The sequence below is a fragment of the Actinosynnema sp. NPDC023587 genome (assembly GCF_040640215.1).
GTDB lineage: Bacteria > Actinomycetota > Actinomycetes > Mycobacteriales > Pseudonocardiaceae > Actinosynnema.
On record NZ_JBFABG010000003.1, the window covers coordinates 674,233 to 729,800 of the forward strand.

Genomic DNA, 55,568 nt, shown 5'->3' on the forward strand with positions numbered 1-55,568 from the left:
TCACAGGCCGTAGTCAGACTGAGCGACCTGCTGGTGAGACAGGGCAGAGTCGACCAGGCTATCGCCGTATTGCGTGATCACGTCAATGCCGGAGACTCGTCGGTCGCCAGCGGCTTGGCTCGACTGCTGGCAGAACAAGATGAGCAGCAGTTGCTCTGGCGCGAGGTACATGCTGGCAATAGATTCGCCTTCCACCCATTGATCGAACTCATCCGCAAGGCGGGACGGAGCCAGGAGGCCGATCAGCTGCTCGTATGGGGTGTAAGCTCCGACGGGTCACCGGCACGGCCGTGGTGATACGGCGTGAACCACTGTGGTCTCGCTCGGCGTGCGGTCTTGGCGAAGGACAGCAGTCGTCTGCGCCAGCGAAAAATGGAGCTGATCGTCGTAAGTCGACAACGTTCGACACTGTGCTTACCGAAATGTCGTCTGTGTGCTTCCCCTCGTAGCGTGGAGACCTGAACCAAGAGAGATGGTTGGGCCGTGGGAGACAAGAGACGCCGGCCCGATCCGGAGTTCCGTGCGGGTGCGGTGCGGATCGTGGCCGAGACCGGCAAGCCGGTCGCGCAGGTCGCGCGGGATCTGGGGATCAGCGCCTACACCCTGCACAACTGGGTGAAGGCCGACCGGCAGACCGGGTGGACCACCTCCACGGCACCCTCTGCCGCGACCTGCTGTCCGACGGACGGCGGCCCATCCCGGTCGAGCAGTACCGGGGCATCGACCAGACCTGGAATTACGGCGGGTCACCGTGAGCACCGACCGCCATGTGTGTCTGTTCCGCATGCTGCGGTCGTGCCCGACGTTTCTTACCTGCCCGAGCCCGTCGTGACTCCGCTCGACGTCTACTACTTCAGCGGCGGCAACCGCGCCAACGAGCCTGTCACCGTGGACGATGACATCGCCTTGGACGATGTCATGACAGACATCCTGGCCAATCCACAACCGCACCCGACCGTGGTGTACGCCAGGGACCGGCCGACGATCGGACCGGAGGAGTTGCCGGACCACCAGCTCAAGTTCGACCTCGACACCGAGCACAACATCGCCGCCGTCCACCTGTTCTGCCCGAGAGGCTTCCTGCCAGCCGGCATGACAGGCGAGGCGGATGACACCACGGCATGGATCGCCCTGCCCCGGCAGCCGGCCACCCCGCTGCTCACCGGCGTGACGCTCTACATCGACAGGGACACCCGCACCGAGTTCCCCAGGGAAGCCGCCCTGCCGCTGAGCGTGCTTCGCAGTCTTCTGCACGAGTTCATGCGGACCGGCAAACGCCCCACATGTGTCGACTGGCAACGGACCGACATCTTCTAGCGACAACGCGGCCCCACGCGCCCGTTGACGGCCGTCCGGGACCGTTTGTGGGTGGCACACCGGAACTGGGCATCCGCAGCCGCTACGGCCGTCGAAAAGTCACCGGGCAGAACCACCCAGCCGGGTTACCGAGACTGGAGCACACAGCTGACAACATTTCGTCCGGAGCGACCGCCTGCTCCAGATTTGCTCCAGCTCGACCACCGCAGTCCACAGTGGACGAAAAAGCAAGATCGCCCGCCACCTGCATTACCGCAGGTCAGCGGGCGATTCGTATGCAGTATTCGATTGTGGAGCTGAGGGGACTCGAACCCCTGACCCTCACACTGCCAGCAACCCGCACGCCACCCCTCTCCCCTGCCCATCCAGTTCAGGGTCTGTCAGCAAGGGTGCTCGTCGGTGCTCGTCGTAGCGGTCGTTGCGGTCAACGTTGCGGTCAAGACGAGCTCCCTCAACCTAGCTTGCACACAGGTCCGAACCGAGCCACGTCCACTGAAACCCTGAACCCGCGGATCGCGGATCTTGACCAATCGTGGCTTGCCGACACCTGTCGACAACCACCACTGCCTGCATGATTCCCGGTCGCGAACGACCAAGATGGACGATCCAACCCGGTCGTTCGCCGTTGTTTGTCGGGGATAAGTCGGGGATCTGATCTTGGACTGGGTGAGGCCAAGTTCCATCGTGCTGAACTACGGCACTGGCCGTTTGTGCTGTTAGGAAGGCGCTTCGGCAACTCACCCCGTCCGCTGTTCTGTGGATGTTCCGCAAGCACCAGTCATCCTCGACGGGCATGGTCAGCGCTCCACGATGACGGGAGCTGGCGGGCCGGTCGGCCGCTGTCCCGCTCGCCCAGCCTCGGCCCTACCTCCCGTCGCCGGGCGCAGGTGGGTGGCCGCCAAACCGGGCACCGTCCGCTTGCCCAGGCGACACAGTGAGGGCCGAAAAGGACTTGGCGGGCGGGGAGAACAAAGCGCGGCCGCCCGGTCCGCCAGCTTCTCGGCCCACAATCTGACGGATTGTTGGCCGCCTCCCCTGTCATCTATCGACGTCTGTTAGCACCTACCACCACCAGCACGCTTAGCGTCCGCGAACGATCACTGTTGATCGTGCTCCCTGGTCGTCTGCCGTCGTTTTGTGGGGCAAAAGTGTGGCATGGATCTTGTCCCGCCCGACCACACCACACCTTCCCGGAGGCAAGCCTGTGGGCTGGTCGATGCCGCCAAGGCGTCGAGCTGTCCACAGGCGCGGCAGCCGAGCGCCCCGACCACCGCTCCGGCCCACCACTTGGCGCTCGTTCCGACCTGCTACCTCGGGATTAGAGCGAGACGCTTGTCATCATCCGCCATGCTTGGCGCATATCGCTCCTCACCTGGGCTGATGCGCCGAACCGGTTGAGCGTTGCTGACTGTCCGCTGCAGTAATCTGCCGTCGTTTCATGCGGGTAAGGCATGGAGATGATCTCCACTCTTGCCATTGGCAAGCCTACGAGCTGTTCGATGCCGTCAAGCTGTTAACCTATTTACAGGTGACAGCCGAGCGCCTGACCTTCGTTTTAGGAACCACTCGATGCCCACCTCAAGCTCGGTCGGCCACACGGACCGCTTACGTTAAACCGTTATTACATCGCACTCGTCAATAATCCTCGCAAGGAAACTGAGGGTGGCCAATTGTTCTAGGGCAAAATTTTCCGCCCACTCGCCGGTTTCGTGTGTAGCGGGATTGCGAATAGCCCAAAAGCATGCAAAACCCAACTGCCCTGCACCTCGCTGCAAGCTCTGAATCGTCGGATCGGATTGATCCCCCTTCACGCGCAGTCGTGGATTCGATGAGTCGGGCGGATTTTCCGAGAAACACCTTCCGATCAATTTGTCATCAGATATATCTCTACGGCCAACCTTGTCTTGTAGGTGTGCGTTGATTGCGGTAGCCGCAGTCTGTACTGCTGCACGGTAATGCCTGGACTGCCAGAAGGTTCGCGCGGCGTCCCATACCCACGGGTGAAGCTGGTCGGCCGACATGTTGGGTGCAATCGGCTTGAGTCGATTTTCGATTTCTCCCCAGTCGTCGAGGACGCCAATCCCGCGCCAGGTGGCACTTTTAAGGCGAAGAAACTCGGGATATCCGAAATTTTCCACGCTCTGCACTCTGACTCCAACGGCACGTAGGATTTTCAAAACCGTGGGCGTTAGTCGGTCGAGTGCACTTGCCTGATACCAGTCGTAGTTCTGCAGTTGATCAACTTCATCAAACTGCTCGCAGTACTCAATCAACTTTTCTTTAGCCCACTTCGTGTCCATGGAACGTGAGCTTAGTCTCCACGCGAGGGGCTTCGTATCATCCCGCCGACCTGGCTCGTCCCAACCGCGCGTGTCAAGGGGGCACCTTCCGTCACAGCAGGCGCATTGCGCTGGGTCTGCCCCCTTGACGCGTGTGGTTGCCCTTGGGGAGGTCGGCGGGATGACACGAAGCCCCGGCCCACGCTGATAGCCGAGCTAGCGGTGTCCCCTGGTCATCCTGCTGGCCTGCCCGTCCGGCGAGGACATGCTTTGCTCTTGCGGTCGCCTTCGGGGGTCGCTGGCCGTTCCTCGCCGACGTCGGGACCGGCGCCCTTCCTCGCGTGGCACGCCCGCGGGCCGCCAGGCCCGCTTGGGCGTGCCGCACTACAGGGGCGTCGATCCTTCGACGTCGGTTGGGCACCAACGGCCAGCGGCCCCCGGAGGGGGCCGCCTTGACCAAGAAAAGAAACTCTGAACACGCCCGGTGAGGGACTGCGGTGCCCCATGAGCGGAAGCGGGCTGGTGGTCTGGGCCGTTCTACGTGTCACCAGTCGTCGGGGTCGTTGTCGCGCTTCTTCTGAGGCACATAGGCGACTACCTCGAACAGGTCCTCGAAGGTGAACGGCTTGAGCACGGTGACCGCTCCCGCGATGAACGCTGAGCCTGGCCGCATGACGCCCTCAAGCACGCGTTGCAGCGAACTGCGGTTGACCTCCATGGCCTTGGCCAGGCCGTAGACGCTGGTATAGCCGGCAAGCGTCGACGCTTTGCGGAAGTTGTCGATTCGCAGACGGATGGTCATCGCCATACGCACCCCACGACCGTGTGACCAAGGCTGTCGGGGTTCATACGCGCATGAGTGGACACGCCTGCCACAACTCCGCACCTTCGCCATGACCTTCGGATGGCTCCCCTGTGATCATCGCGACGAGCCGGCAGTCAAGGGCTGCGGCATTGCTGACGAAGGCCAGGGCATCTTCGGTGCTATGGGTGGCGTAGGTCGACCTCCCGTCGGCGAACAGGATCAGCACGTACCGGGGGAACGCTTCGATTATCCACGCCGCGACCTCGTTGTCCTCGTCCACAACCGCATGGATGACCGGCGGACCCTGGATAGTCGGGCAAGGTGGTGACGTCATGTGAGGCTGCTCCATGTCGGCTGGTGGTGTGCCCACACTCTTGGGCCGACACGGGGTGATTCCATCCCGATTACCGATAGATCTAGTGGCGGTGCCGCTATCCGCAGATCAACGCCTACCGCCGATAGATCATGACCAAACGGTCGGGTGACCTGTGGGCAGCATCCGCAGAGGCTCCGGCGTCACGCCTGGGTTCGTGGCCCCATCGCGGGCAGGAGTGCGGCGGAGACGTCCAGGAAGTCACGGACGGCGGGCGACTCGCGGTGGTCACGCAGGCGGTTGCGGAGGTCGGCGACGGCTTCAACGGACCGGGAGGACTTGACAGTCGCGGCGAGCTTGGCGGCGGCCATGCCAGCGGATGCGGCGGCTTCCAGGTCGTGGCGGTCGATCGCGGAGCGGGACAGGGCGGCCTGGGCCATGGAGCCCCGGCGGGCGCGGTTCTGGCGTTCCGATTCGGCGATCGAGAGGCCGGCGAAGTGGGCGGCCTCGTCGGGGCGCTGGAGGTCGCGGAAGGTGTGGGCGTACTCGCCGTTGAGATAGGCCGGGTCGATGAACCTCGCCCACTCTGGTTCGGTGTCGGGCTCGACATCGGCGAACGCGGTTTCCGACAGGTGCACGCTGCGGGCGGCTGCCTTGGCGTCGCCCATCGCTGCCTCGGCGCGGCCCTGCAACGCCCAGAGGTCGGCCAGGCAGGCATCGGAGTGGCCGTGGGCGAGTCCGGCGCGCCCGGCCTTGGCCAACTGGATGGCGTGGTCGGGATTGCCGGTGAGGGTGGCCTGGTCGGACAGGCCCGCCAGGACGTGGGCACCCAGCTCGGGGCTGCCGGCGGCCTGGGCCAGGCGCAGGGACTGGATGAGGTAGCGCTGGGCCAGGGAGTGTTCCCCGTTGTCGAACGCCATCCACCCGAGCAGGTAGAGCTGTTCCGCTGCTGCTTCGAACAGCGCGCGGCCGTTCTCGGTGGTCGGGTCGTTGCTGCGGAGCAAGGGCACGACCTGGGAGGTCAGGTAGCTGGAGAGCTGTTCGCGGGCGTGGCCTCCACCGCGCATGACGTCGAGTTCCTGGAACACGCCGAACGTGCGGCGGATGGCCTCGACCTGTTCGCTGCTGATCTTTCCTCGCGCGGCTCCGGCCTCGTCCAGGGTGGCGAGCAGCCAGTCACGGCTAGGGGCGACGGATGCGGCGACGCTGAACAGCGCGCCCGTGAGGAAGGTCCTGCGCTCCATGTCGTGCCTCCCGAGTTCGGCAACCACTTCCACCGTAGACGGGAGCGATGCCGCGTACGAGAGCCCGAGGTCGGCTAGTGATCTATCTTGCGTCCCTTGGGTTTCCGCATCACCGACTTCGAACGCTCCCCCGTTGAACCACCGCAGGTACTGCGGCACGTGGAGGGCGTCGCACCACCGTTCCAGGCGTTCCAGGTCGGTGACCGGGCGGCGGGTGCGTTCGATCTCGCTGACCCGGCCTTGAGACAGGTCGAGCCAGACGGCGAGGGTTGTTTGCGGCAGTGTGGGGATCTGGGCCTGGCGGTAGGCGTGGAGGACCTGGCCGATGCTGCGGGACGCGAACGCCTCACGGATCGCGTGTTGGTTCCAGAACTCGGCGGGCAGCATAGGGGCGTGCATGGTGTGTGCGGCTGCGCATCGGCCGCACTGCGTGCCCTGGTTGTCGCTCGCCAACCAGGTGTCACACGTGCGACAACGACGCTTGCCCGTGCCCACCGATGCCCCCTCGTCCGACTGCCTGTATTCGGAGTGTAACCCGACGACTACTGCGCTGAGCTGCGGTTAGTGGTGCACCCGATAGCCCCAATGGTCATCGGTATGGGATCGGCCTTGCGCGCGGGCGACTGTGGTTGTGGAAGTAGCAACCGAAGCGCGGAGGTGGGGCGATGGGGTTCTACGTGCTGTTCCAACCCGAGGAGGACGCGGAGGCGACGTTGGTCGAGCACGCGCAGGGGCACCCGTCGTTGGTGGTGCTGTCTGCGGGTTCGCAGATCACGGTGCAGATCGCGGGCCGCGAGGGTGGCGCAGAGATGGCCATCAACTTCGCGCGGGAGTTGGCGCAAGCCGCTGCGGCGTTCGCGGACCGATGCCAGGCGTTGACGCGGCTCAAGCCGTTGGACTTCGAGGCGCTGGCCGCTGCGGTGGGCACGACCCCGGCGGAAGTCGACGAAGCGATCGGTCGACACGCCTTGGACGAAGACCCGCCCGTGGTGGTCGAGACACCGTGGTTCGCCGAGACCGGCGCGGGACCGCCCGTGTCGCCGGGAGGTTCGGCATGACCAGTTCGAGCGCGCTCGTGACGAGTGCGCACCACAACAACCGATCATGTAGCCAACTGGGGGCATGTTGTCCGGCGGCGAGAGCAAGTGGACAGACGAAGACTGGCGGGACATGCGTGCCGTGGTGGAGTTGACGTTGGCGCGCATGGCGGACCTCAGCGACCGGCTTGACCGGATTGAGGATCGCCTGAAGTGGAGTCGAAAAGCTCAGCCTCCACGGCGGAAACGCGCCGGCTGAGGTCGTCCAGGGCGTTGTTGATCCGCTCGAACATCTGCCGAAGCTCATGCGGTGAGGGACTGCTGTCCCCCGCATGGGCTTCCGGCTTTTTCACGATCAGCGTCCCCTCGCCCTGGCGGGAGATCACCAGCCCTTCGGCGCGGAGCACGTCCAATGCCTTCTGCAACGTCATCACGGCGCGGCCGTACTTGGCTTGCAGCTCGGCCAGTGACGGAAGCTTGTCCCCCACCTGGGCGTCGTCGGACGCCACGAAGCGGCGCAGGTCGTCCGCGATCTGCTGGTAGGCCGGTCTGGGGTCCGTCGCGTCTAGAGCCATACACGCACTGTAGCGGCAGAGCTAGCTGAGCTGGAAGTCACCTGATCGGCCTAGTGACCCTACTAGCTTCACTAGCTATGTTGGTTCTAGTGGGTGGGCGGCACCGGGTCGCCTGCATCGGGTGGAGGTTTCCAGATGGCGTTGCAGGACTTGCCGGTCATGTTGAACGGCTACCGGCTGATGATCACCGAAGCTCCGGCCGCCAAGATGCGTGAGGCCGAAGACGGCACCGTGACACCGGTCGTGGACCGGATGTCCGGTGAGGTGCAGTACGTCGTCACGTTGTTCGCCAAGCCGATGCCCATCGAGGGTCGGAAGGCGGGCAAGGGCGAGGAAATCCGCGTCAACCTGCCCGGCGACCCCGGCGAGGGGTTCGAAGAGGGCATGTACGTGGAGCTGGTCAACGTGGTCGTGAACACCTACGAGATCCCGGACCGCGTCGACCCGCGCAAGATCGCCTCGGCTGGTCTCTGGTTCAAGGCGGCCGGATTGAAGCCGGTGGCACGTCCGGTGCGCAGCGCGGCCTGATCGCCGCATCCTCGTTCGTCTTCTGACGCTTCCCCAAGCCGTTTCCTTGGGCTGCTTGTTCTTTGTCAATTCCACAGTGAGTAGAGCCATGCCTGAAACAGGGCGCACTTCGTTGGTGTGCCTACGTTTTCGAGATGAGGGGAGAACGATGACGACGGGACTGTTCCCGGTTCAGGTGTCGCCGGACGGTGACGCGCGGTTCACGTTCGGCCTGGTCATCGAGGTCGCTGACGTGCTGACGCGTCACGGGTTCCCTGACGCGAACACTCACGGCGCGGACCACGTGGCCTTGCGCCAAGCGCTGTTCCGGTTCCTCTACAACCCGGACAGGTGGTGACGGTGTCTGGCGCGAATAAGCGTGCCGAACAGAGGTACGCGAACTTGGTCAACTCGATCGACATGGTGACGGAGCAGTTCGAGCCGTTGGACAAGCTCATCGCGCGGATGCGGGAGAACCCGGCTCCTCCTGGGTCCTGGCGGGTCACGCCGCCGGACGAGCTTCGGAAGCTCCTAGACCAGGTCAAGCGCAATCTGACGGCTTTGAAGGACAAGGCGGCTCAGTACGAGACCGAACTCAAGACCCGTGAATGGAAGGTCTGATGTCGCAACAACTGATCACGGCGTTGGACTGCCTGGACAAGGCCATGCGTCAGCTCCGGCTGGCCACCTTGGACATCCCTTACCGGCGTGAGGGGTTCAAGGGCGACCACAACACGTTCGTGCGGTCAGTGGCGGTTCTGCGGACGTCGCTGTCGTACTCGCGTTCACAGCTCGAACCGCGTCGGCGGCGTTCGGGCAAGTAGCGCACAAGAAAGTCACGGCCACGGCCGGTCACCTCGTCTTGGTGGTCGGCCGTTGCCGTGCTCGAACCAGAGGGGGCAAGTACATGGCTGAACTGCCTTCGGGCACGTCCCGGCGTTCGGTCGGGTGGGAGTTCCGCACCGTGCGGTGGCTGGTCCGCCATCCCGGTGCGGTTGTCGGTCCCGGCGCTGTGGGGGCCTCGGCGGCCGAACTAGGCGCGACCGCTACCGGCGGTGTTGTCAGCGGACTGGTGCTCGGCGCGGCGGCTTGGTACCGGGGGCATCCGGACACGTTCGACGTGTGGGCTGCCCCGGTGCTGCGGGCGTGGCGGCGTCGGTGGGCCGGTGCCTACGGCGGCCGGCGGTGGGTGAACCTGATGGGCTCGTGCGGGCTGACCAAGGTGCACCACAAGACCGGCGAAATGTTGGTGCCGCGCGTGTTGCGGGTCCGTGCCTGGTCTCCGTCGATCGACACGGTTCGGGTTCGCCTGGTGCCCGGTCAGGCGTTGCGGGCGTTCTCGGCGGTGTTGCCGGAGCTCGCGGCGACGCTCAAGGCCGAACGGGTCGCGGTCGAACAAGGGCGACCCGGTGAGGTTGTGCTCATCGTCCAGCGGGACGAACCGTTCGACCGGGTCATTCCCGCGCCGGCCATGCCGGAGTCGTCCGACGCCGTCGACCTGCGGTCGTTGTGCCTCGGCGAGACGGAGCTGGGCGGGGAGTGGCGTGAGCCGCTGATCGGCACGCACCACCTGACGGCCGGTGCGACCGGGGCGGGCAAGAACTCGGTCGTCATGGCGAAGCTGCGGGCGGTCGCGCCGATGATCCGTGACAGCCTGGTGCGGCCGTGGGTGTGCGACCCAAAGCTGTTCGAGTTCGTGGCCCTGCGGCCGATCCTGGACGGTCGGTACGCGGACAGCCCGGAGGACTGCGCCGAGTTGATCGCACGGTTTGTGTCGAACATGGAACGCAAACAGAAGCGGTTGCAGCGCAAGGGAAAGCGCGGCGTTCCCGTGTCGCGTGAACATCCCGTGGACTGGCTGATCCTGGATGAGGTCGGCTTCCTGATGTCGTACAACGCGGAGTACGCGCACGAGATCACCGACGCGTGCGCGGTCATCTCCTCGATGGGCCGCGCGACGAACGACGTGATCGACGTCTATGTGCAGGAGCCGTCCAAGGACGTGCTCCCGGTCCGTGACCTATTGCCGCACAGGGTGTGCCTGCGCGTCACGAGCGAACGTCACCCCGACATGGTCCTGGGCGACGGTGCCCGCGAGCGCGGGGCGATTGCCGACGAAATCGCCGCTGACGGGTCCTCGGCCGGTATCGGGTTCCGGGTCGACGGCCGGTCCCGCTCGCCTCGGCGGGTGCGTGCGGCCTACACCAGTGACGCGGACATTGACGAACTCGTGGCCTTCGTCAAGGGCGGTCCCGGCCTGCGTTCTGTCGCCTGAATCCCTTTTCGCACTTGGAGTCTTGTCATGTCCAACTCGCTGGACCGGATCATTCGCACCCTGCGGTCGTTCATGCGCACCTCGGGCCTGCCCCGGCCGGACCGACTGGTCATCTTCGGCCGGTCCGGCTCGGTGCACGCCGAGTTTGCGTCCGGCACCGCGCCGGACCGCCTGGCCGCGCTGCTGCTCTGGGTCACCCGGCTCGACGGGCTGACCCTCACGTGGACGTTGCGTCCAGACAACACCCTCACGGTCTCGGCCACCGCCCGGAACCGAACAGGGCTGGCATTCGGCCTCACGGCCTCGGTGACGACGTCCGACCTCGACGGTGTGCGGACGGACAAAGCTGCGGTGACCATCGGCCCATTCCGCCTGGTGCCGATGGTGGTCGAGCCGGTGACCTTCGACGAGGTCGTGCGCCTGGTCCACCTCGGCCGCTCCGTGGCTGCACGTCGTGCCCGTGCGGCGGGACTCGCGGCATGACGGTTCCCGAGGACGGGCCTGCCGAGACTCGGAGCGTGCGCAAGCTGCGGGCACGCCTCGCCGAGTCACACCAACTGCACGGCCTGGCCTCGGACCCGTTGCTGCACGCGGTGCGCCTGGACCGCTTCCGCGTCTCCATCACCCGTTCCATGTGGTTCTTCCTGGCGCTCGGCCTCGGGTTCACCACGACAGGCGTGCACGAGTTCCTGGCCGGACACCTCTCGGCGGGTGATGCGTTGTGGTGGGGCGCTTGGCTGGTGGAACCGGCCCTGGCGGGCATCCTCGTCACGCTGCTGCGCTGGGAAGCCGAGATGTTGTCTCGGGGCCTGGCCGTCGACGCCCGTCCGGTGGTCTGGCTGAAACGGGTCCTGCTCGGCGCGACGCTCGTCACCAACGTGTGGTCATCACTCCGGCCACCGGTCGAGTACGGCGTGGTGTTCCTGCACCTGGTGGTGCCCCTCGTCGTGTTTCTCATCGCCGAAGTCGTGCCGGTCATCCAGCACCGATGCAACGAAGCCCGGGACCGGATCGCTACCAACGCCCCGGCCGCGCCGGCTGATCGCGCGGTCCCTGCCGCACCTCGTGGGGCGTTGAAGCTCCCGACGCATCTGCAAGCCGTTCTCGGTGCCAAAGCGGCCCAGGTGCGCCAGGAGGGCCGAGCCGTGACACCCGCTGACGTCCAAGCGGCCGTCAACGTCCCAGACGCCTTCGCAGTGGCGCTCGCCGACCAGTTCAACGCCGCTTGATCCATCACCAGCACCTCAGCAGGGCATGACCAGCAACACCCGGTCATGCCCTTCGTTCTTCACGACCTTCGGAAGGGGGAGCCTCTTGGTCCTCACGCTTCACGACCGCATCGCGGACAGGGTCAGGCGGGCCGACTACCGGGATTGGCGCGACAAGGTCACCGCCATCGGCGGGTGCGCCCAACCGATCCGGCTGTCCGGGTCCTGGCAGCTCCACAACCACAACTCGACTCAAGTCCTGGCCCACCTGGGCGGGAACGTCATGGTGCCGTGCGGGAACCGGCGGGCCTCGGTCTGCCAAGCCTGCTCGGACCGCTACTCGGCTGACGCCTACCACCTCATGCGCGCGGGCCTGGCCGGCGGCAGCAAAGGCGTCCCGGTGACGGTTGCCGAGAAGCCACGGGTGTTCGCCACGCTCACGGCCCCGTCATTCGGAGCGGTCCACAACCGGCCCACCACCCGCACCGGCAAGGCCCGGCCGTGCACCGGGTGCGGCGGCTTCCACCACCCCGACGACCCGCGCATCGGCGCACCCGTCGCCCCCGGTGCCTACGACTACGTCGGAGCGGTCCTGTGGCAGGCACACGCCGGGAAGCTCTGGCACCGGTTCACCATCGCCCTACGGCGTCATCTGGCCCGTGGCGTGGGGTTGACGGTGCGCGAGTTCCGGCACCATGCCCGGATCTCGTACGCGAAGGTCGCCGAATACCAGCGGCGCGGCCTGGTCCACTTCCACGCCGTCATCCGCGTCGACGGACCGGACGGCTCTACCGACCCCGCACCCGCCTGGGCCACCGCCGCCCTGGTCGACCACGCGGTGCGCCAAGCGGCCCGGTCCGTCCTGGTGGTCACACACCGACCGGACGGCGTCGTACTCGAACTGGCCTGGGGCGAACAGGTCGACGTCCGCCCCATCCGGGCAAGCACGGCGGCAGAACTGGAAGACCAGGCGGGCGCGGTCACTGACGCCCGACTCGCCGGCTACGTCGCCAAGTACGCCACCAAAGGCACCGGCGCACGGGACACCCCGGACCGGCCGATCAGGTCGCAGCTCGACATCGACCACCTCCGGGTCTCCACACACCACCGACGCCTGATCCAGACCGCGTGGGACCTCGGCGACCTCGGGTTCTACGCGGATCTGAACCTGCGGAAGTGGGCGCACATGCTCGGCTTTCGCGGCCACTTCCTCACCAAGTCCAAGCACTACAGCACCACCTTCAAACGCATTCGCGAAGACCGCCGGGCCTTCCGAGCGGCCGAAGTGCTCGACCGTCTCGGCCTCCAGGCGCAGGACGTGATCGTCGTCAACGACTGGGCCTTCACCGGCTCCGGTTACACCAACGACGCCGAACGCGAACTCGCCACCGCACTCGGCGAACGACTCCGCAATCAACGACAACGCAAGTACAGCGACGAGGGGGAGAAATGGAGCACCGAATAGAAGTCACGCTGGTCACCGTGCAGGCAGCGGCCGACATGATGTCGGTCAGCCGATGGTCGGTCTACCGGTTGATTTGGGATAACGCCATCCAGTCTGTCCAAGTAGGACGGAGTCGCAGGGTGGTCAAGGCTTCACTGGACGCCTACGTCCGCGATCTCATTGAGGAGGCGGCGTAGTGGCCGGCAAGACGACTCTCGCAACGCCCGACCCCGACGACTCGGGCAAGCGTCGGAAGAAGGCGAAACCTCGCAAGCGCGCCAACGGCGAAGGGCACGCTCGGGAGCGGAAAGACGGCCGCTTCGAAGCTCAGGTGTTCGTCACGACCAGCGACGGTGGGCGTAAGCGCGTCAGCGTCTACGGCAAGTCGTACGACCAGTGCCAGGACGAGCTCACGAAGCTGCGCGACCAGGAGCGGCAGGGCTTGCCGGCGGTCACCACCACCATGACCGTGGGCGAGTACCTGACGTTCTGGCTCTACCAGGTCGCTGAACCGGGCATCCGCCGAACCACCTTCACCACGTACGAAGGTGCGGTTCGGCTGCACATCATCCCCGGCATCGGCAAGCGCAAGCTCAAGCAGTTGCAGGCCGTGCACATCCGGACCTGGCTCAACGGGCTGCGCACCAAGTGCCAGTGCTGCGCGCAGGGCAAGGACGCCAAACGCGCCGAGGCACCGGACGTGCCCGCCAAGTGTTGCGCCAAGGCTACGCCGGAGTGCTGCGGCGAGTACCTGTCCGCAAGCTCGATCCGCCATCTCCTGAGGGTTCTCAGGGCCGCGTTGCAGAACGCCGTGAACGAGCAAGAGTTGATCGCACGCAACGTCGCCCGCATGGTCAAGCTGAACGTCACCGACCCGCACAAGGTCCGTGCGCTCACCGACGTGGAAGCGCGTCAGGTGCTCGTGGTCGCCAAGCAGCACCGGCTGTACGCACTCTGGGCGGTGGCGCTGGCCATCGGGCTTCGGCGCGGTGAGGCCCTGGGGCTCTCGTGGAACGACATCGACATGGTCAGGAAGCGGGTCACCATCCGCCAGGCACTCCACCGGGTGGACAAGCAACTGAAGCTGGAAGAGGTGAAAACTGACGAATCCAATGCCACGATTCCCCTACCGGGACAGTTGGTGAGGGTCCTCAAAGAACACCGAATGAACCAGCTTCAAGAGCGCTTCGAGGCCGGCGACGCGTGGCAGGAAACCGGGCTCGTCTTCACGACCACCATGGGCGGCCCGATCGAGCCGCGCAACGTGAACCGCATGTTCGCCCGGCTTTGCACCCAAGCCAACGTCCGCCAAGTACGGGTGCACGACCTCCGTCACTCGTGCGCAACGCTGCTGTTCTCGATGGGAGTCGACGCGGCGACCGTGCAGCGCGTCCTGCGGCACAGCTCCATCACCGTCACCACCAGCACCTACGTGGAGGTCATCGAACGAGTCCAACGGGACGCGTTGGACGGGATGGATGCGTTCTTCCAGGACGGTGACGACGAGGGGTCGGCGTAGCTGGCCGTTGCGGTCGGAATTGCGGTCAAAAGCCGCCTACCATGATCGGTAGGCGGCTTTTCATCAAGTTAAACACGTGCGACCTGCAAGGTTACACACGTGGAGCTGAGGGGACTCGAACCCCTGACCCTCACACTGCCAGTGTGATGCGCTACCAGCTGCGCCACAGCCCCGTGCTTCCACGTTTCCCGGCGGCCGGGGCCGCCGTTCTCGTGTGGCAATACCGTACAACACCGGCCCCCGCCGATGGAAATCGGGGGTACCGCCGCGACGTTCCGGCTGCTAGACCGGGGTGCATGGGTGTCACGTCGTTGGTCGAGCCGGATGCCGAGGGGGTGCGCCCCTCGGTTCGTCGCCAGGTGCAGGAGCGGCGGCTGCGGGGGTTGGTGGGGCGGCTGTTGGCGGCCGGTGGGGTGCAGGGCGGGCGGTTGCGGGCGGCGGGGGTGGGGGATGCCGTCGATGTTTCGCTGGATGGGCTGTCGCGGTTGCCGTTCGTGACCAAGCAGGACCTTTGGGAAAACTATCCCGACGGGTTCCAGATCGACGAGCGCATTGTCTGCATTCACGGCTCTTCCGGCACCGGTGGGCGTCCTACCCTGATTTCCTACACCGCCCACGACGTCGACGTCTGGGCGTCGGTCATGGCGCGTGCGCTCGGCGGGGCCGGGGCGACTTCGCGGAGCATCATCCACAACGCCTACGGGTACGGGCTGTTCACCGGTGGGCTGGGGGTTCACCACGGTGGGATGCGGCTCGGGGCCACGGTGGTTCCGCTGTCGGGTGGCATGACCGAGCGGCAGGTGCGGTTGATCGCCGACCTTCGTCCGGATGTGTTGTGCTGCACGCCTTCCTACGCCGTTCACCTCGGCGAGGCGTTGCGGCACAACGGGGTTGAGCCGTCGTTCCGGGTCGGGGTGTTCGGGGCCGAACCCTGGACGGACGGGATGCGGGAGCAGATCCAGGGGTTGCTCGGGCTTACCGCGCTCGACATCTACGGGCTGTCGGAGATCATCGGGCCCGGCGTGGCCTGCGAATCGCTCGACTCCCGGGGGATGTTGAACGTCGCCGAGGACCACTTCTTCGTCGAGGCCGTCGACCTCGACGGCAACCCGGTCCCCGACGGCACCCCGGGCGAGCTCGTCTTCACCACGCTCACCAAGACCGGGATGCCGCTCCTGCGCTACCGGACCGGTGACGTGGCCACGCTGGCCGGCCCGGTCGAGGGCAGCCCGCGCACGCTGCGCCGGATGAGCAAGGTGCTGGGACGCCGGGACGACATGCTGGTGGTGCGCGGCATCAACGTGTTCCCCACCGAGATCGAGAGCGTGGTCCTGGCCGACCCCCGGGTGGGCCCGCATTACCTGATCGTGGAGGACCGCCGCGCCCGCCCCGAGCTGTGGGTGGTGGTCGAGGGCTCCTCGGACGAGAACCTGGCCCGGGATCTGACCGACGCGCTGCGTGCGCGGCTCGGCGTCACGTGCAAGGTCGTGGTCGCGCCGGACGGGACCGTGCCGCGCGCGGAGACCGGCAAAGCACGGCGGTTGGCCCGCTGGAACGAGGGCCAACCGCCGGTCGCCGGTCTGCTCTAGGGACTACTTCACCAGGTTGGTGAGCCAGTCCTTGTCTTCGAAGTCGACCGCCTGGTCGTCCTTGGCGACGGTAGGCGTGCCCCCGAAGTACGACGTGGCGCGCACCTTGTCCAGTTCCGCCTGGGCGTCCGCGACGTGCGTGTCACCGTCGACGCAGGTCTTGAACGCCGGGTCGGAGATGCCGAGGTCGGTCCCGAGCTGCACCAGCTCCTGCTTGGTGTAGCCGGGGCCGCCCTCGTCGGGCTGCTTGGCGAACAGCGACTCGTGGTACTGCCAGAACTTGTCCTGGTCGGCGGCGCACAGCGCGGCGTTGGCGGAGTCCTTCGAGTACCCCTCGGGGCTGGACATCCGGATCAGGAACGGCAGCGCGTGGTAGCGGACCCGCAGCGTGCCCTTCTCGATCTCCTGCTCGATCTGCTCGCCGTAGATCTTCTTGAACTGCCCGCAGGCGGGGCACAGGAAGTCCTCGTACAGGTCGATCGTGACCTTCGCCGAGTCCTGGCCGACGACCACGACGCCACCTTCGCGCTTGACCGGCGCGGACACGGGGGCCACGTTGTCCGCCGGGGTGAGCGCGTCGGTCGAGGAACCCGACTTCGTCCAGATGACGCCGCCGACCACGACCAGCGCGAGCACGACGACGACCACGACGCCGATGATCACCTTGGTCCGGTCGCCCCGGGCACCCCGTGCCGCGGCGACGGCCTTCGCGGCCTGGTGCTCCTGCTTCTTCTTCCGAGCGTTCCGCTCAGCGCCACCCACGTCGTCGATCCCTTCCGGTCACCTGCCGCCGGAGGCTACCGAGGGATGCTGAGCGGAAGCTGAGTGCTCACGCGTCCGGTTGACGGGGACGGCCCGCGAGCCGCTCGCCGGTGGGCACCTCGGGGCCTTCGTCCAGGCACCCGGATTCGTTCGCGACGACCTCGGCGACGTGCGACGACGGTTCGCGCGGCAGGGTTTCCGGCGCGAACGCCCAGAACACCAGGGCGATGATCATCATGACGCCCGTAAGTGTGAAAGCCGCGCTGTACGAGACCTGGTCGACCAGCACGCCGGCCAGCAGCGGCCCGATGATGGCCCCGCAGTCGGTGACCATCTGGAACGCGGCGAGCACCGGCCCGCCCTTGGCCTTGGCCCCGATCACGTCCGCGACGACGGCGTTCTGCGGCGGGTTGAGCAGGCCCGCCCCGACGCCCGCGACCAGCGACGCGATCATGAACATCGGCACGCCGGTGGTGAACCCGAGCCAGATGGTGCCGACCGCGGACACGGCGAGCCCGGCCAGGGCCATCGGCTTGCGCCCGATGGTGTCGGACAGCTTGCCGGAGATCATCAGCACGGCCGCGTTGCCGACCGCGAACACCGACAGCGAGATGCCGGCCAGCGCGGGGCTGCCGTTCAGCGCCTCGACGACGAACAGGGGCACCAACGAGATCCGCACGCCGAACACGGCCCAGCCGTTCGCGAACCCGGAGGCCAGCGCCGCCCGGTAGGCGGGCGACCCGAGGGCCTGGCCGACGCTCAGCGCCACCTGGTCGGTGTCGGTGTTCAGCGCGGCCAGCGTCGAGCGGCGCAGGAACCACCAGACGACCAGCGCGGCGAGCACCAGGGCGGCGGCGTAGGTGACGAACGGCACGCGGATGGAGATCTCGGCGAGGGCCGCGCCGATGATCGGACCGGCGATGTTGCCCAGCAGGAAGCCCGTCGCCCACAGCCCGGAGGCCCGGCCGCGCATGGGCGCGGGCGTGATCCGGATCAGCAGGCCGACCGCGGCGACGGTGAACATGGTGGAGCCGACACCCGCGAACGAGCGGAAGACGATCAACTGCCAGTAGGCGGTGGCGAACCCGCAGGCGGCGGTGCCCAGGGCCACGATGAGGATGCCCACGATGTAGGTCCGGGTCTCCCCGAAGCGGCTGACCAGCCGCCCGCTCACCGGTGCGAACAGGAGCCTGACCAGCGCGAACGCACTGACGACCGCGGAGACCGCGAAGGTGCCGACGTCGAAGCTCTTGGCGTAGGCGGGCAGCACGGGCGCGACGATGCCGAAGCCGATGGCGATGATGAAGCTGGCGACGACCAGCACCCACACCTCACCGGGGAGCCGGGGTTTGGGCCGCACGTCGTTCCCCAGCACAGTGCCCTCCACTCTCTGTTAGCTGTGCTAAGGATATGCCGAAGGACCCTCGAAAACTCAATCCAGCAACTCGTCGACTCTGCGTGCATAGGCCGTGACGGGATATCCGGCGTCGAACCCGCACGCCTCCGCGAACCGCTCCCCCGCGCCTCCTTCGGCGACGTGCGCGGCCACCAGCAACGCGCCGAGGTCCCCCAACGCGGCCACCGCGCCGCGCACCACCGCACTCCCCGTTCCACGCCGCCGCCGCGCGGGTCGCACCACCACGTGCTCGACCAGCCCGACCCGGCGTTCGGCGAACCCGGACGCGAACCCGGCGATCCGCTCCCCGTCGTCCACCACCACGAACACGTACCGGGGGTCGTCCATGCGCTGCCCCAGGTGCCGGGCGAGCCGCCCGGGTTCGGCACCCAGGTCGTCGGCGAGCAGGGCGGCCATGTCCGGCAGGTCGTCGTCCACCGCCGGGCGCACCCCGTCCGACGACACCGCGTCCGACGACACCCCGTCCGCCGACACCGGGTCCCGGCGGACGACGACCAGCGCCTCCTCCACCGCGTACCAGCCGGCGTCGTCGGCGATGCCCTCGATCTCGGCGACCGTGGTCGGTGAGGCGTACACCACGGCCTCCGCGCGGCCCACGTCCGCGAACGTCTGCTCAAGCCGCATCAGGGTGCCCGCGACCTCGGCGGACGACCCGTCGAGCGCGCACGCGTGGTTGCCCTGCGGCAGCGGGTTGTCCCGGTTCACCACGACGTGGGCGCACCCGACGCGCCCGACCTTGCCGTAGCGGACCGCGCCGGACGCCAGGCGCGCCGCCTCCACCAGCGTGGCCAGCTCCCGGGCCCGGTAGGGGTCCAGCAGTTCGGGGTCGTCGGGGTCGCGCAGCGGGTCAACCACCCGATCAGCCTCGCACGTCACGGCCCTTCCAGGTCGCGCCGCCGCGCAGCACCCGCCACGCCGCGTCCAGCACGAGGACCCCGAACGCCACCGAGGCCACCGGCCCGAGCACGGCCGCCGCCGCAGGCTGCCGGGACCGGCGCAGGTACACCCGGTTCGCCACCGAGTGCGCCAGCCAGGCGGCTTGGCCGGGCTTCGAGCCGCGCGCCGCCGTGACGATCGGCACCAGCCCGTACAGCACCTGCGCCACGCCCGTCACACCCAGCACGAGGGACGCCGCGACCGGACCTCCCGGGTACACCGAGGTGCCGGCGACCACGCTCTTGCGCACCGAGCGGTACGCCTCGGCGAACGTCGCCATCCCGCCGGTGGCCAGCGAACCCGTCCCGTCCACGTACCGCGTCCGGCCGCCGGTGTCGCGGATCAGGGTGGCGAACTCCACGTCGTCCGCGCGGGACCCGGCGATGGCCCGCCAGCCGCCCGCCTGGTCGTGCGCCGTGCGGCTGACCAGGATGCAGTGCCCGACGGCCAGCGCCCGCCCGCGACCACCGTCGACGGACGTGGCCTCGAACAGCAGCATGTTCACCGGTGGCAGCAGCAGCCACCAGCCGGCGTTCGCGGTGGTGGAGCGCCCGGCCGTGGACACCAGGTCCACGTCGTCGCGGGCCGCCGCCGCGAGCAGCCGCCCGACCAGGTCCGGCGCGGCCTCGGTGTCGGCGTCGACGAACAGCAGCCAGTCCGACTCGGCCCGCTCCGCGCCCAGGTGCAGCGCGTGCACCTTGCCCGCCCACCCCGACGGCGGCCCGTCGCTCGGCACGAGCTCGACCCTCGGGTCCTCCTCGACGTGCCGCCGCACGAGGTCGGCGGTGCCGTCCTCGGAGGCGTCGTCGACGACCACGATCCGCAGCCCCGGGTAGTCCTGCCCGCGCAGCCCGCGAAGGCACCGGTCGATGTTCGCCGCCTCGTCGCGCGCGGGCACGACCACGGTCACCGTGCCGCCCGTCGCACCCACCGCCGGCAGCTCCCGCACCCGCTGCCACGTCCGCACCGTCCACGCCGTCCGCGCGGCCACCACCGCCGCGCCGAGGACTCCCCATTTCCCCATGCGCCCACATTGGCACACTGGTCACGTGGACCTCCCGATCACCGGTGTGCTGGACGAGCTGGTCCGCACGCTGTCCGCGCACGGCTCGGCGGTCCTCGTCGCCCCGCCCGGCACCGGCAAGACGACCCTCGTGCCACTCGCGCTGGACGGCCGCGTGGTCGTCGCCGAACCCCGCCGCATCGCCGCCCGCGCCGCCGCCGCGCGGATGGCGAGCCTGCTCGGCGAGCCGGTCGGCAAGACGGTGGGCTACGCCGTGCGCGGCGACCGCCGGACGTCGAAGGACACCCGGATCGAGGTGGTCACCTCGGGGCTGCTGGTGCGCAGGCTGCAACACGACCCCGAGCTGGCCGGCGTGGGCACGGTCCTGCTGGACGAGTGCCACGAGCGCCACCTCGACGCCGACCTCCTGCTGACCCTGCTGCTGGACGCGCGCGAGGTGCTGCGCCCCGACCTGCGCCTGCTGGCGACCTCGGCGACCGTCGCCGCCGACCGGCTGGCGGCGCTGCTGGGCGACGCGCCCGTCATCCGCGTCGAGGCGCGCACCCACCCGGTCGGCACCACCTACCTGCCGCCGCTGCGCCGTGAGCGCACCGAGGCCCACGTGACCAGGGCCGTCCGCCGGGCGCTGGCCGAAGTGGACGGCGACGTGCTGGCGTTCCTCCCCGGTGTGGCGGAGATCCGCCGCTGCGCCGCCCTGCTGCCCGACGTGGACGTGGTCCCGTTGCACGGCCGGCTGTCCTCCGAGACCCAGGACGCCGCCCTGCGGCCGGGCGCGCGCCGCCGGGTCGTGCTCGCGACCGCCATCGCCGAGTCGAGCCTGACCGTGCCGGGCGTGCGCGCGGTGGTCGACTCGGGCCTGTCCCGCGTGCCCCGGGTGGACCACCGGCGCGGGCTGGCGGGCCTGGTCACGGTCCGGGTGAGCGCCGCCGTGGCCGACCAGCGCGCCGGCCGGGCCGGGCGGGAGGCCCCCGGGCACGTCTACCGCTGCTGGCCCGAGCACGAGCACAGCACCCTCCCGCGCTACCCGGAGCCCGAGATCCGCACCGCCGACCTGACCCGCCTGGCCCTGGAGCTGGCCTGCTGGGGCACGCCGGCCGGGGAGGGGCTGGGCTGGTGGGACGCCCCGCCGGCCGGAGCGCTGGAGGTCGCGCACACCACGCTCCGGGCGCTGGGGGCGTTGACCGACCGGGGCATCACCGAGCGCGGCCGGCGCATGGCGGACCTGGGGCTGCACCCGCGCCTGGCCCGCGCCCTGCTGGACGGCGCGAAGCTGGTCGGCCCGCGAACCGCCGCCGAGGTCGTCGTGCTCCTGGACGACGACCGGGCCGCCGACGGCGTAGAGCTCAAGGCGGGCCAGGCGGACCCGCGCGAGGTGCGCCGCCTGGCCAGGCTGGTGGACGGCGTGGAGCATCCGGGCCCCGACGCCCAGGCCCTGGTCGTCGCCCTCGCCCACCCGGAGCGCCTCGCCCGCCGGCGTTCGCCCGGCTCACCGGTGTACCTGATGGCCGGCGGCACGGCGGCCGAACTCCCGCCCGGCGCGCTGTCCGACGCGGAGTGGCTGGCCGTGGCCGTCGCGGACCGCGAGCCCGGCCGCACCCACGGCCGCATCCGGCTGGCCGCCCGCGCGTCGGAGGAGCTGGCCAGGCAGGCCGCGCCGACCCTGCTCACCGAGCAGGACGACATCGGGTGGGACGGCGACGTGGTCACCGAGCGCCGCCTCAGGCTGGGCGCGATCACGCTGTCCACCAAGCCGCTGCGCACCCCCGAAGCGACGAGGACCGCGCTGCTGCTCGGCCTGCGCACCGAGGGCGTGGGCCTGCTGCGCTGGGACCAGGACGGCCTGCGCACCCGCGAGCGCCTGGCGTTCCTGCACCGCGTGCTGGGCGACCCGTGGCCCGCGCCCGACGACGAGGCGCTGCTCGCCGTCATCGACCTGGGCAACGCCCGCAGGCGCGCCGACCTGGCGAAGATCAGCGGCGACCAGGTGACCCGCCGGCTGCTGCCGTGGCCCGCCGCTACCAGGTTCGACGAGCTCGCCCCGGACCGCTTGCAGGTCCCGTCCGGCTCCCGAATCCGGGTGGACTACGCGGGCCACGACCCGGTCCTGGCGGTGAAGGTCCAGGAGGTGTTCGGCTGGACGGGCACCCCCCGGGTGGCCGACGGGCGGGTGCCGGTCGTGCTGCACCTGCTCTCCCCCGCCGGCCGACCGACCGCCGTGACGGGCGACCTGGCGTCGTTCTGGCGGACCGGCTACCCGAAGGTCCGCTCGGAACTGCGCGGCCGGTACCCGAAGCACCGGTGGCCCGAGGACCCGATGACCGCGCCGCCGGCCCGCCGCTAGCAGAACACCGGCCGAGCTCCTCGGCCGTCGTCGGACAGGACTCCTGCCAACGACAACGGGCACCCGCCGGAATCGGCGGGTGCCCGTTGCCACTCGTGGAGGTGCCGGGAATCGAACCCGGGTCCTCTGCCGGCTCATCAAGGCTTCTCCGTGCGCAGTCGGCTACGTCTCTGCTCGGCCCCGGCGATCACGCTGACAAGTCGCTGTGACAGGCCCAGTCACTGTGGGTGTCCCGACCGCTCCCCGTGACCGGGAACGGTGGTAAGCCTCCTTGCTGATGCCAGCATCCGGAGCGGAGGCACCCCCGGGCTGACAGCTCACTCTCCTAGCCTCAGGCGGCGAGGGAGTAAGCGGCCTGGTCGTTAGACTCGGCGCTTATTGGTTTGCGATGACGCTTACGGTGGTCTCTCGCCTGCACCGGCACGCTTCCCTTGAATCAACGTACAAAGTCGAAACCGTTCACCCCCTGGTCGGGTCCTGCGTCCACCCATCATAACCTGCCCGGCCCACTTCCTCGTTCCGAATAAGCTCCGGTAGGGCTGGCCCCACCTCGCGGACGCCGGTCGACCTGATGGTCCGGGTCACGCGAACGGGTAATGCTGGTCCGGTACATCGGGCGTGAAGGTGGGGAACATGACTGCGCGGGCCAACCCGGACATCGCACGGACCAGCGGGTACTTCCTGCTGAACCTGGTCACCGGCCTCTTCTGGTTCTGCCTGCTGGTGCCGCTGCTCGCGGTCAGCTTCGGCACGATGGTGGTCTGGATCGGCTTCCCGCTGCTGGCGCTGACGCTGGTCCTGGCGCGCGGCGCGGCGAACCTGGAGCGGTCCTGGCTGCGGGTGGCGCTGGGCGTCGACATCCGCCGCCCGCACCGGTCGCTGCCCGGGGGCAGCGCCTTCGTCAAGGCGCGGGCGATGATGACCGACCCGGCCACCTGGCGGGACCTCGCCTACTGGGTGGTCATGCTGCCGGTCGGGCTGATCGAGTTCACGATGGTGGTGGCCCTCTGGCCGGCCGTGCTGGCGCTGACGTTCTTCCCGCTGTTCTGGCAGTGGCTGCCGCGCAACTTCGAGGTCTCGCTGGGCGACTCGGTGTGGCTGATCGACTCGTTCGCCAGGGCCGTGCCCGTCTCGGTGCTCGGCATCCTGCTCGGCATCCTGGTCCTGCCGCTGGTCAAGGCCACCGGGCGGGCGCACGCCGCGCTGGCGCAGGGTCTGCTGGGCCCCTCCCGCACGCGGTTCCTGGAAGCCGAGACCGACCGCCTGTCCGCCAGCCGCGCCCGGGGCGTGGAGTCGGCCGAGGCCGAGCGCCGGCGCATCGAGCGCGACCTCCACGACGGCGCGCAGCAGCGCCTGGTGGCGGTGGCGATGGGCCTGGGCCGCGCCCGGGGCAAGCTGGACACCGACCCCGAGGCCGCCGCCGTGCTGATCGCCGAGGCGCACGCCGACGCCAAGCTGGCCATCTCCGAGCTGCGCGACCTGGCCCGCGGCATCTACCCGAGCGTGCTGGGCGACCGCGGCCTGGACCCGGCCCTGTCGTCGCTGGCCGCGAAGTGCCCGATCCCGGTCGACGTGTCGGTGGACGTCGAGCCGCGCCCGCCGACGGCCGTGGAGAGCGCCGCCTACTTCACCGTGGCCGAGGCGCTGACCAACATCGCCAAGCACGCGGGTGCGACCCGGGCCGCGGTCCACGTCACCCGCACGGAGAACTCCGTGGTCGTCGAGGTGACCGACAACGGTCACGGCGGCGCGCAGGTCCGCGCGGGAGGAGGGCTGGCGGGTCTGGCGGACCGTGCTGCGACCATTGACGGCGTGGTCGTGGTGGTCAGTCCCGTCGGGGGACCGACCGTGATCCGGACGGAGCTGCCGTGCGCGTGGTGATCGCCGAGGACTCGGTGCTGCTCCGGGTGGGCGTGCAACGCCTGCTCGCCGACGAGGGCATCGAGACGGTGGCGGCCGTGGAGGACGGCGCGGCCCTGCTGGCCGCCGTCGAGGAGCACCGGCCCGACCTGGCGATCGTGGACGTCCGGATGCCCCCGAACTTCACCGACGAGGGGCTGCGCGCGGCCATCGAGGCCCGCCGGCGGGTGCCGAACCTGCCGGTGCTGGTCCTGTCGCAGTACGTCGAGGAGCGCTACGCCGTGGAGCTCCTCGCGGGCGGCGCGAACGGGGTCGGCTACCTGCTCAAGGAGCGCGTGGCGGACGTCTCGGAGTTCGTCGCCGCGGTGCGCCGGGTCGCCGAGGGCGGCACCAGCATCGACCACGAGGTCATCACCCAGCTCATGGTCCGGAGCAGGCGCAACCCGGTCGACTCGCTGACCCAGCGCGAGCGCGAGGTGCTGGGCCTGATGGCCGAGGGCCTGTCCAACGCCGCGATCGCCAAGTCGCTGGTCGTCTCGGACGGCGCGGTGGAGAAGCACGTCGGGAACATCTTCGCGAAGCTCGGCCTGGAGCCCAGCACCTCCGAGCACCGCCGGGTCCGCGCCGTGCTCGCGTTCCTCAACCTGGGCTAGACCGGCACCGCCGACCACTCCACCCGGGACACCGCGGCCCGGCGGCGTCCACCTCCGCCAGGCCGCGCCGACGTCAGCGCCGGCCCTTCAACGCGCGGCCGTACGCCTTCTGGATGTCCCGCTGGGCGTCGCGCTTCGCGATGTCCTGCCGCTTGTCGTACGCCTTCTTGCCCCGCGCCAGCGCCAGCTCGACCTTGACGTACCCGTCCTTGAAGTACATCCGCAACGGGATCAGCGACAGACCGCTCTCCTTGGTCTTGCCGATCAGCCGCTCGATCTCCTTGCGGTGCAGCAGCAGCTTGCGCTTGCGCCGGACCTCGTGGTTGGTCCACGTGCCCGCCACGTACTCGGGGATGTGCAGGGCGTGCAGCCACACCTCGCCGTCGTCGACCTGGCCGAACGCGTCCACGAGGGACGCCCGGCCCATCCGCAGGCTCTTGACCTCCGTGCCGACGAGGACGACGCCCGCTTCGAAGGTGTCGAGGATGGTGTAGTCGTGCCGAGCCTTGCGGTTCGACGCGATCACCTTCTGACCGCGTTCCTTGACCATGCCGAAAACCTTACGTGACCCCGCCAGCGGTTTCCGGACCTAGAGCCGCACGTACAGGCGCAGTGTCACGTACCCGGTCAACGCCGAGATGAAGACCGCCACGCCCAGCAGCATGGGTGAGATGATCACGACGTCCAGCATCCCCATCGGTGGCAGGATCTGGGAGCTGAACAGGTCGCCCGACACCCTGGTCACACCCCACACCATCAGCGCCAGGCCGCCCACGCCGACGAGCGCGCCGATGACGCCGGCCACCACCGCCTCGATGAGGAACGGGAGCTGGGTGTACCACCGCGTCGCGCCGACCAGCCGCATGATGCCGACCTCGGTGCGCCGGGTGAACGCCGAGACCTGGATGGTGTTGGAGATGAGCAGCAGCGCCGCCAGCGCCTGGATCAGCGCCAACCCGAGCACGATGTTGCGCAGCCCGTTGAACACGTCGAGCAGCCGGCCGAGGAACTCGCCCTGGTCGTTGACCGCCTTGACGCCCGCCTTGCCGGTGAACGCCTGCACGATCACGTTCGCCCGCGCCGGGTCCTCCAGCTTGACCCGGAACGTGGCCGGGATGGCCTCCGGACGGGCCAGCTTCACCAGCTCCGGCTGCGCCTCGAAGATCTGCTTGAACCGCTCGTAGCCCTTCTCGCGGTTCTCGTAGACCACCGAGTCCACCCCGGACGTGGTCTCCAGCGCGCTGCGCAGACCGGCGCACGGCTGCTGCGCGCAGTCCTTGTCGTTCGCGCTGACGTCGTTGGTCAGCAGGACCGACACTTCCAGCTTGCTCTGGTAGTTGTCCTGCATCTTGTCGACCATGCGGACGATGAGCAGGCCACCGCCGAGCAGGCCGAGCGAGATCGCGGTCGTGAGGATCATCGCGATGGTCATCGTGACGTTCCGGCGCAGGCCGGTGACGACCTCGCTGAACACGAAGCTGGTACGCATCGGGGGGAACGTTCCTCAGGGTCGGGGGATGAGGGGGTGTCTTAGCGGCCCACGCCGTAGACGCCCCGCGCGTCGTCGCGGATGATGCGGCCGTGGTCGAGCTCGACCACCCGGCGGCGCATCGAGTCGACGATGTTGTGGTCGTGGGTGGCCATCAGCACGGTCGTGCCGGTGCGGTTGATCCGCTCCAGCAGCAGCATGATGTCCTGACTGGTGTCGGGGTCCAGGTTTCCGGTCGGCTCGTCGGCGAGGAGCACCAGCGGCCGGTTGACGAACGCGCGGGCGATCGCCACCCGCTGCTGCTCACCACCGGACAGCTCGTGCGGCATCCGGTCCGCCTTGCCGTCGAGGCCCACCAGTTGCAGCACCTCGGGCACCACCTTGACGATGGTGTTGCGCGGCTTGCCGATGACCTCCAGCGCGAACGCCACGTTCTCGGCCACCGTCTTGTTCGAGAGCAACCGGAAGTCCTGGAACACGCAGCCGATGGACTGGCGCAGGCGGGGGACCCTGCGCCGGGACATCTTGGCCACGTCGAAGTTCGACACGTAGACGCGGCCCTTGCTCGGCACTTCCTCCCGGAGCAGGAGCCGCAGGAACGTGGATTTGCCGGACCCCGAGGGTCCGATCAAGAACACGAACTCACCCTTGTCCATCTCGACCGAGACATTGTCGAGCGCGGGGCGCGTGGAGGTCTTGTAGACCTTGGACACGTGTTCGAGTCGAATCACGACCGGTGAGTCTACCCGTGGCCTCGGTAAAGCCTTCGTCTCGCCCGGCGGAACCCCGCGAAACGAAGACTTGACCGATCACGAACTAGCCCTGCTGCTTGCGCCACCGGATACCGGCTTCGAGGAAGTCGTCGATCTCGCCGTCGAGCACGGCGGAGGGGTTGCCGACCTCGTGCTCGGTGCGCAGGTCCTTGACCATCTGGTACGGGTGCAGCACGTAGGAGCGCATCTGGTTGCCCCAGCTCGAACCGGAGTCCTTCAGCGCGTCCATCTTGGCCTGGTCCTCCTGCCGCTGGCGCTCCAGCAGCTTCGCCTGGAGGACGGCCATCGCGGTGGCCTTGTTCTGCAACTGCGAGCGCTCGTTCTGGCAGGACACCACGATGCCGGTCGGGATGTGCGTGAGGCGCACCGCCGAGTCGGTCGTGTTGACGCCCTGGCCGCCGGGGCCGGAGGAGCGGTAGACGTCGACCCGCAGGTCCTTCTCGTCGATGTCGACGTGGTCGGTCTGCTCGACCACCGGCACGACCTCGACGCCCGCGAACGACGTCTGGCGGCGGCCCTGGTTGTCGAACGGGGAGATGCGCACCAGCCGGTGCGTGCCCTGCTCGACGCTCAGCGTGCCGTACGCGTAGGGGGCGGTGATGCGGAACGTCGCGGACTTGATGCCCGCTTCTTCCGCGTAGGAGGTGTCGAACACGTCCACCGGGTAGCCGTGGCGTTCGGCCCAGCGCGAGTACATCCGCAACAGCATCTCGGCGAAGTCCGCCGCGTCGATGCCACCGGCTTCGGCGCGGATGGTGACCAGCGCGTTGCGCTCGTCGTACTCGCCGGACAGCAGCGTGCGGACCTCCAGGGAGGAGATCTCCTCGCGCAGCTTGGCGTGCTCGGTGTCGGCCTCGGCGAGGCTGCCCGCGTCGTCCTCGTCCTCGGCGAGCCCGTAGAGGATCGAGAGGTCGTCGAGGCGGTCGCGCAGCGCGACCACGCGGCGCAGCTCGCCCTGCTTGTGGGAGAGCTGGCTGGTGACCCGCTGGGCCTGCTCCTGGTCGTCCCACAGGTCCGGCCGGGCGGCGGCCTCCTCCAGCTCCGCGACCTGGGCGCGCAGCGAAGCGAGGTCCATCACCGCCTCGATGCTCGCGAGCGTGGCGGAGAGGTCCTTGATGTCTGCTTCGACGTCCGGGTTCACGGCAGAAGATTACGCCAGGACCGGTCGCGGAGTGCGACCGGTCGGCGCTTCGTCAGGCCGTGGGGATGGCGTCCAGCAGCTTGAGCACCGCCTTGGCGTGCGCGAGCGCGAACTCGGCGACCGCCTTGGCGTAGGCGTCCTCCGCGGTCTTCACCGCGGTCTTGGCGGCCTCCTGGTCGGCACCGTAACCGGCCCGTGCCGCGTCCACCAGCGCCTGGCGCTGCTTGGCGGTCAACGAGCCGGCGTGCACCAACCGGAGGATCAACGGGCTGCGCAGGTGATCGGGGCCGGGCTCGGACAGCAGCCAGTTCTTGAAGGCCTTCTTGCCGGCGGCCGTCAGGACGTACTGCTGGCTGGAGCGTGGGCCCTGCTTTCCGAGGCGCAGCAGACCCGCGTCAGCCAACGCGGGCAGCTCGCGGTAGACCTGGCTGCGGGTGACGCTGAAGAACGCACCGAAGCGCTCCCCTGCCTCAGCCACGAGCTGGCCACCGGTCTTGGGTCCGTCGTGCAGCAGCCCGAGCAGGGCGGCGGCAGTCGCGTTCAGGTCCGACACCACACCAACGGTGCCACCTCCGGGTTCGGCTGTCCACAATGGTCAGCCGTTCTGTCCACTGTGGCTGATCACGGGCTAGTGGAGTTGGGCCAAGCGGAGCAACGAGAAGCTCCGTTCCGTGACCGGAAGCTGATCAACGCCACGCTTTCGGCCGCTTGACCGCGCGTGTCCACCCGAGCTGGAAACGCTTTGGCCCGCAAGGGAAGCCGCAGATTTGCGTTCACCCGAACGGCCACCCCAGGTGACTCGCCGCTCTGTTGCTCTTGTTCCGGGGCCCGGCGCTTAGCACAACACGGTGATATGCACCCTCTGGTCTGGCGGATACCACCAGTGCTGGGATCATCACTCCTCGTAGGCGGGTTCTCCTGGGAGGTGTGCGGTGGGCATCAAGTGGATGGACGCCAAGGTCGTCAAGAGCGCCAGGGCGTGGGCCAGTGGCTCGCTCCCCGACCAGCCGGGCAAGGACGAGTGCATGGTGTGCGGCAAGCAGATCCGCCGGCACCGCACCGTGGCCGGCGAGGGCAGGGTCTGTTCCCTGGTCTGCGCCCAGTACTGGGCGGAGAACATGACCTGACGCAAAAGGCCCTCTCTTCACGAGGAAGAGAGGGCCTTCGCCTACGTAGCGGGGACAGGATTTGAACCTGCGACCTCTGGGTTATGAGCCCAGCGAGCTACCGAGCTGCTCCACCCCGCGTCGGGTAAACCAAACCCTACACCCCCCTCCCCCCACACGCAAATCACCCCAAACACAAAAAAGGCCCCACCTGCACCAAGTGCAGATGGGGCCTCTCACCACTTTGTAGCGGGGACAGGATTTGAACCTGCGACCTCTGGGTTATGAGCCCAGCGAGCTACCGAGCTGCTCCACCCCGCGTTGCTGAAACCAACAATACACACCCCCCAATCCCCTCTTCCACCCACCCCCCACCAACTGCGCGGGGCCCCTCCCCACCCGACCACCGGCCGGGGGGTGCAGGGGGGGCGAAGCCCACCCTGCGCGGGGTTTGGGGGCCGCGCCCCCAATGTGAAATGCGAAAAAGCCCCGCCTGCGTTCTCCGCAGACAGGGCTCTCCCACTTTGTAGCGGGGACAGGATTTGAACCTGCGACCTCTGGGTTATGAGCCCAGCGAGCTACCGAGCTGCTCCACCCCGCGTCGGTAATACGAACTCTACGCCGGGGTTGCCGGGAAAGGCAAATCGGGTGGCCCGGACGTGTCCGAGGCCACCCGATCCACAACTCCGCCCCAGGTCAGCCGGTCGGCGTCGGCGACGGGGCCACCGACGACTGCTGCGTCGGCGGTGCGGCGGCGGACGCGGTCTCGAACTTCTTCGTGGCCTCGTCCAGCGCCTTGTAGGCGTTGCCCAGCGCCGCGAAGTCACCGCTGCCCTGGGCCGCCTTGACGGCCGCCAGGGCGCTCTGGATGTCCTTCACGGCCTGCTGGAGCTCCGTGCCCTGCCCGGTGCCGGTGCCCGGCGGCGTGCTGCTGGTGGGCGGCGTGGACGTGCCCGGCGGCTGGCCCGGGACGTCCGGGAGCTGCGCCGCCGCGCCGGTGAGCACCTTCTCCAGGGCTTCCTTCAGGGTCGGCGCGTAGCCGACCTTGTCCCCGAAGCTCACCAGCACCTTGAACAACTGCGGGAACTGGGTGTTCTGGCTGGCCCGCTCGATGTAGATGGGCTCCACGTAGAGCAGCCCACCCCCGACCGGGAGGGTCAGCAGGTTGCCGTAGACCACCTTGGTCTGCCGCTGGGTCAACAGGTTGAGCTCGCCGCTGACCTCGCCCGAGGTGAGGAACTGGGTCTGGATCTGCTGCGGGCCCTTGGCCTCGTTGTTGAGCGTGAGGACGCTGATCTTCCCGTAGTTGTCCGGGTCGGAGCGCACGCTCACGTACGAGGCCATGAACTCGCGGTTCTGCCGCACCAGCGCGCTGGTCAACTGGAAGCTGACCTTGTTCGGGTCACCCGTCGGATCGCCCGCCAGCACGTAGAACGGCGGTTGCTGGTCGCGCTGCTGCTGACTGGTCTGCTGCTGCTGCTCGACCGTCGTCACGTTCTCCATGGCCGTGGTCGGGTCGGACGGCACGCCCCAGAACGAGACGCCGGAGTAGAAGTCGCGCGGCTGCTCGACGTGGTACTGCGCGAGCGTCTCGCGCTGGACCTTGAACAGGTCCTCGGGGTAGCGCAGGTGCTCGCGCAGCGACTGGCTCATCTCGCTGCCCGGCTTCACCGTGCCCGGGAAGACGCCCATCCACGCCTGGAGGACCGGGTCCTTCTCGTCCATCGCGTACATGGTCACCGTGCCGTCGTAGGCGTCCACAGTGGCCTTGACGGAGTTGCGGATGTAGCTGACGTCCTTGTTCGGCTGCTGCGCGACGCCGGGCAGCGAGTCGTTCGTGGCCGACGCCAGCGACGTGCGGCGCGCGTACGGGTAGTTCTCCAGCGTCGTGTAGCCGTCGACGATCCAGGTGATCTTGCCGTCCACCACGGCGGGGTACGGGTCGGCGTCGACGGTCAGCCACGGGGCCACCTTCTCGACCCGGTCGCGCGGGTTGCGGTTGAAGATGATCCGCGAGTCGTCGCCGATGGCCGAGTTGAACAGGATGTTCCGCTCGCCGTAGGCCGCGGCGAAGGCCAGCTTGTTGAACAGGCCGCCGATCCGGACGCCGCCCTCGCCGTCGTAGGTGTACTGCGAGCGGTCGGTGTCGTACTCGCCCGGCGAGCCGCTGTCCCGGCCGCCGACGATCGCGTAGTCCGCCGCGCCGCCCAGCTCGCCGAAGTAGGTGCGCGGCTGCTGCACGCCGAACGGGCCGGGCTTGACCTTGCCCTCCTGGTCGACCTCGGCCACCTCGAACACCGGGTAGCCGCCGTTGCCGCCGTTGTCGGCAGGCGAGTTGATCTTGCTCGCCTCGGCGAACACCATGCCGTTGCCGTGCGTGTAGATCAGGTGCTGGTTGATCCAGTCGCGCTGCCCCTGCGGGATGCCCGCGGTGTTCAGCTCGCGGACCGCGACGATGTAGTCCTGGAGCTGGGTGTCCACTTTGTACCGGTCGACGTCGAGCTTCTCCGGGAACGCGTAGAACGGCCGCAACTGCTGGAACTGGGTGAACGTCTTGGAGATGACGGCCGGGTCGAGCAGCCGGATGTTGCCCAGCGTCGCCTGGTCGCTCTTCAGCTCGTCCAGCGAGACGTTCTGCTTGCCCTCGTACGGTTTTGTCTCGACCTTGTCGTCGGTGAGCCCGAACGCCTCCTTGGTCGACGCTATGTTGCGGCCGATCGAGTCGGCTTCCTTCTCGATCGCGTTCGGCTTGACCGAGAACTGCTCCAGCACCGCGGGCCAGGCCGCGCCGACCAGGATGCTGGAGAGCACCAGCAGGACGGTGGCGATGGCCGGTAGCTGGAGGTTGCGCAGCACCGCGCCGACGAAGAAGGCGATCGCGCAGAACACCGCGATGCACAGCAGGATCAGCTTGGCCGGCAGCACCGCGTTCAGGTCGGTGTAGGTCGCACCGGTGAACTTGTCGTTGCGGTCCGAGAACAGCAACTGGTACCGGTCGAAGAAGTACGCCACCGCCTTGAGCAGCACGAACACGCCCGCGACGACGGACAGGTGGGTGCGCGCGGGCCCGGAGAACTGCCCACCGCGACCGGCCAGCCGGATACCGCCGAACAGGTAGTGCGCGACCACCGCACCGACGAACGACACCGCCGTGGCGATGAACAGCCAGGACAGCAGCCAGGTGTAGAACGGCAACTGGAACGCGTAGAAGCCGATGTCGTGGCCGAACTCGGCGTCGGTCTGGTTGAACATCGTGGCGTTGAGGAAGAGCTGGATCTTCTGCCAGTCGCCCTGCGCCGAGCCGCCCGCGATGACGCCGACGACCACCGGCAGGCCGATCGCGAACAGCTTCATCCGGCGGGTCACCACGGAGCGGTACCGGGCCACCGGGTCGTCCGGGCCGGAGACCGGCACGAACACCGGCCGGCTCCGGTAGGCGAGGATCAGGTTGATCGCGACGAGGCCGCCCACCAGCAGCCCCACGGCGAAGAACAACCCGAAGCGGGTCGCGAGCTCGGTGCCGTAGACGCTGCGGTAGCGGACCTCGCCGAACCACAGCCAGTTGACGTAGGTGCCGAGCAACCTGGAGCCGGTGATCAGACCGACCAGGACCACCGCACCGACGATGAGCAGAATACGGCTTCGACGGGACAGCCTGGGCAGTCCGACCGGGGGCCGAGTGGCCACTGGGCACGCTCCTGGATCGCGGTAATGGCTTTCGTACGTTCTGTCCAACTGTACGGAGGTCGCCGAGGCTTCCCCGTCCGGTCGTCCGTTTCGGGCGGATGCGACCATGTCCGGCGTGTCTGCGAGTGAGAAGCCGCCCGTGGTGCTGCCCGCCGTGGCCCGCGAGGTCGAGGAGTTCGTGTCCGCCGCCGGTTGGAACCAGGCCCCCCAGCTCTTCGCGCTGGTGCCGACCGCCGACCTGGTCGCGCAGCAGCCCGAGCTGGCCGGCCAGCTCGACCCGGCGGCGTCGCCGCTGACCCCGATCGCGCAGGACCGGTTGCCGGACTCGGAGCTGGACAAGGCGCTGGCCGGGATCGTGTGGCCGGACGTCGTGCGCGGGTGCGCGCTGGCCCAGGAGATCGTCGTGCTGCCGCCGGAGGCCGAGGAGACGCTGTCCGAGGACCTGGACGACGAGGCCGCCCGGCAGTTCGCCGCCGAGCACCCGCAGCGCCGCGAGGCGCGCCTGGTCGCGGCCGTGCTGCGGGACGGGTCGGTGGCGTGCGTGCTGCGGCTGCGCGGCGGTCTCGAAGCGCCCGACGAGGTCGTGGAGCACCCCGAGCTGGCCCCGAACCTGACCGACGCCCTGCTGGAGACCCTGCGGCCCTAGCGGGCGGGCTTCAGCAGCGCGGCACGTCCTGGCCGGCGCTGATGGCCTTCAGGGACTCGACCGCGTCGGCCAGCTTCTCGACCTTGACCAGCCGCAACCCCTCGGGGGCGTGCTGCCTGGCCTCGTCGCAGTTGCCCGCCGGCACCAGGAAGGTCGTCGCGCCGCCCTCGCGCGCGGCGACCATCTTGAAGTTGATGCCGCCGATCCGGCCGACCTCGCCCCGGTCGTTGATCTCGCCGGTGCCCGCGACGGACTGGCCGCCGTTGAGCTCGCCCGGGGTCAGCTTGTCCACGATGGACAGCGCGAACAGCAGACCGGCGGACGGGCCGCCCACGTCGCTGAGGCTGATCTTGATGTCGAAGGGCACGTCGGCGCGGTCCACCGGCCGGATGCCGAGGAACCCGCCGGCCCGGTCCTCGGACGTGCCGAGCGTGATCGTCGCGGTCTGGCGCGCCGACTCGCGCTGGAAGGTGATCTCGACCCGGTCGCCGGGCTTGGTGTTCTCCAGCGCGTCCCGGACGTCCTCGTACCCGGCGACGTCCTTGCCGTTGACCACCAGCAGGCGGTCGTCGGGCTGGAGCACGTTGTCCGCCGCGCTGTTGCGGGTGATGTCGCCGGCGACGACCTTCACCGGGTAGGACAGGTACCGCAGCGCGGCGACCTCGGCGCTGGTCTGCGAGTCCTGGAACGCCTTCACGTTCTGGTCGCGGACCTGCTGCTCGGACTCGCCGGGGCGGAAGAACTCCTCGCGCGGCGCGAGCGCGTACCGGCCGCTGAGCCACAGGCCGAGCGCGCCGAACAGCGACACGTCGTCGGTGAGCGACACCGTGGTCATCGTGAGCGCGCCGTTGGTCGGGAACGTCTCCTGCCCCTCGATGTGCACCACGTCGGTCCCGCCGACCTGGCCCAGCGTGTTGTACGTCGGGCCGGGGCCCAACGCGACGTAGGGCACCCTGGTGAACCCGCCGAGCAGACCGAGGGCCACCACCACCACCAGGCTGATCACCAGCGTCCACGTGCGCCTGGTCAGACCGCCGCGGGGTCGGACCGGGCGCTTCGTCGGCTGCTCCACGACGGTGTCGGTGCCTTCGCTCACGCCCGACAGGGTACGACCAACCCCTCACGCCCTCGGCGAACCGGTCCCGCGCACCACCCCCGGCCCGCGTACCGTGGAGGTATGAGTGACGTGCCCTTCGGGTTCGGCCCGCAGGACCCCGACGACCGCGGTCGCAAACCGGAGGAGCCGGGCAACCCGTTCGACTTCGGCCAGCTCGGCGAGATGCTGAGCCAGCTCGGCGCGATGTTCAGCAACGCGGGCACGTCCGCCGGACCGGTCAACTACGACCTGGCGAAGCAGATCGCGTTGCAGCAGCTCGCCGGCCAGGGCGGTCTCGGGTTCACCCCGGACCAGGACAAGGCCGTCGCCGACGCGGTCCACCTGGCGGAGATGTGGCTCGACCCGGTGACGGCGCTGCCCGCCGGCACCACCAAGTCCGAGGGCTGGACCGCGCGCGACTGGGTGGAGCGCACGTTGCCGACGTGGCAGCGGCTGTGCGACCCGGTGGCGCAGCGGGTGTCCGGCGCGTGGGTCGAGGCGATGCCCGCCGAGGCCAAGGACGCGGCCGGCCCGCTGCTGTCCATGCTCGGCCAGATGGGCGGCATGGCGTTCGGCTCGCAGCTCGGCGGCGCGCTCGCGCAGCTCGGCTCCGAGGTGCTGACCTCGACCGAGGTCGGCCTGCCGCTGGGGCCCCGGGGCACCGCCGCGCTGCTGCCCGCGAACATCGAGAAGTTCACCGAGGGCCTGGAGCGGCCCGCCAGTGAGGTGCTGGTGTTCCTGGCCGCCCGCGAGGCGGCGCACCAGCGGCTGTTCAGCCACGTGCCGTGGCTGCGGCAGCGCCTGCTGGACACGGTCGAGGCGTTCGCGCAGGGCATCAAGGTCGACACCTCGGCGCTGGAGCAGCTCGCGGGCCAGGTGGACCCGTCCAACCCGGCCTCCATCGAGGAGGCCATGAAGTCCGGGATGCTGGAGCCGCAGACCACGCCCGAGCAGAAGGCCGCGCTGGCCCGCCTGGAGACGCTGCTGGCCCTCGTCGAGGGCTGGGTGGACGTCGTGGTCGCGGAGGCGGTCGGCGAGCGGCTGCCGGGTGCGGAGGCGCTGCGGGAGACGCTGCGCAGGCGGCGGGCGTCCGGCGGTCCGGCCGAGCAGACGTTCGCGACGCTGGTCGGGCTGGAGCTGCGTCCGCGCCGGCACCGGTCGGCGGCGGCGCTGTGGAAGCTGCTGGGCGACCAGCACGGGATCGAGCAGCGGGACGGCGTCTGGGAGCACCCCGACCTGGTGCCCACCGCCGAGGACCTGGACGACCCGATGGAGTTCGCGGAGCGGTTCGGGCAGACCCGCAAGGCGTTGGAAGACCCGATGGCGGAGCTGGAGCGGACGCTGCGGGAGGACCGCGAGGACAAGGGCGGGGACGACGAGGGCAAGGGCTGACGCACCCGGCCGCCGGTCCCCTCGGGCAGGCCGGCGGCCCGGTCAGTCCTCCTCGGTGATGCCCAGGCCGGCCGCCGCGGACAGGCCCTCCAGGTAGCCGATGGCCCGTTCGGACCTCGGGTAGCGGTGCACGAGCTCCCAGAAGTCCTTCCCGTGGCCGGGCACCCTCAGGTGCGCCAGTTCGTGCACCAGGACGTAGTCGAGCACCCACGCCGGGACCTCGCGGAGCCGTTCGCTGATCCGGATGGTGCCCTCGCTGGGCGTGCAGGACGCCCACCTCGTGCGCATCGGCGGCACCCAGCGGACGCTGCTGGGCTGGACGCCGTCCAGGTGGCGGTCGGCCAGCTCCGCGCAGCGGGCCAGCAGCGCCTCGTCGGACGTGCGGGTGGGCGAGCGCCGGCGGGTCTCGCTGCGCTGGAGGCGGCTGAGCATCTCGGCCACCCAGTGCTTCTCCTCGCTCTTGCTCATGCGCGCCGGCAGCAGGACGACGACCGTGTCCCCCTCGCGGTACGCGCTCACCATGCGACGGCGCCGAGCGCTGCGCCGCACCTCCACCTGCGGTTCGGGCATGGGTTCACGGTAAGGCCCCGCACCGACAATTCGCGGCGGCCAAGCGGCGGTCCGTGCGGCATCGGCCGCACAGGTTCCCCCAAACGACGGCTGGACACGCGGCACGCCACGTGCAGCGGTTGCCCGTCCGCAGAGGTAGCGTGCTGCGCAGCCCCCGAGTGTGGTGCAGATCGCCCCGCACTCTCGAAGCAAGGAGGAAGCCGTGGCCGAGACCTACAACGGCTACTGCGTCAAGTGCCGTGAGAAGCGCGACTTCACGGGCGAGGTGCACGAGAGCAACAACCGCAGGATGGCCAAGGGCAAGTGCCCGGTCTGCGGGACCACGGTGACCCGGATCCTCGGCAAGGCGAAGGTCTGAGCCGCGGGTGGCCGGGTCCGCTCCCGGCCACCTGACCGGGCACGCCACGCACGACTCGCCGGGGACCGCGCGCGCTTGCGCGTCCCGCGCCGGCCGTCCCGGCAGGCTGCCCGGCGTGACCACGTTCCACCGCCCCCGCGTCCTGCCCGGCCTGCCCGTGCTGCGCCGCCGGGCCGACGCGATCCAGATCGGCCTCGACCCCCGGCACTCCGTGCTGATCGAGGACGTCCCCCCGGAGACGGCCGTCGCGCTGTTCGCCCTGACCGGCCGCCACACCCTCGCCGACCTGCTCCGACAGCTCGCCGGGCCGGACCACCAGGACGAGGACTTCGCGCGCCTGGTGCACGCCCTGGCCGACCTCGGCCTGGTCGAGGAGGCCCGCCCGGAGCCGCACGGCAGGCTCGTCACCGAGGCCACCGAGTGGGCCTTGCGCACCGGTCGCCCGGCTCCCGGGCTGGCCGCCGCGCGGGCCGCCCGCTCGGTCGTCGTGCACGGTGACGGGCGGATCGCGGTGGCGGTCGCCGGGCACCTCGCGTCCGCCGGGGTGGGCCACGTCCGGGTGGTCACGCGCGGCCGGGTGAACTCCGAGGACACCGGATCGGGCTACCTCGACACCGACGTCGGCCGGCCCCGCCCGGACGCGGCGGAGGACGTCGTGCGGCGCGCGTCGCCGGACGTGCGGACCGAGGTCCGGGTGAGGGCACCGGACCTGGTCGTGCTCGCGGACGCCGAGGTGCCGCCGCCGGAGCTGCTGCGGGCGCTGCTGCTGGACGGCACACCGCACCTGGCCGTGCGGGCGGCCGAGGGCCTGGGCGTGGTCGGACCGCTGGTCGTGCCGGGCCGCAGTAGCTGCCTGCGGTGCTACGACCTGCACCGGGCCGATCTCGACCGGGGCTGGTCGGCGCTGGCCGTGCAGCTCGTGGACCGGCCTCGGCACGCCGACCTGCCGACCGTGGCGTCGACCGCCGGGCTGGCGGCGGGCCAGGCGCTGCTGGCGCTGGACCACGGGTCGGCGGCGCGCACCCGGCCGCCGGCGTGGGACGCGGTGCTGGAGGTGAACGCGTACGCGGGGTTGGTCGAGCACCGGCTGGCCCCGGTGCACCCCCGCTGTGAGTGCCGCTCGCTCTCGTGAGTCGGTCCTCAGCACGGGCTGTGTAGGTTTCGAGTAGGCGTAGAACCACTGCGACCGTGTTATGCGGGCGGGGGGAGAATCTTCGGGTGAGTGAGATCCCGCGCAAGGCCGTGCAGCGCACCGCCAAGCTGGCCAGCCTGCCCATCGGGGTGGCCGGCCGGGTGGTGGGCGGGTGGGGGAAGCGGCTGGCCGGCCGAAGTTCCGAGGAGGTCAACGCCGAGGTGTCGGCGAAGACCGCCGAACAGGTCTTCGCGGTGTTGGGTCAGCTCAAGGGCGGTGCCATGAAGTTCGGGCAGGCCCTGAGCGTGTTCGAGGCCGCGGTGCCGGACGAGCTGGCCGAGCCGTACCGCGAGGCGTTGACCAAGCTCCAGACCGCCGCTCCGCCGATGCCGGCGCGCACCACGCACCGGGTGCTGGCCGAGCAGCTCGGGACGGGGTGGGCGAAGCGCTTCACGGCGTTCGACGACGACCCGGCGGCGTCGGCGTCCATCGGGCAGGTGCACCGGGCGGTGTGGCACGACGGCCGCGACGTCGCGGTCAAGGTGCAGTACCCCGGTGCGGACGAGGCGTTGCAGGCCGACCTGAAGCAACTGCTGCGGTTCAGCCGGCTGCTCCAGGCGATCATGCCCGGTGCCGAGGTGAAACCGCTGCTGGAAGAGCTGCGGGACCGGTACCTGGAGGAGTTGGACTACCGGACCGAGGCGGGCAACCAGCGGGTGTTCGCCAAGGCGTTCGAGGGCGACGAGAACGTCCTGGTGCCGCGCGTGGTGGCCAGTGCGCCGAAGGTGATGGTCACCGAGTGGACGGACGGCACGCCGCTGTCCCAGATCATCCGTTCGGGGGAACGCGAGGAGCGCGACCTCGCGGGCCGGCTGCTCGCGGAGTTCCACTTCTCCGCGCCGAGCCGGTCGGGCCTGCTGCACGCCGACCCGCACCCGGGCAACTTCATGCTCGGCGCGGACGGCCGGCTGCGGGTGCTGGACTTCGGTGCGGTGGCCCGGCTGCCCGACGGCCTGCCGCCGACGTTGGGCCGGATGACGCGGCTGGCGCTGGACGGGCGGTCGCGCGACCTGCTGGACCTGCTCAGGTCGGAGCACTTCATCCGACCGGGGACGGAACTGCACGAGGAGGACGTTCTCAGCTACCTGGCCCCGTTCGTGGAACCGCTGCGCGTGGAGACGTTCCACTTCACCCGCAAGTGGCTCCAGAAGCAGGCCGAACGGGTGGGTGACCTGCGCGGCCAGGATTCGCAGACGGGCCGGTCGCTCAACCTGCCGCCGCAGTACCTGCTGATCCACCGGGTGACGCTGGGCGCGACGGGCATCCTGTGCCAGCTCGACGCGAACGTCCCGGCGCACGCCATCGTCGCCCGCTGGCAGTCCGGCTTCGCCGACTGACCGACCACCGCTCCGGACCGGAGTTGTCCACACCCCCGAATCCCTGTCCACAGATTCACCACCGGTCCTCGCGCTCGTGCTCCACCCGGCCCAAGATCGACCCATGACGAACGCGATCAAGACCAAGACGACGAAATCCGAGGCGATCAGGTCCAGGGCGATCACGCTCGACGTGATCAAGTCCGACGTGATCAAGACCGCCGACCTGAAAGCCGCGGGCGTCCCCCGCTACGCGATCGAGCTGCGCTGCCGTCCGGGCGGCCCGTGGCAACGCATCCTGCCGGGGGTGCTGCTGCTGGCCGCCACGCCACCGACCAGGGCGCAACAGGTGCGGGCCGCCCTGGTCTACGCGGGTCCGGAGGCGGTGCTGACCGGGGTGGACGCCCTGCGCGAGCAGGGCTTCCCGGACCTCCCGCTACCGCCGTTGATCCACCTCCTGCAACCGGCGTCCTGCCGGAAGACGGGCCGGGGCGACCTGTTCCTGGAACGCACCACCCGCCTGCCCGAACCGGTGCGCAAGGACGGCCTGCCCCTGGCCCCGCCCGTGCGCGCGGTGCTGGACGCCGCCCGCCGGGAACGCCACCCGGACCGCCGTCACGCGGTGCTCACCACCGCCATCCGGTTCGGCTACTCGCCGAACGCCCTGCTGACCGAACTGGACGCGGGCAGCCAACGCGGCGCGGCCGTCCCGCGCACCACCCTGCGCAAACTCGCCCACGCCCACCGCGCCGCAGTCACCTGACCCCACCCCCGCCCGATCCCTCACGCCCAATCCCCGCGCCTAGTTCACCCGCTTAATCCCCCACGCCCAATCCGCGCCGCCCAATCCCCACGCCCGATCCCCACACCCGAAAGGAGCCCCATACGACACCCACACCACTTCAGCCCCACGAGCACGGCCGCAGCCGGCTCGGCGACGTGCCGGCACTCACCCCGGCAGCGGGCTCAAGGGCCGGCGACGGGTTGGCCTACCAGTACTCGGCGGGCAGTTTGCCTTCGATGTCGCGTACGTGGGTTCGCGCGCAGTCGTGGCACAACCAGCGGTCCGCCCCGTGCTCGCGCTCTCGCACCCAGGCCAGCAGTTGTGCCGCGTCGGTGACCGACCCGCGCGTCCGAGCGCACCTCGTGCACGCCGAGTCCACGGCTTGCGCCTGGTTCACGGCTTGCGCCCGAGGTGCACCGTTCCGGTGGACAGCAGGAACACGTCGTCGCGCCGGCCGATGAAGGCGGGGTCGTCGGGGTCCAGCAGCCGGGTGAGGGCGTGGCGGTCTGCGGCGTGCAGGCGTTGCGCGCCGACCTCGGCCAGCCACTGGAGCTGCTGCACCACCAATTCGCGGACGACGGGTTTCGCGGGGGCCGGGTGGTCGACGAGGTAGCTGAACGCGGTCACCTCGACCAGGCCGGCGTCGGTGAGCACGGTGTTCCACCCCACGGGGAGGCGCACCGAGCCGGGCATCGACTCGCGCATCCGCACGAACCACTCGGCGCGGGCGTGCGCGAGCCGGTCGTGCAGGCCGGGCTCGCCGATGCCGAGGTCCCACGGGAGGCAACGGCTCTCCAGGCCGCCCTCCCCGAGGGCCAGCCACCCGCCGGGCGCGAGGGCGGCGACCAGGTCACCGACGCCCCGGCGCTGGTCGGGCAGGTGGTGGACGACCCTGGACGCCCACACCAGGTGCGCCGGGCCGGCGATGTCCGCCGGCTGTTCGGCGGCCAGGTCGGCGAGCACCGGGCGGACGCGGACGGTCGGTGTGGTGGTGTCGTTCTCGTAGGTCGCAGCGGCGCGGGCGGCGGTGACGGCGGCGTCGAGCACCTCCGGCACGGCGTCGACCAGGACGACGGTGCCGCCGCCGCGCGCGGTGAGGGATTCGACGAGGGCGACGGCCATGCCGCCACCGCCGCACCCGACGTCGACCACGGTCGGGTCGTCCGGCAGGGTGCGCACGAGTCTGCGGGCGATGACCCGCACGGCGTCGGCGTCGATTTCGGCGGCCCGCCGCAGCGAGGCCACGCGCGAGGTCCAGTCGATCCCGTCGTGAGTGTGAGCGGTCACACTCACGACGGTACCCATGGCGGGGCCCGTCCTCCCCCTGAACCAGGGGGAGGACGGGCCGGGTGTCGACGTCATCGGATCGCGGCGGCCCTCAGGCGGCCGGCGGTCAGACCGCGCGGGCCGTCAGTTGCGCCCTGCGCTGGGCCCAACCGGCCAACCGACGCCACCTGCGGGCGACGACGAGGCGGTGGGCCGTTCGATGACGTTGGGCAAATACCTCGGCATCATGCATTCGGGATCGGGCCAGATTTTCTTCGAGCAACATGGGGTTACCTCGCGGGTTGAGTTCGACGACGACGGTCTGATCGCTGGTGGTTCGGTACGTGGTCACGCGGCGGCCTCCTGGCTGGTAGCCCCCCGGACAACGGTCGCGGCAGGTGCCGCGGGCACAACGGTCGCGGCAGGTGCCGCGGGAACGACGGGTGCAACGGGTGCGGCGGGTGCCGCCGGAACGACGGGCGCGGCGTCCTTGCGCGGACGACCACGGGGACGCTTGCGCGCGATGACCGATCCGCGCTCGAAGATCTCGCCGCCCCAGACCCCCCAGGGCTCGTGCCGGGCGAGCGCGCCCGCCAGGCACTCGGCGATCACCGGGCAGCCGGCGCAGAACCGCTTGGCCTGCTCCAGCTCGCCCGGTGCGTCGGAGAACCAGAGGTCAGGGTTGTTGGTACGGCAAGGAAGTTCCAAGCCGGCGTCGGGTGCGGTGTCGATCAGGTTCGCGACTCCGGCTCCTGCCAGGTCCGGCTCGGTGGACAGCGTCCCGGCTATCGGGACGGTCGCGGTCAACATCAGGTGGACTCCTGTCAAGGGTCTTGCGATGGGGTTTTCCCTGCTGAAACGGGTCGAACAAACACAAAGGCCGCGGATCCGGTTACGGGTCCGCGGCCTTGGTGAGCCTCAGGTATGCCTGACGCGGGTCAGGTACCTCGCTCGTGCGCGGACAGCGCAACGTTCAGAGTCGGGACAGCGGTGGGCACATCGGCGGCCGGCACCTGGATGAGCTGAACTCGCGCGACGCCCCACTTCGAGGCGTGGCGATCGCGGGCAGTCTTCTGCCCCACGACGCGAGCGGCACCGGACACGGCAAGGCCCGTGGTCAAGAAGCGACCCGGCATCTGGAAGCTGTTCAGAGTCTTCACACCGGTCACCTCCATCGGGCAGCTAGTCTCGGAGCAACGCTCTGTCAAAATCCCCAGCGGGCGCTTCGCGCCCGGCCTCAGCAGGTTATGACCCGGTCCCGGGCCGATGCAACCGGTTTTTTCAAATACCTGTCGATCGAGTGATATTTCAACGTTTGCCCTGGACAAGGGCGAGGACGTCGGCCGCGTAGCGGTCCAGCTTGGCCGCGCCGATGCCGGCGATCGCGACGAGGCCCGGGACGTCCTCGGGCCGCTGCTCGGCGATGGCGACCAGGGTCGAGTCGGTGAACACCACGTAGGCGGGGACCTTGAGCTCCTTGGCCCGGCCCGCCCGCCACGCCCGCAACCTCACCAGCAGGTCCTCGTCCACGTCCGACGGGCAGCTCTCGCAGCGGCTGAGCTTGACCGACCGGGCGTCGGTCAGCGCGGAGCCGCACATCCGGCACAGCGGCTTGGCGCGGCGCTGGAGCGGGTCCCGTTTGGCCGCGCCGGCGGTGCGCGACGCGGGGTGGTCCTCCGGGATGAGTCCGTAGAGAAATCGGCTGCGCCGCCGGTACCGGCGACCGCCGGCGGCGCGGGCGAGGGCCCACGACAGCCACAGGTGCTCCCGGGCGCGGGTGACCCCCACGTACAGCAGCCGGCGTTCTTCCTCGATGGCCGCGTCGTCGCCGTCGGCGTGCATGATCGGCACGGTGCCCTCGACCAGGCCGACCAGGAAGACCGCGTCCCACTCCAGGCCCTTGGCGGCGTGCAGCGAGGCGAGCGTGACGCCTTCGACGGTCGGCGGGTGCTGCGCCTCGGCGCGCACGTCCAGCTCGGTGACGAACTTCCCCAGGTCCGCGCCCTCGACCTCGGACGCCAGCTCCTCGGCGAGCTCGACCAGGGCGAGCAGCGATTCCCACTTCTCCCGCGCCGCACCGCCGGCGGGCGGGTCCTCGGTGAGCCCGACGCCGGTCAGCACCTCGCGGACGACCTTGGGCAGTTCGCCGGGCGGGTCCTGGGCGGCGGCCGTGCGCAGCGCGATCATCGCCTGGCGCACCTCGGGCCGCTGGAAGAACCGCTCGCCGCCGCGCACCTGGTACGGGATGCCCAGCTCGGCCAGCGCCTGCTCGAAGACCTCGGACTGCGCGTTGACCCGGTAGAGGACGGCCACCTCGCTGGCCGCCACCCCGTCGTCCAGCAGTGCCCTGACGCGCTGCGCGACGGCCGCCGCCTCGGCGGACTCGTCGTCGAACTCGGTGAACCGGGGCGTCGGGCCGGCCGGCCGCTGCCCGATCAGCCGCAGCCGGGACCCGGCGGGACGGTCGCGCGCCCACTTGATGACCTCGTTGGCCAGGCCCACCACCTGGGGGGTGGACCGGTAGTCGCGCTCCAGGCGCACCACGGCGGCCTCGGGGAAGCGACGGGGGAAGTCCAGCAGCGGGCGCGGTGACGCGCCGGCGAACGAGTAGATGGTCTGGTTGGCGTCGCCGACCACGGTCAGGTCGTCGCGCGTCCCCAGCCACGCGTCCAGGACGCGTTGCTGCAACGGCGTGACGTCCTGGTACTCGTCGACCACGAAGCACCGGTAGCGGTCGCGGAACTCCTCGGCGACCTCGCTGTGCTCCTCCAGCGCGGCGGCGGTGTGCAGCAGGAGGTCGTCGAAGTCGAGCAGTTGCGCTTCGTTCTTGAGCTGCTCGTAGGTCCGGTAGACCTGCACGACCTGCTCGGGGGGCGCGGGGGTGTCCCGCTGCGTCCGCCCGGCGGCGGCCGGGTAGTCCTCGGGCGCGATCAGCGACGCCTTCGACCACTCGATCTCGCTCGCGAGGTCGCGCAGCGAGTCGGACTCGGTGGACAGCCCGACCCGGTTGGCGGCCTGCGCGACGAACCGCAGCTTGTTCCGGTCGATCAGGTCCCACTGCGGCCCGCCGACCACGCGCGGCCAGAAGTAGCGGAGCTGCCGGAGCGACGCGGCGTGGAAAGTCCGGGCCTGCGCGCCGGGCACGCCGAGCGCCCGCAGCCGGGTCCGCATCTCCCCCGCCGCGCGCGCGGTGAACGTGACCGCGAGCACCTGGCCGGCGGCGACGTGACCGCGTTGCACGAGGTAGGCGATCCGGTGGGTGATGGTCCGGGTCTTGCCGGTGCCCGCCCCCGCGAGCACGCAGACCGGGCCGCGCGGTGCCTCCACCGCGGCGCGCTGTTCCGGGTCGAGTCCCTCCAGCAGCCGCTCCATGCGCTGCATCCTCGCATTGCACACGGGCAGCGCTGTGATGGGGCGACACGGCGCGCCGTATCCTGGTGGGCATGGCTGGAAAGCAGGACAAGGCCGCCGCCAAGGAAGCGGCGAAGGCGCGGCGCGCGGCTTCGAAGGCGCGGCGCGGACAGATCTTCGAGGCGTTCAAGGTGCAGCGCCGCGAGGACAAGGCGCTGGTGCCGCTGATGCTGCTGTGCGTGGTGGGCGCGGCGGCGGTGGCGTTCCTGCTGGGGCTCATCTGGGGCATGCAGTGGGTCCTGCTCCCCCTCGGCATCGCCGTGGGGGCGCTCCTGGCGGTGATCGTCTTCGGTCGGCGGGTGCAGCGCAACGTCTACGCGAAGGCCGACGGCCAGCCCGGCGCGGCCGGCTGGGCGCTGGACAACCTGCGCGGGCGCTGGCGGGTGACGCAGGCCGTGGCCGGCACGACGAACGGCGACATGGTGCACCGCGTCATCGGCCGCCCCGGCGTGGTCCTGGTCGCCGAAGGCGCGCCGCACCGGGTCAAGAACCTGCTCGCGCAGGAGAAGAAGCGCGTGGCCCGGGTGATCGGCGAAACCCCGATCTACGACGTCATCGTGGGCAGCGACGAGTCCCAGGTACCGCTCCGCAGGCTCCAGAGCCACCTGATGAAGCTGCCCCGCAACATCTCGACCGCCCAGGTCGACACCCTGGAGAACCGCCTGGCCGCCCTGGCCAGCCGTGGTGCCGCGATGCCCAAGGGCCCCCTGCCCCAAGGCGCGAAGATGCGCAACATCCAACGCGCCATGCGCCGCCGCTGACCAGCCGAAACCCCACTTGCCGGCCGTCCCTGAGAGCCCTCCCCGGAGGGCTCTCAGCTTTGTGCGCCCGCTCTGTCGGCACCCCCGAGGACAATGGACATCGGGGGCCGGAGGCCACGCACCGGGGGGCCGGAGGCCACGCTCCGCCGGGAAGGCGCGCTTCGAGGGCGACCGCGCGCCCGGGGCGTCAGCGAACGCTGATCACCACGGTGCCGGCGGCCTTGTCGTGCAGGCAGCGGCCGTCGGCGTCCCACACCACCGCCGGGATGATCGGGAAGATCAGCACCGTGCGCAGCACCGCTCGCGGCACGCCCACGACTCCCACGCCGTCCAGCCTCGCCACCCGCAGCCCGAACAGCGCGTGTCCGGGCGTGAACCCGAAGAACCCGACGGCGACCACGGTGATCACGAACCAGGCCAGCAGGCTCCAGTTGCGCGGCAGGTCCGGGAGGGTGAACACGCCGGCCACGCCCATCGCGAGGGCGAAGTCGACCAGGATCGCGAACGCGCGGCGGCCCGTCCCGGCCACCGCACCCGGCCCCGACCGCGGCAGGCCGAGGCGCTCGCCCCTCCACCGCTGGGCGGTGCCGTCGCCCGAGTCGGCCCCCGGCTCCAAGGCCGAGCGGGGTCCAGAAAGCCACGAACCGGTCCACCTGCTCACCCCACCAGAGTAAGGCCGTGCTCAGCGGGTGACGATCGCCAGGTCGGGTTGCCCACCTCGGAGTGGCCGTTAACACTGGCGAAACATGAGGGTGACTGCGGGGCAACACCGCCCACATAGCGTCACCCGTAATGGCAGGCCGCGCGCGAGCAGCGGCGCTCAACCACGCCCCCCACCGCAGTGAAGGAGTCGACGAGGGTGTTCAAGAATCCCGACGAGGTCCTGAAGTTCATCTCCGACGAGGGCGTGAAGTTCATCGACGTCCGGTTCAGCGACCTGCCCGGTGTGATGCAGCACTTCACGCTCCCGGCCTCGGCGTTCGACGCGGACGCCATCGCCGAGGGCCTCGCGTTCGACGGCTCGTCCGTGCGCGGTTTCCAGTCGATCCACGAGTCGGACATGCTGCTGCTGCCCGACCTGTTCACGGCGCGCATCGACCCGTTCCGGATCGAGAAGACGCTGATCGTCAACTTCTTCGTGCACGACCCGTTCACGCTTGAGGCGTACAGCCGTGACCCGCGCAACATCGCGCGCAAGGCGGAGCAGTACATCTCCGAGTCGGGTATCGCGGACACCGCGTACTTCGGTGCCGAGGCGGAGTTCTACATCTTCGACTCGATCCGCTTCGACACCACCGGCAACTCCTCCTTCCACGAGATCGACGCGATCTCCGGCTGGTGGAACTCCGGTCGTGAGGAAGAGGGCGGCAACCTCGGCTACAAGGTCAAGTACAAGGGCGGGTACTTCCCGGTCTCGCCGAACGACCACTACACCGACCTGCGCGACAAGATGGTCCTCAACATGGAGGCCAACGGCTTCACCGTCGAGCGCGCGCACCACGAGGTGGGCACCGGCGGCCAGGCCGAGATCAACTACAAGTTCAACACGCTGCTGCACGCCGCGGACGACCTGATGCTGTTCAAGTACATCATCAAGAACACCGCGTGGCAGGCCGGCAAGACGGTCACGTTCATGCCGAAGCCGCTGTTCGGCGACAACGGCTCGGGCATGCACACCCACCAGTCGCTGTGGAAGGACGGCGTGCCGCTGTTCCACGACGAGTCCGGCTACGCGGGCCTGTCCGACATGGCGCGCCACTACATCGGCGGCATCCTGCACCACGCGCCGTCGCTGCTGGCGTTCACCAACCCGACGGTGAACTCCTACCACCGCCTGGTGCCGGGCTACGAGGCCCCGGTCAGCCTGGTGTACAGCCAGCGCAACCGGTCGGCGTGCGTGCGCATCCCGATCACCGGCAACAACCCGAAGGCCAAGCGCATCGAGTTCCGCTGCCCCGACTCGTCGGGCAACCCGTACCTGGCGTTCTCGGCGATGGTGATGGCCGGCCTGGACGGCGTGAAGAACAAGATCGAGCCGACCGCCCCGATCGACAAGGACCTCTACGAGCTGCCGCCCGAGGAGGCCCTGAACGTCAAGCAGGTCCCCGCGACCCTCGACGCCGTGCTGGACAACCTCGAAGCCGACCACGAGTTCCTGCTGGAGGGCGGCGTCTTCACCCCGGACGTCATCGACACCTGGATCTCCTACAAGCGCGAGGAGGAGATCAACCCCCTCCGCCTGCGCCCGAACCCGTACGAGTTCGCGCTGTACTACGACGTGTGATCGGCTGAACGTCCCGGAGGCCCGGTGTCCCGCGCGGACGCCGGGCCTTCCGCGTCCGCGATCCACCCGCTCCGCGCCGGCTGCGGGTACCATGGCCGCCGGGAACGTCGAGCGGAAGCGGAGGTGTCATGAGCCCACCGGGGTTCGAGATGATCCGCCTTTTCTGCACTAACCGCTGACGCCGAGCCTGCCCGAAATCCGGCGGCGCACCTCCTCTGGGGACTGGTCTACGCCCTGGTCGCGGGTCTTCTCGTGTTCGTGGTCCGACTGTCCTACCTGCTCGCCGGCCTCGTGGCCCGACGTCTCGGCGCGCCCGGCAGCGCCGGTGCGAAGAACTCCGTCAGCGGCACGGTGCACGGCGACGTCGTCCAGGCCGGTGTGGTCGAACTGGTCCGGTGTGACCACGAGCGGCACTGCCCGCACTGCCACCGCGACGAGCCTTGACGCCGCACCCGGGCACCGCGATGCCGACCACGCCCGCCGGCCCGTCCACCGGGTTGGACGTCGGCAGTCGGTCCACCGCGCCGGAGCCCGGCCGCACCACCATCGTGGTGGGCGGTTAGGGTCGCGCCGTGTCTGATGACGTCGCAATCACCGCGCAGGTGCTGTCCACCAACATCTTCGACTCCGCCGCCGAGGCGATCGAGGCGATCGGCGCAGCCGACGTGCTCGGCCTGGGCATCAGGGTGTCCAACCGGCTGGTGCCGGACGAGGACTCCGACGACACCCTGGTCGAGGAGTGGGTCGTCGAGCTGTTCACCTCGGTCCCCACGGTGGACGACGACGAGGAGTGAGCCGCGCGGAGGCCCCCGGGACCTCCCGGGTGGCCTCCGGCCTCACACCGTCAGCACGATCTTCCCGCGCACGTGCCTGCCTTCCAGCAGCCGGTGCGCCTCCGCCGCTGCGGCCAGCGGGAACGTCTGCTGCACCACGACTTCGAGCTCACCCGCCGCCGCGTGCTCGGCCAGCCACGTCAAGTCCGCCCGCACGGGCTTCGCGTAGGCGTAGCGCCCGCCGAGCCCCAGCACGTTGGTGTCCACGATGGACACGATCCGGGACGGGTCCCGCACCAGCGCCGGCGAGTCGTTGAGCGCCGCCCCGCCGACGCAGTCGAATGCGACGTCCACCAGGCCGTCCCCGCCGACCAGCTCGGCCACGTTGCCCACCAGCGCGTCCCCGTACGAGACGGGCTCGGCCCCGAGCGAGCGCAGGAACCCGTGGTTGCGCGGTGACGCCGTCCCGATGACCCGGGACGCGCCGAGAATCCGCGCGACCTGCACCGCGAGGTGCCCGACGCCACCGGCGGCGGCGTGCACGAGCACCGTGTCACCGGGCGACACGTCGACCTTGCGCAGCGCCTGCAACGCGGTCAGCCCGGCCAGCGCCAGCCCGCCGGCCTGCACGAACGACAGGTTCGCCGGTTTGTGCGCGAGCCCTCTCTCGGTGGCCGCGACCAGCTCGGCGTACGTGCCGTGCTGCACGTGGTCCTTGCGCTGGTAGCCGAACACCTCGTCACCGGGCGCGAAGCCCTCGACGGCGGGCCCGACCGCGCGCACCACGCCCGCCACGTCCCAGCCGGGGACCAGCGGGAAGTGGTGCGGCACCGCGTCCTTCAGGTACCCCATGCGCACCAGCCGGTCCACCGGGTTCACCCCGGCGGCCCGCACCTCCACCAGCACCTGATCGGAGCTGATCGGCGGATCGGGCAGTTCCCGCAGCCGGAGCACCTCGACGTCGCCGAAATCGTCCTGTGCAATCGCCTTCACCGGCCCCAGTGTTCACGAGCCGTAGAAAACCCGCTCGATCACGGCCCGTGCCCGCCGGGTGGTGCGCCGGTAGGCGTCGAGGAACTCGCCCGGGTCGCGCGAGTGCCCCATCACCCCGGCCACGGCCGCCAGGTCGCGCCCGGTGGTCGGCAACTGGTCGCCGGGTTTGCCCCGGACCAGCACGATCGCGTTGCGCGCCCGCGTGGCGGTGATCCAGGACTCCGTCAACGCGGTCATGTCGTCCTCGGCCATCAGCCCCGCCTCGGTCGCCGCCCGCAGCCCCCGCACGGTCGACGGGGTCCGCAGCGCCGGCACCGCGTGGGCGTGCTGCAACTGCAACAACTGCACGGTCCACTCCACGTCGGCCAGCCCGCCGCGCCCCAGCTTGGTGTGCAGGGACGGGTCCGCGCCGCGCGGCAGCCGTTCCGCCTCGACCCGCGCCTTGATCCGCCGGATCTCCCGCACGGCCGCCGCGTCGATCCCCTCGGCCGGGTACCGCACGGGTTCGACCAGCTCCACGAACCGCGCGCCGAGCTCGGCGTCACCGGCGATGAACCGGGCCCGCAGCAGCGCCTGCGCCTCCCACAGCTCGGCCCACTGCGCGTAGTACGCCCGGTAGGACTCGAACGTCCGCACCAGCGGCCCCTGCCTGCCCTCGGGCCGCAGGTCGGCGTCCACCTGCAACGCCGGGTCCTGGCTGGGCGCGCTGAGCAGCCGCCGCACCTTCTCCACCACGGCGCTCGCGTACCGGACGGCGTCCGAGTCGGTCACCCCCGGCGCGGCCTCGCACACGAACAGCACGTCGGCGTCCGACCCGTACCCGAGCTCACGACCGCCGAGCCGCCCCATCCCGATGACCGCGATGGTCGCGTGCCGCTCACCGGTCATGCGCACGACCGCGTCCAGCGCGGCCTCCAGCACCGCCACCCACACCTCGGACAGCGACACGCACACCGTGCGCAGCGGCACCAGCCCCAGCAGGTCCGCGGAGGCGATCCGCAGCAGCTCCTGGCGGCGCAGCGACCGGGCGGCGGTCACCGCGCGGTCCAGGTCGTTGTACCGCAGCACGGTGCTGCGCAGCGGGTTGCCGATCACCATCGGGTCGAGGCCGACCAGCGCGTCGGTGTCGGCGAGCAGCCGCAGCACCTCGGGCGCGCGCACCAGCAGGTCCGGCACCAGCCGGGACGTGCCCAGCAGCGCGGCGAGCCGGTCCACGACCGTGCCCTCGTCCCGCAGCAGCCGCAGGTACCAGGGCGTTTCGGCGAGCGCCTCGGACACCCGCCGGTAGGCCAGCAGCCCGCCGTCCGGGTCGGGGGTGGCCGCGAGCAGGTCCAGCAGCACGGGCAGCAGCGCGGTCTGGATTCGCGCCCGCCGCGACACGCCCCTGGTCAGCGCCTCGATGTGCTTCAACGCGCCGTCCGGCGCGGCGTAGCCGAGCGCGGCGAGCCGCTTCTCGGCTTCGGTGGTGGTCAGCCGCAGCGCCTCGGTCGGCACGTTCGCCACGGCCTGGAGCAGCGGCCGGTAGAACAGCTTCTCGTGCAGCCGCCGCACCTGGTTCGCCCGCTTGCGGAACTCGGCCAGCAGCACCTGCGCCTCGGACAGCCCGCCCTCGGCCTGCACCCCGGAGGCCCGCGCCAGCCGGCGCAGCGCCGCCGCGTCGTCGTCGGCCGGGAACAGGTGGGTGCGCAGCAGCTTCTGCAACTGCAACCGGTGTTCCAGGGTGCGCAGGAACCGGTAGGCGCGGCCGAAGTCGGCGGCGTCGGTGCGCCCCACGTACCCGCCCCGCCCCAGCGCCGCGAGCGCCGCCGTGGTGGCGGGGATGCGCAGCTCCTCGTCGCCGCGCCCGTGCACGAGTTGCAGCAGCTGCACGGCGAACTCGACGTCTCGCAGCCCGCCGCGCCCCAGCTTCAGCTCCCGGTCGGCCAACCCGACCGGCACGTTGTCCTCGACCCGGCGGCGCATCGCCTGCACGTCGGGCACGAAGTCCTCGCGCTCGGCGGCCGTCCACACCAGCGGCCCGACGACCTCCAGGTACCGCCGCCCCAGCTCCGCGTCACCGGCCACCGGGCGGGCCTTGAGCAGCGCCTGGAACTCCCAGGTCCGCGCCCACCGCCGGTAGTAGGACGCGTGCCCGTCCAACGTCCGGACCAGCGCCCCCGCCTTGCCCTCGGGCCGCAGCGCCGCGTCCACCTCGAAGCACGCCTGCCCGGCGACCCGCATCACCGCGCCGGCCAGCCGGGTCGCGACACCGATGTCGCCCTCGCCGACGAACACCACGTCGACGTCGCTGACGTAGTTCAGCTCCCGCGCCCCACACTTGCCCATCGCGATCACGGCCAGCGTGCACTCGTCGGCGCGCGCCACCTCCCGGTGGGCGACGTCCAGCGCGGCCCGCAGCGCCGCGACCGCCAGGTCGGACAGCAGCCCGGCCACGTCGTCGTACCCCACGTACCGCAGGTCGGGTTCGACGACGTGCGCCAGGTCCTCGGCGGCGATCCGGCACAGCAGCGCCCGGTACTCCACCTTCAGCGCCCGCACGGCGTCCGCGCCGGTCAGCCCGTCGACCGCGGCGACCAGGGCGGGCGCGAAGGAGTCCGACGACACCGGTTCGGCGTCGGCCAGCAGCGCCCACCGGTCGGGGTTGGCGGCCAGGAAGTCCGACAGCGCGGTGGACGACCCGAGCACCGCGAGCAGCCGCCCGCGCAGCACCTCGTTGGCGCGCAGCGCGCCGTCCAGCTCGGCCCAGCCGGCACCGAGCGCCGCGCGCAGCCGTTCCACGCCGAGCAGCGCCAGGTCCGGATCGGGACTGCGGGACAGCGAGGACAGGACGGGCTCGTTGCCCTCCGACGGTCGTCGGCCGTCCCACCACCCGGCCGCGAGCAGGAGCTCGCCGCTGCGTGCCTCGGTCAGGCCGAACCGAGCGGGGGACGTCGGGGTGCGCGCTGGATCGGTCATCGACCGACACGGTAGTACCGCGCGCCGGGCGAGGGGACGGTCAGTGCGCCACGATCAAGTAGATCCCGAACAGCACCACGGTCACGCAGGCCACCAGGCACGCGGTCGCGGCAGCCGTGGGCAGCGCCACCGAACCGCCCCGCTCCCGCGCGTCCTCGCGCGCGGACAGCGCCCGCAACGCCGTCGAGAACAGCACCACGAGGCCCAGCACCACGCCCAGGCTCACCCCGAACACGGTGCCCAGCGCCGCCCAGTCGACCTTCACACCGCCACCTTGTGCGTCTCGGCCTGCGCCGCGATCTCGTCCACCACGTGTTCGGGCCGCACCGGCTCGCGCCGCGACAACAGCCAGATCACCAGCGACACCACCACGGCCACCACGGCCACGGCCACCACTCCGACGGTCCCGGTGGACGCGACCTTGCCCGCGAGCGCACCGACGATCCCGGCCGCGGGCAGCGTGAGCAGCCACGCCAGCGCCATCCGCCCGGCCACGCCCCACCGCACGCCGTCCCGCTGCCGGCCCAGGCCCGAGCCTATGATCCCGCCGGACGCGACGTGCGTCGTGGACAGCGCGAAGCCCAGGTGCGACGAGGCCATGATCACCGTCGCCGCGCTGGTCTGCGCCGCGAACCCCTGCGGGGCCTCGATCGTGGTCAGGCCCTTGCCCAGGGTCTGGGTGATCCGCCAGCCGCCCAGGTAGGTGCCCAGCGCGATGGCGACCGCGGCGCTCAGGATCACCCACATCGGCGGTTCGGAGCCCGGCGCGAGCGTCCCGGCGGTGATCAGGGTCAGCGTGATGATGCCCATCGTCTTCTGGGCGTCGTTCGTGCCGTGCGCGAGCGACATCAGCGCCGCCGAGGCGATCTGACCGGCCTTGAACCCCTTGCGCGACACGGACTCGCGGGCCCTGCGGGTGAGCCGGTAGGTGAGCACGGTGGCCAGCAGCGCCACGATCCCGGCGACCAGCGGCGCGGCGATCGACGGCACCACCACCTTGTCCAGGACCTTCGCGAAGTGCACGGCGTCCGTGCCGGAGGCGATCCAGGTGGCCCCGATCAGGCCGCCGAACAGGGCGTGCGACGAGCTCGACGGCAATCCCACGTACCAGGTGACGAGGTTCCACACGATCGCGCCGACCAGGCCGCCGAACACCACGGCGGGCGTGATGCGGGCGTCGTCCACGATGCCGCCGGAGATCGTCTTCGCGACCTCCACCGACAGCAGCGCGCCCACCAGGTTGAGCACCGCCGAGAACGCGACCGCCGTGCGGGGCTTCAACGCACCGGTCGCGATGGACGTCGCCATCGAGTTCGCGGTGTCGTGGAAGCCGTTGGTGAAGTCGAATGCCAACGCCGTGGCGACCACGATGATGACGAGGAGCGAGGCGTCCACGCTGTTCCTCCGGCTGTAACGACACAGTCGTGGGTGAACGCTACCTGTCCCGCCGATGAACACTCATATCAACGGAGGTTCGTCACACCAGGGGGAGGTTCCTCGTCACCGGGACCTCACCCGCGACCAACCGGACAAACCGCTCGGCGAACGGCTGCCACACCTCGCGGATGTCCTCGTGACCGCGTTCGAGGCGCTCCGCATCGAGCCTGGCCGGCGGCACGTCGGCGACCATCTCGGGCGCGCCCAGCGCCCAGCGCGACACCATCTCGGGCGTCGTCTCGATGTGGAACTGCACCCCGTAGGCGAGGTCGCCGACCCGGAAAGCCTGGTTCGGGTACTTCGGGGAGGACGCGAGCAGGACGGCGGTCGGCGGCAGCAGCGCGATGTCGTCCTGGTGGAACTGGAGCACGTCCGGCGTCCACGGCAGGTCGGCGAACAACGGGTCTCTGGCCGCCACGTCCCGCTTCGCCACCAGCCCCAGCCCCACCTCGGGCCCGTGCGGACCGCGCCGCACCTGCCCACCGGTCGCCGCCGCGAGCAACTGCGCGCCCAGGCACACGGCCAGCGTCGGCACCCGCTTGGAGACCGCGTGCGACAGGAGCTTGCGGACGTCGGCGAGCCACGGGTGGTCGACGTCGTCCAGCGCACCCATCGCACCACCCAGGACCACCAGGCCCCGGTGGTCGGCGAACCCGTCGGGCACCGGCCGCTCGTGGGCCTTGACCACGTCGAGCACCGCCCCGGCACCGGTCAGCCAGTCACCCAGACGGGCGGGTGGGTCGTTGTCGTCGAGCTGGAGCACGAGCAGGCGCGTCACCCGACCGAGGGTAGATCAGCAGGCGCAGGCGATCCCGTGCAGGTTCTCGGTCCGCCCTTCGACCGGGTAGCCGGCGGCCTGCCACGCCCGAATCCCACCCGACAACCGCTTCACCCGGAACCCGAGCCGGGCCAGCGCCGCCGCGCCCTTCGCGGCGGCGTTGCACTCGAAGCTCTCGCAGTAGCAGACGTAGACCAGGCCCCGGTCCCAGCCCGCCGTGGTCGCCTCGCCCACCTCCCAGTGCGGCAGGTTGAC

58 protein-coding genes, 4 tRNA genes, 1 other RNA gene and 1 pseudogene (2 of these 64 only partly in view) are annotated in these 55,568 nt (G+C 70.0%); 30 read left to right on the forward strand and 34 right to left on the reverse strand.

Going from position 1 to position 55,568, the window contains the following annotated elements:
- The 3 genes and pseudogenes from AB0G01_RS11900 to AB0G01_RS11910 form a co-directional block, all read left to right on the forward strand.
- Positions 1-297: the final stretch of a hypothetical protein gene (locus AB0G01_RS11900; protein WP_360943087.1), read on the forward strand. Its footprint begins 2,277 nt before the window's first position; 297 of the gene's 2,574 nt are visible here — the last part of the coding sequence; its start codon lies beyond the left edge, outside the window; its stop codon occupies positions 295-297.
- 186 nt (positions 298-483) lie between these two features.
- Positions 484-633: pseudogene (locus AB0G01_RS11905) on the forward strand (transposase); the annotation flags it as partial.
- A gap of 162 nt (positions 634-795) precedes the next feature.
- On the forward strand, positions 796-1,317 hold the full coding sequence (locus AB0G01_RS11910; protein WP_360943329.1) for an Imm1 family immunity protein: 522 nt from the start codon (positions 796-798) through the stop codon (positions 1,315-1,317).
- A 1,610-nt stretch (positions 1,318-2,927) separates the two neighbouring features.
- Here the strand turns inward: AB0G01_RS11910 and AB0G01_RS11915 are convergent.
- From AB0G01_RS11915 to AB0G01_RS11930, 4 genes are all read right to left on the reverse strand, one after another.
- Positions 2,928-3,617: a TIGR02391 family protein gene (locus AB0G01_RS11915; RefSeq protein ID WP_360943090.1), complete on the reverse strand. Its 690-nt coding sequence runs from the start codon at positions 3,615-3,617 to the stop codon at positions 2,928-2,930.
- 523 nt (positions 3,618-4,140) lie between these two features.
- On the reverse strand, positions 4,141-4,398 hold the full coding sequence (locus tag AB0G01_RS11920) for a transcriptional regulator (RefSeq protein WP_360943093.1): 258 nt from the start codon (positions 4,396-4,398) through the stop codon (positions 4,141-4,143).
- A 43-nt stretch (positions 4,399-4,441) separates the two neighbouring features.
- Positions 4,442-4,681, reverse strand: coding sequence for a hypothetical protein (locus AB0G01_RS11925; RefSeq protein WP_360943096.1), 240 nt, complete (start codon positions 4,679-4,681; stop codon positions 4,442-4,444).
- Positions 4,682-4,917: 236 nt separating this feature from the next.
- Entirely contained in the window at positions 4,918-6,345 is a 1,428-nt protein-coding gene (locus tag AB0G01_RS11930; RefSeq protein WP_360943099.1) for a helix-turn-helix domain-containing protein, read from the reverse strand.
- A 278-nt stretch (positions 6,346-6,623) separates the two neighbouring features.
- On the opposite strand from AB0G01_RS11930, the gene AB0G01_RS11935 reads away from it, so the two are divergent.
- Complete coding sequence (locus AB0G01_RS11935) at positions 6,624-7,016, forward strand: hypothetical protein (protein WP_360943102.1); 393 nt, start codon at positions 6,624-6,626, stop codon at positions 7,014-7,016.
- A gap of 155 nt (positions 7,017-7,171) precedes the next feature.
- Here AB0G01_RS11935 and AB0G01_RS11940 read toward each other — a convergent pair whose 3' ends face one another.
- Positions 7,172-7,570 carry a GntR family transcriptional regulator gene (locus AB0G01_RS11940; RefSeq protein WP_360943105.1) on the reverse strand — a complete coding sequence of 133 codons (399 nt, stop codon included), beginning with the start codon at positions 7,568-7,570 and terminating at the stop codon, positions 7,172-7,174.
- A 135-nt stretch (positions 7,571-7,705) separates the two neighbouring features.
- Here AB0G01_RS11940 and AB0G01_RS11945 point away from each other — a divergent pair, with 135 nt between their 5' ends.
- The 10 genes from AB0G01_RS11945 (at position 7,706) to AB0G01_RS11990 (ending at position 14,523) form a co-directional block, all read left to right on the forward strand.
- Positions 7,706-8,098 carry a hypothetical protein gene (locus tag AB0G01_RS11945; RefSeq protein WP_360943107.1) on the forward strand — a complete coding sequence of 131 codons (393 nt, stop codon included), beginning with the start codon at positions 7,706-7,708 and terminating at the stop codon, positions 8,096-8,098.
- A 148-nt stretch (positions 8,099-8,246) separates the two neighbouring features.
- Positions 8,247-8,435, forward strand: coding sequence for a hypothetical protein (locus AB0G01_RS11950; RefSeq protein WP_360943109.1), 189 nt, complete (start codon positions 8,247-8,249; stop codon positions 8,433-8,435).
- Between the two features lie 44 nt (positions 8,436-8,479).
- Positions 8,480-8,698, forward strand: coding sequence for a hypothetical protein (locus AB0G01_RS11955; RefSeq protein WP_360943112.1), 219 nt, complete (start codon positions 8,480-8,482; stop codon positions 8,696-8,698).
- A complete protein-coding gene (locus tag AB0G01_RS11960) occupies positions 8,698-8,901 on the forward strand; it encodes a hypothetical protein (protein ID WP_360943115.1) in 204 nt (67 codons plus the stop codon). The genes AB0G01_RS11955 and AB0G01_RS11960 overlap by 1 nt, the downstream gene beginning before the upstream one ends.
- 83 nt (positions 8,902-8,984) lie before the next feature.
- Positions 8,985-10,352 carry an FtsK/SpoIIIE domain-containing protein gene (locus AB0G01_RS11965; RefSeq protein ID WP_360943118.1) on the forward strand — a complete coding sequence of 456 codons (1,368 nt, stop codon included), beginning with the start codon at positions 8,985-8,987 and terminating at the stop codon, positions 10,350-10,352.
- Positions 10,353-10,379: 27 nt separating this feature from the next.
- On the forward strand, positions 10,380-10,835 hold the full coding sequence (locus AB0G01_RS11970) for a hypothetical protein (RefSeq protein WP_360943121.1): 456 nt from the start codon (positions 10,380-10,382) through the stop codon (positions 10,833-10,835).
- 35 nt (positions 10,836-10,870) lie between these two features.
- The gene (locus tag AB0G01_RS11975; protein ID WP_360943124.1) at positions 10,871-11,581 is read left to right on the forward strand and encodes a hypothetical protein; all 711 of its coding nucleotides are present in this window, start codon (positions 10,871-10,873) and stop codon (positions 11,579-11,581) included.
- Positions 11,582-11,666: 85 nt separating this feature from the next.
- Entirely contained in the window at positions 11,667-13,025 is a 1,359-nt protein-coding gene (locus AB0G01_RS11980) for a replication initiator (RefSeq protein ID WP_360943127.1), read from the forward strand.
- Complete coding sequence (locus tag AB0G01_RS11985; protein WP_360943130.1) at positions 13,010-13,201, forward strand: excisionase family DNA-binding protein; 192 nt, start codon at positions 13,010-13,012, stop codon at positions 13,199-13,201. The genes AB0G01_RS11980 and AB0G01_RS11985 overlap by 16 nt, the downstream gene beginning before the upstream one ends.
- Positions 13,201-14,523: a site-specific integrase gene (locus AB0G01_RS11990; RefSeq protein WP_360943133.1), complete on the forward strand. Its 1,323-nt coding sequence runs from the start codon at positions 13,201-13,203 to the stop codon at positions 14,521-14,523. Before AB0G01_RS11985 ends, AB0G01_RS11990 begins: the two co-directional genes overlap by 1 nt.
- A 100-nt stretch (positions 14,524-14,623) precedes the next feature.
- Here AB0G01_RS11990 and AB0G01_RS11995 read toward each other — a convergent pair.
- A tRNA-Ala gene (locus AB0G01_RS11995) sits at positions 14,624-14,696 on the reverse strand.
- Between AB0G01_RS11995 and AB0G01_RS12000 the strand changes: the two genes are divergently transcribed.
- Complete coding sequence (locus AB0G01_RS12000; protein ID WP_360943136.1) at positions 14,670-16,112, forward strand: phenylacetate--CoA ligase; 1,443 nt, start codon at positions 14,670-14,672, stop codon at positions 16,110-16,112. The two genes, AB0G01_RS11995 and AB0G01_RS12000, sit on opposite strands and share 27 nt — an antisense overlap.
- Before the next feature lie 3 nt (positions 16,113-16,115).
- Here the strand turns inward: AB0G01_RS12000 and AB0G01_RS12005 are convergent, their stop codons facing one another.
- From AB0G01_RS12005 to AB0G01_RS12020, 4 genes are all read right to left on the reverse strand, one after another.
- On the reverse strand, positions 16,116-16,874 hold the full coding sequence (locus tag AB0G01_RS12005; RefSeq protein WP_360943139.1) for a thioredoxin domain-containing protein: 759 nt from the start codon (positions 16,872-16,874) through the stop codon (positions 16,116-16,118).
- A gap of 67 nt (positions 16,875-16,941) precedes the next feature.
- The gene (locus AB0G01_RS12010; RefSeq protein ID WP_360943142.1) at positions 16,942-18,249 is read right to left on the reverse strand and encodes an MFS transporter; all 1,308 of its coding nucleotides are present in this window, start codon (positions 18,247-18,249) and stop codon (positions 16,942-16,944) included.
- 57 nt (positions 18,250-18,306) lie between these two features.
- Positions 18,307-19,146 (reverse strand): GNAT family N-acetyltransferase, encoded by an 840-nt coding sequence (locus tag AB0G01_RS12015; RefSeq protein ID WP_360943145.1) that lies wholly within the window; start codon positions 19,144-19,146, stop codon positions 18,307-18,309.
- 4 nt (positions 19,147-19,150) lie between these two features.
- Complete coding sequence (locus tag AB0G01_RS12020; protein WP_360943148.1) at positions 19,151-20,251, reverse strand: glycosyltransferase; 1,101 nt, start codon at positions 20,249-20,251, stop codon at positions 19,151-19,153.
- Here AB0G01_RS12020 and hrpB point away from each other — a divergent pair.
- On the forward strand, positions 20,250-22,592 hold the full coding sequence (gene hrpB, locus AB0G01_RS12025; protein ID WP_360943151.1) for an ATP-dependent helicase HrpB: 2,343 nt from the start codon (positions 20,250-20,252) through the stop codon (positions 22,590-22,592). The genes AB0G01_RS12020 and hrpB overlap by 2 nt on opposite strands.
- A 93-nt stretch (positions 22,593-22,685) precedes the next feature.
- Here the strand turns inward: hrpB and ssrA are convergent.
- Positions 22,686-23,059: a transfer-messenger RNA gene (ssrA, locus tag AB0G01_RS12030) on the reverse strand.
- 166 nt (positions 23,060-23,225) lie between these two features.
- Here ssrA and AB0G01_RS12035 point away from each other — a divergent pair.
- Both AB0G01_RS12035 and AB0G01_RS12040 read left to right on the forward strand, forming a co-directional pair.
- Positions 23,226-24,473 carry a sensor domain-containing protein gene (locus tag AB0G01_RS12035; RefSeq protein ID WP_360943154.1) on the forward strand — a complete coding sequence of 416 codons (1,248 nt, stop codon included), beginning with the start codon at positions 23,226-23,228 and terminating at the stop codon, positions 24,471-24,473.
- Positions 24,461-25,105: a response regulator transcription factor gene (locus AB0G01_RS12040; RefSeq protein ID WP_360943157.1), complete on the forward strand. Its 645-nt coding sequence runs from the start codon at positions 24,461-24,463 to the stop codon at positions 25,103-25,105. The genes AB0G01_RS12035 and AB0G01_RS12040 overlap by 13 nt, the downstream gene beginning before the upstream one ends.
- 73 nt (positions 25,106-25,178) lie before the next feature.
- Here the strand turns inward: AB0G01_RS12040 and smpB are convergent, their stop codons facing one another.
- The 5 genes from smpB to AB0G01_RS12065 all read right to left on the reverse strand — a co-directional run bounded on the left by smpB (position 25,179) and on the right by AB0G01_RS12065 (position 29,061).
- Complete coding sequence (gene smpB / locus AB0G01_RS12045; protein WP_360943160.1) at positions 25,179-25,655, reverse strand: SsrA-binding protein SmpB; 477 nt, start codon at positions 25,653-25,655, stop codon at positions 25,179-25,181.
- A gap of 39 nt (positions 25,656-25,694) precedes the next feature.
- The gene (gene ftsX / locus AB0G01_RS12050; RefSeq protein WP_360943163.1) at positions 25,695-26,594 is read right to left on the reverse strand and encodes a permease-like cell division protein FtsX; all 900 of its coding nucleotides are present in this window, start codon (positions 26,592-26,594) and stop codon (positions 25,695-25,697) included.
- A gap of 41 nt (positions 26,595-26,635) precedes the next feature.
- Positions 26,636-27,325 carry a cell division ATP-binding protein FtsE gene (gene ftsE, locus AB0G01_RS12055; protein WP_360943166.1) on the reverse strand — a complete coding sequence of 230 codons (690 nt, stop codon included), beginning with the start codon at positions 27,323-27,325 and terminating at the stop codon, positions 26,636-26,638.
- An 85-nt stretch (positions 27,326-27,410) separates the two neighbouring features.
- On the reverse strand, positions 27,411-28,508 hold the full coding sequence (gene prfB / locus AB0G01_RS12060) for a peptide chain release factor 2 (RefSeq protein WP_360943169.1): 1,098 nt from the start codon (positions 28,506-28,508) through the stop codon (positions 27,411-27,413).
- 52 nt (positions 28,509-28,560) lie between these two features.
- The gene (locus AB0G01_RS12065; RefSeq protein WP_360943172.1) at positions 28,561-29,061 is read right to left on the reverse strand and encodes a helix-turn-helix transcriptional regulator; all 501 of its coding nucleotides are present in this window, start codon (positions 29,059-29,061) and stop codon (positions 28,561-28,563) included.
- A gap of 379 nt (positions 29,062-29,440) precedes the next feature.
- On the opposite strand from AB0G01_RS12065, the gene AB0G01_RS12070 reads away from it, so the two are divergent.
- Positions 29,441-29,635, forward strand: coding sequence for a hypothetical protein (locus AB0G01_RS12070; protein ID WP_360943175.1), 195 nt, complete (start codon positions 29,441-29,443; stop codon positions 29,633-29,635).
- A gap of 46 nt (positions 29,636-29,681) precedes the next feature.
- Here the strand turns inward: AB0G01_RS12070 and AB0G01_RS12075 are convergent.
- The 4 genes from AB0G01_RS12075 to AB0G01_RS12090 all read right to left on the reverse strand — a co-directional run bounded on the left by AB0G01_RS12075 (position 29,682) and on the right by AB0G01_RS12090 (position 33,301).
- Positions 29,682-29,755 (reverse strand) — tRNA-Met (locus AB0G01_RS12075).
- Between the two features lie 106 nt (positions 29,756-29,861).
- Positions 29,862-29,935, reverse strand: a tRNA-Met gene (locus AB0G01_RS12080).
- Positions 29,936-30,141: 206 nt separating this feature from the next.
- Positions 30,142-30,215 (reverse strand) — tRNA-Met (locus AB0G01_RS12085).
- Between the two features lie 95 nt (positions 30,216-30,310).
- Entirely contained in the window at positions 30,311-33,301 is a 2,991-nt protein-coding gene (locus AB0G01_RS12090) for a UPF0182 family protein (RefSeq protein ID WP_360943178.1), read from the reverse strand.
- A gap of 106 nt (positions 33,302-33,407) precedes the next feature.
- Here AB0G01_RS12090 and AB0G01_RS12095 point away from each other — a divergent pair, with 106 nt between their 5' ends.
- The gene (locus AB0G01_RS12095; RefSeq protein ID WP_360943181.1) at positions 33,408-33,947 is read left to right on the forward strand and encodes a PPA1309 family protein; all 540 of its coding nucleotides are present in this window, start codon (positions 33,408-33,410) and stop codon (positions 33,945-33,947) included.
- 10 nt (positions 33,948-33,957) lie between these two features.
- Here AB0G01_RS12095 and AB0G01_RS12100 read toward each other — a convergent pair whose 3' ends face one another.
- Entirely contained in the window at positions 33,958-35,043 is a 1,086-nt protein-coding gene (locus AB0G01_RS12100; RefSeq protein WP_360943184.1) for a PDZ domain-containing protein, read from the reverse strand.
- 81 nt (positions 35,044-35,124) lie between these two features.
- Here AB0G01_RS12100 and AB0G01_RS12105 point away from each other — a divergent pair, with 81 nt between their 5' ends.
- Entirely contained in the window at positions 35,125-36,435 is a 1,311-nt protein-coding gene (locus tag AB0G01_RS12105) for a zinc-dependent metalloprotease (RefSeq protein ID WP_360943186.1), read from the forward strand.
- Positions 36,436-36,477: 42 nt separating this feature from the next.
- Here the strand turns inward: AB0G01_RS12105 and AB0G01_RS12110 are convergent, their stop codons facing one another.
- The gene (locus AB0G01_RS12110) at positions 36,478-37,005 is read right to left on the reverse strand and encodes a M48 family metallopeptidase (protein ID WP_360943189.1); all 528 of its coding nucleotides are present in this window, start codon (positions 37,003-37,005) and stop codon (positions 36,478-36,480) included.
- 202 nt (positions 37,006-37,207) lie between these two features.
- Here AB0G01_RS12110 and AB0G01_RS12115 point away from each other — a divergent pair, with 202 nt between their 5' ends.
- From AB0G01_RS12115 to AB0G01_RS12130, 4 genes are all read left to right on the forward strand, one after another.
- Positions 37,208-37,363 carry a DUF5679 domain-containing protein gene (locus AB0G01_RS12115; RefSeq protein WP_015098458.1) on the forward strand — a complete coding sequence of 52 codons (156 nt, stop codon included), beginning with the start codon at positions 37,208-37,210 and terminating at the stop codon, positions 37,361-37,363.
- Between the two features lie 7 nt (positions 37,364-37,370).
- Positions 37,371-38,495: a TOMM precursor leader peptide-binding protein gene (locus tag AB0G01_RS12120; protein ID WP_360943191.1), complete on the forward strand. Its 1,125-nt coding sequence runs from the start codon at positions 37,371-37,373 to the stop codon at positions 38,493-38,495.
- Positions 38,496-38,581: 86 nt separating this feature from the next.
- On the forward strand, positions 38,582-39,892 hold the full coding sequence (locus tag AB0G01_RS12125; protein ID WP_360943194.1) for an AarF/UbiB family protein: 1,311 nt from the start codon (positions 38,582-38,584) through the stop codon (positions 39,890-39,892).
- Between the two features lie 103 nt (positions 39,893-39,995).
- The gene (locus tag AB0G01_RS12130; RefSeq protein ID WP_360943197.1) at positions 39,996-40,634 is read left to right on the forward strand and encodes a hypothetical protein; all 639 of its coding nucleotides are present in this window, start codon (positions 39,996-39,998) and stop codon (positions 40,632-40,634) included.
- Between the two features lie 414 nt (positions 40,635-41,048).
- On the opposite strand, the gene AB0G01_RS12135 is transcribed toward AB0G01_RS12130, so the two are convergent.
- From AB0G01_RS12135 to AB0G01_RS12155, 5 genes are all read right to left on the reverse strand, one after another.
- Positions 41,049-41,942 (reverse strand): methyltransferase, encoded by an 894-nt coding sequence (locus AB0G01_RS12135; protein WP_360943200.1) that lies wholly within the window; start codon positions 41,940-41,942, stop codon positions 41,049-41,051.
- A gap of 106 nt (positions 41,943-42,048) precedes the next feature.
- On the reverse strand, positions 42,049-42,273 hold the full coding sequence (locus AB0G01_RS12140; RefSeq protein ID WP_360943203.1) for a hypothetical protein: 225 nt from the start codon (positions 42,271-42,273) through the stop codon (positions 42,049-42,051).
- A complete protein-coding gene (locus AB0G01_RS12145; RefSeq protein ID WP_360943206.1) occupies positions 42,270-42,731 on the reverse strand; it encodes a WhiB family transcriptional regulator in 462 nt (153 codons plus the stop codon). Before AB0G01_RS12145 ends, AB0G01_RS12140 begins: the two co-directional genes overlap by 4 nt.
- A 128-nt stretch (positions 42,732-42,859) precedes the next feature.
- A complete protein-coding gene (locus AB0G01_RS12150; protein WP_360943209.1) occupies positions 42,860-43,081 on the reverse strand; it encodes a hypothetical protein in 222 nt (73 codons plus the stop codon).
- 148 nt (positions 43,082-43,229) lie between these two features.
- Entirely contained in the window at positions 43,230-45,293 is a 2,064-nt protein-coding gene (locus tag AB0G01_RS12155) for an ATP-dependent DNA helicase UvrD2 (RefSeq protein WP_360943332.1), read from the reverse strand.
- Positions 45,294-45,364: 71 nt separating this feature from the next.
- On the opposite strand from AB0G01_RS12155, the gene AB0G01_RS12160 reads away from it, so the two are divergent.
- Entirely contained in the window at positions 45,365-46,093 is a 729-nt protein-coding gene (locus AB0G01_RS12160) for a DUF4191 domain-containing protein (protein ID WP_360943212.1), read from the forward strand.
- Positions 46,094-46,280: 187 nt separating this feature from the next.
- On the opposite strand, the gene AB0G01_RS12165 is transcribed toward AB0G01_RS12160, so the two are convergent.
- Positions 46,281-46,754, reverse strand: coding sequence for a hypothetical protein (locus AB0G01_RS12165; protein ID WP_360943215.1), 474 nt, complete (start codon positions 46,752-46,754; stop codon positions 46,281-46,283).
- A 198-nt stretch (positions 46,755-46,952) separates the two neighbouring features.
- Here AB0G01_RS12165 and glnA point away from each other — a divergent pair, with 198 nt between their 5' ends.
- The 4 genes from glnA (at position 46,953) to AB0G01_RS12185 (ending at position 49,171) form a co-directional block, all read left to right on the forward strand.
- Positions 46,953-48,377, forward strand: coding sequence for a type I glutamate--ammonia ligase (gene glnA / locus AB0G01_RS12170; protein ID WP_360943218.1), 1,425 nt, complete (start codon positions 46,953-46,955; stop codon positions 48,375-48,377).
- A 252-nt stretch (positions 48,378-48,629) separates the two neighbouring features.
- Positions 48,630-48,821 carry a hypothetical protein gene (locus AB0G01_RS12175; RefSeq protein WP_360943221.1) on the forward strand — a complete coding sequence of 64 codons (192 nt, stop codon included), beginning with the start codon at positions 48,630-48,632 and terminating at the stop codon, positions 48,819-48,821.
- Positions 48,818-48,940: a hypothetical protein gene (locus tag AB0G01_RS12180; RefSeq protein ID WP_360943224.1), complete on the forward strand. Its 123-nt coding sequence runs from the start codon at positions 48,818-48,820 to the stop codon at positions 48,938-48,940. The genes AB0G01_RS12175 and AB0G01_RS12180 overlap by 4 nt, the downstream gene beginning before the upstream one ends.
- Before the next feature lie 9 nt (positions 48,941-48,949).
- The gene (locus AB0G01_RS12185) at positions 48,950-49,171 is read left to right on the forward strand and encodes a hypothetical protein (RefSeq protein WP_360943227.1); all 222 of its coding nucleotides are present in this window, start codon (positions 48,950-48,952) and stop codon (positions 49,169-49,171) included.
- A 42-nt stretch (positions 49,172-49,213) separates the two neighbouring features.
- On the opposite strand, the gene AB0G01_RS12190 is transcribed toward AB0G01_RS12185, so the two are convergent.
- The 6 genes from AB0G01_RS12190 to AB0G01_RS12215 form a co-directional block, all read right to left on the reverse strand.
- The gene (locus AB0G01_RS12190) at positions 49,214-50,143 is read right to left on the reverse strand and encodes an NADP-dependent oxidoreductase (RefSeq protein WP_360943230.1); all 930 of its coding nucleotides are present in this window, start codon (positions 50,141-50,143) and stop codon (positions 49,214-49,216) included.
- 12 nt (positions 50,144-50,155) lie between these two features.
- Positions 50,156-53,098 (reverse strand): bifunctional [glutamine synthetase] adenylyltransferase/[glutamine synthetase]-adenylyl-L-tyrosine phosphorylase, encoded by a 2,943-nt coding sequence (locus tag AB0G01_RS12195; RefSeq protein WP_360943233.1) that lies wholly within the window; start codon positions 53,096-53,098, stop codon positions 50,156-50,158.
- A gap of 40 nt (positions 53,099-53,138) precedes the next feature.
- Positions 53,139-53,363, reverse strand: coding sequence for a hypothetical protein (locus AB0G01_RS12200; protein WP_360943236.1), 225 nt, complete (start codon positions 53,361-53,363; stop codon positions 53,139-53,141).
- Positions 53,360-54,493 (reverse strand): inorganic phosphate transporter, encoded by a 1,134-nt coding sequence (locus tag AB0G01_RS12205; protein ID WP_360943239.1) that lies wholly within the window; start codon positions 54,491-54,493, stop codon positions 53,360-53,362. Before AB0G01_RS12205 ends, AB0G01_RS12200 begins: the two co-directional genes overlap by 4 nt.
- A gap of 82 nt (positions 54,494-54,575) precedes the next feature.
- Complete coding sequence (locus AB0G01_RS12210; RefSeq protein ID WP_360943242.1) at positions 54,576-55,313, reverse strand: type 1 glutamine amidotransferase; 738 nt, start codon at positions 55,311-55,313, stop codon at positions 54,576-54,578.
- 15 nt (positions 55,314-55,328) lie between these two features.
- Positions 55,329-55,568, reverse strand: the 3' portion of a protein-coding gene (locus AB0G01_RS12215) for a rhodanese-like domain-containing protein (RefSeq protein WP_360943245.1). 189 nt of this gene lie beyond the right edge of the window; only the last 240 of its 429 coding nucleotides appear in the window; its start codon lies off the right edge, out of view; it ends in the stop codon at positions 55,329-55,331.

Excerpts from the sequence above, each read along its gene's own strand:
- AB0G01_RS11915 (WP_360943090.1), bottom strand. The coding sequence starts at position 3,617 with ATGGACACGAAGTGGGCTAAAGAAAAGTTGATTGAGTACTGCGAGCAG.
- AB0G01_RS11920 (WP_360943093.1), bottom strand. The coding sequence starts at position 4,398 with ATGACCATCCGTCTGCGAATCGACAACTTCCGCAAAGCGTCGACGCTT.
- AB0G01_RS11930 (WP_360943099.1), bottom strand. The coding sequence starts at position 6,345 with ATGCTGCCCGCCGAGTTCTGGAACCAACACGCGATCCGTGAGGCGTTC.
- AB0G01_RS11935 (WP_360943102.1), top strand. The coding sequence starts at position 6,624 with ATGGGGTTCTACGTGCTGTTCCAACCCGAGGAGGACGCGGAGGCGACG.
- AB0G01_RS11940 (WP_360943105.1), bottom strand. The coding sequence starts at position 7,570 with ATGGCTCTAGACGCGACGGACCCCAGACCGGCCTACCAGCAGATCGCG.
- AB0G01_RS11945 (WP_360943107.1), top strand. The coding sequence starts at position 7,706 with ATGGCGTTGCAGGACTTGCCGGTCATGTTGAACGGCTACCGGCTGATG.
- AB0G01_RS11950 (WP_360943109.1), top strand. The coding sequence starts at position 8,247 with ATGACGACGGGACTGTTCCCGGTTCAGGTGTCGCCGGACGGTGACGCG.
- AB0G01_RS11960 (WP_360943115.1), top strand. The coding sequence starts at position 8,698 with ATGTCGCAACAACTGATCACGGCGTTGGACTGCCTGGACAAGGCCATG.
- AB0G01_RS11965 (WP_360943118.1), top strand. The coding sequence starts at position 8,985 with ATGGCTGAACTGCCTTCGGGCACGTCCCGGCGTTCGGTCGGGTGGGAG.
- AB0G01_RS11970 (WP_360943121.1), top strand. The coding sequence starts at position 10,380 with ATGTCCAACTCGCTGGACCGGATCATTCGCACCCTGCGGTCGTTCATG.
- AB0G01_RS11985 (WP_360943130.1), top strand. The coding sequence starts at position 13,010 with ATGGAGCACCGAATAGAAGTCACGCTGGTCACCGTGCAGGCAGCGGCC.
- AB0G01_RS12000 (WP_360943136.1), top strand. The coding sequence starts at position 14,670 with ATGCGCTACCAGCTGCGCCACAGCCCCGTGCTTCCACGTTTCCCGGCG.
- hrpB (WP_360943151.1), top strand. The coding sequence starts at position 20,250 with ATGCGCCCACATTGGCACACTGGTCACGTGGACCTCCCGATCACCGGT.
- AB0G01_RS12020 (WP_360943148.1), bottom strand. The coding sequence starts at position 20,251 with ATGGGGAAATGGGGAGTCCTCGGCGCGGCGGTGGTGGCCGCGCGGACG.
- AB0G01_RS12035 (WP_360943154.1), top strand. The coding sequence starts at position 23,226 with ATGACTGCGCGGGCCAACCCGGACATCGCACGGACCAGCGGGTACTTC.
- smpB (WP_360943160.1), bottom strand. The coding sequence starts at position 25,655 with ATGGTCAAGGAACGCGGTCAGAAGGTGATCGCGTCGAACCGCAAGGCT.
- ftsX (WP_360943163.1), bottom strand. The coding sequence starts at position 26,594 with ATGCGTACCAGCTTCGTGTTCAGCGAGGTCGTCACCGGCCTGCGCCGG.
- AB0G01_RS12095 (WP_360943181.1), top strand. The coding sequence starts at position 33,408 with ATGTCCGGCGTGTCTGCGAGTGAGAAGCCGCCCGTGGTGCTGCCCGCC.
- AB0G01_RS12105 (WP_360943186.1), top strand. The coding sequence starts at position 35,125 with ATGAGTGACGTGCCCTTCGGGTTCGGCCCGCAGGACCCCGACGACCGC.
- AB0G01_RS12110 (WP_360943189.1), bottom strand. The coding sequence starts at position 37,005 with ATGCCCGAACCGCAGGTGGAGGTGCGGCGCAGCGCTCGGCGCCGTCGC.
- AB0G01_RS12130 (WP_360943197.1), top strand. The coding sequence starts at position 39,996 with ATGACGAACGCGATCAAGACCAAGACGACGAAATCCGAGGCGATCAGG.
- AB0G01_RS12145 (WP_360943206.1), bottom strand. The coding sequence starts at position 42,731 with ATGTTGACCGCGACCGTCCCGATAGCCGGGACGCTGTCCACCGAGCCG.
- AB0G01_RS12155 (WP_360943332.1), bottom strand. The coding sequence starts at position 45,293 with ATGGAGCGGCTGCTGGAGGGACTCGACCCGGAACAGCGCGCCGCGGTG.
- AB0G01_RS12160 (WP_360943212.1), top strand. The coding sequence starts at position 45,365 with ATGGCTGGAAAGCAGGACAAGGCCGCCGCCAAGGAAGCGGCGAAGGCG.
- AB0G01_RS12195 (WP_360943233.1), bottom strand. The coding sequence starts at position 53,098 with ATGACCGATCCAGCGCGCACCCCGACGTCCCCCGCTCGGTTCGGCCTG.